The 56,075-nt window shown below is 64.2% G+C and carries 57 protein-coding genes and 1 tRNA gene (2 of these 58 running past the window's edge); 22 read left to right on the forward strand and 36 right to left on the reverse strand.

Translation table 11 applies throughout. The features are described from left to right. The 3 genes from eno to N0K08_RS01520 form a co-directional block, all read left to right on the forward strand. Window positions 1-835 carry the 3' portion of a phosphopyruvate hydratase gene (gene eno / locus N0K08_RS01510; RefSeq protein ID WP_261498222.1) on the forward strand. Its footprint begins 452 nt before the window's first position, so only the last 835 of its 1,287 coding nucleotides appear in the window; its start codon lies beyond the left edge, outside the window; the stop codon is at window positions 833-835. A gap of 71 nt (window positions 836-906) precedes the next feature. Next, on the forward strand, window positions 907-1,185 hold the full coding sequence (locus N0K08_RS01515) for a septum formation initiator family protein (RefSeq protein WP_261498223.1): 279 nt from the start codon (window positions 907-909) through the stop codon (window positions 1,183-1,185). 22 nt (window positions 1,186-1,207) lie between these two features. Then, window positions 1,208-1,708, forward strand: coding sequence for a hypothetical protein (locus N0K08_RS01520; protein WP_261498224.1), 501 nt, complete (start codon window positions 1,208-1,210; stop codon window positions 1,706-1,708). Between the two features lie 58 nt (window positions 1,709-1,766). Here N0K08_RS01520 and hslO read toward each other — a convergent pair whose 3' ends face one another. Together hslO and N0K08_RS01530 are read right to left on the reverse strand one after the other, a co-directional pair. Then, complete coding sequence (gene hslO, locus N0K08_RS01525; RefSeq protein WP_261498225.1) at window positions 1,767-2,765, reverse strand: Hsp33 family molecular chaperone HslO; 999 nt, start codon at window positions 2,763-2,765, stop codon at window positions 1,767-1,769. 29 nt (window positions 2,766-2,794) lie between these two features. Further along, window positions 2,795-3,319 (reverse strand): gamma carbonic anhydrase family protein, encoded by a 525-nt coding sequence (locus N0K08_RS01530; RefSeq protein ID WP_261498226.1) that lies wholly within the window; start codon window positions 3,317-3,319, stop codon window positions 2,795-2,797. 45 nt (window positions 3,320-3,364) lie between these two features. Between N0K08_RS01530 and N0K08_RS01535 the strand changes: the two genes are divergently transcribed. From N0K08_RS01535 to N0K08_RS01545, 3 genes are all read left to right on the forward strand, one after another. Continuing rightward, window positions 3,365-4,168 (forward strand): ferritin-like domain-containing protein, encoded by an 804-nt coding sequence (locus N0K08_RS01535; RefSeq protein ID WP_261498227.1) that lies wholly within the window; start codon window positions 3,365-3,367, stop codon window positions 4,166-4,168. Window positions 4,169-4,235: 67 nt separating this feature from the next. Beyond that, window positions 4,236-5,477: an EAL and HDOD domain-containing protein gene (locus N0K08_RS01540; RefSeq protein WP_261498228.1), complete on the forward strand. Its 1,242-nt coding sequence runs from the start codon at window positions 4,236-4,238 to the stop codon at window positions 5,475-5,477. Window positions 5,478-5,524: 47 nt separating this feature from the next. Continuing rightward, entirely contained in the window at window positions 5,525-6,805 is a 1,281-nt protein-coding gene (locus tag N0K08_RS01545) for an EAL and HDOD domain-containing protein (RefSeq protein ID WP_261498229.1), read from the forward strand. Between the two features lie 78 nt (window positions 6,806-6,883). On the opposite strand, the gene N0K08_RS01550 is transcribed toward N0K08_RS01545, so the two are convergent. The 4 genes from N0K08_RS01550 to queG form a co-directional block, all read right to left on the reverse strand. Continuing rightward, entirely contained in the window at window positions 6,884-7,864 is a 981-nt protein-coding gene (locus N0K08_RS01550; protein WP_261498230.1) for a Bug family tripartite tricarboxylate transporter substrate binding protein, read from the reverse strand. A gap of 143 nt (window positions 7,865-8,007) precedes the next feature. Next, window positions 8,008-8,937: a site-specific tyrosine recombinase XerD gene (gene xerD, locus N0K08_RS01555; RefSeq protein WP_261498231.1), complete on the reverse strand. Its 930-nt coding sequence runs from the start codon at window positions 8,935-8,937 to the stop codon at window positions 8,008-8,010. 111 nt (window positions 8,938-9,048) lie between these two features. Beyond that, entirely contained in the window at window positions 9,049-10,014 is a 966-nt protein-coding gene (locus tag N0K08_RS01560) for a tripartite tricarboxylate transporter substrate binding protein BugE (protein WP_261498232.1), read from the reverse strand. Between the two features lie 95 nt (window positions 10,015-10,109). After that, entirely contained in the window at window positions 10,110-11,165 is a 1,056-nt protein-coding gene (queG, locus tag N0K08_RS01565) for a tRNA epoxyqueuosine(34) reductase QueG (protein ID WP_261498470.1), read from the reverse strand. 12 nt (window positions 11,166-11,177) lie between these two features. Here queG and tsaE point away from each other — a divergent pair, with 12 nt between their 5' ends. The 3 genes from tsaE to N0K08_RS01580 all read left to right on the forward strand — a co-directional run bounded on the left by tsaE (window position 11,178) and on the right by N0K08_RS01580 (window position 13,672). Continuing rightward, on the forward strand, window positions 11,178-11,702 hold the full coding sequence (gene tsaE / locus N0K08_RS01570) for a tRNA (adenosine(37)-N6)-threonylcarbamoyltransferase complex ATPase subunit type 1 TsaE (RefSeq protein ID WP_261498233.1): 525 nt from the start codon (window positions 11,178-11,180) through the stop codon (window positions 11,700-11,702). Then, window positions 11,699-13,135 carry an N-acetylmuramoyl-L-alanine amidase gene (locus tag N0K08_RS01575; protein WP_261498234.1) on the forward strand — a complete coding sequence of 479 codons (1,437 nt, stop codon included), beginning with the start codon at window positions 11,699-11,701 and terminating at the stop codon, window positions 13,133-13,135. The genes tsaE and N0K08_RS01575 overlap by 4 nt, the downstream gene beginning before the upstream one ends. A gap of 318 nt (window positions 13,136-13,453) precedes the next feature. Continuing rightward, on the forward strand, window positions 13,454-13,672 hold the full coding sequence (locus N0K08_RS01580; protein ID WP_261498235.1) for a glycine zipper 2TM domain-containing protein: 219 nt from the start codon (window positions 13,454-13,456) through the stop codon (window positions 13,670-13,672). Between the two features lie 66 nt (window positions 13,673-13,738). On the opposite strand, the gene N0K08_RS01585 is transcribed toward N0K08_RS01580, so the two are convergent. Further along, window positions 13,739-14,395, reverse strand: a complete 657-nt coding sequence (locus N0K08_RS01585) for a DedA family protein (RefSeq protein ID WP_261498236.1) — start codon at window positions 14,393-14,395, stop codon at window positions 13,739-13,741. A gap of 304 nt (window positions 14,396-14,699) precedes the next feature. Between N0K08_RS01585 and N0K08_RS01590 the strand changes: the two genes are divergently transcribed. From N0K08_RS01590 to gdhA, 3 genes are all read left to right on the forward strand, one after another. Beyond that, window positions 14,700-14,942, forward strand: a complete 243-nt coding sequence (locus N0K08_RS01590; protein ID WP_261498237.1) for a glycine zipper 2TM domain-containing protein — start codon at window positions 14,700-14,702, stop codon at window positions 14,940-14,942. A 94-nt stretch (window positions 14,943-15,036) separates the two neighbouring features. Then, window positions 15,037-17,043, forward strand: coding sequence for a DNA mismatch repair endonuclease MutL (gene mutL, locus N0K08_RS01595; RefSeq protein WP_261498238.1), 2,007 nt, complete (start codon window positions 15,037-15,039; stop codon window positions 17,041-17,043). A 399-nt stretch (window positions 17,044-17,442) separates the two neighbouring features. Continuing rightward, on the forward strand, window positions 17,443-18,789 hold the full coding sequence (gdhA, locus tag N0K08_RS01600; RefSeq protein ID WP_261498239.1) for an NADP-specific glutamate dehydrogenase: 1,347 nt from the start codon (window positions 17,443-17,445) through the stop codon (window positions 18,787-18,789). A 67-nt stretch (window positions 18,790-18,856) separates the two neighbouring features. Here gdhA and N0K08_RS01605 read toward each other — a convergent pair whose 3' ends face one another. Continuing rightward, window positions 18,857-19,723 (reverse strand): methylglyoxal synthase, encoded by an 867-nt coding sequence (locus tag N0K08_RS01605; protein WP_261498240.1) that lies wholly within the window; start codon window positions 19,721-19,723, stop codon window positions 18,857-18,859. A 111-nt stretch (window positions 19,724-19,834) separates the two neighbouring features. On the opposite strand from N0K08_RS01605, the gene N0K08_RS01610 reads away from it, so the two are divergent. From N0K08_RS01610 to N0K08_RS01620, 3 genes are all read left to right on the forward strand, one after another. Further along, on the forward strand, window positions 19,835-20,680 hold the full coding sequence (locus N0K08_RS01610) for an alpha/beta hydrolase (RefSeq protein WP_261498241.1): 846 nt from the start codon (window positions 19,835-19,837) through the stop codon (window positions 20,678-20,680). A 203-nt stretch (window positions 20,681-20,883) separates the two neighbouring features. Beyond that, window positions 20,884-21,879 carry a tRNA (adenosine(37)-N6)-dimethylallyltransferase MiaA gene (gene miaA, locus N0K08_RS01615; RefSeq protein WP_261498242.1) on the forward strand — a complete coding sequence of 332 codons (996 nt, stop codon included), beginning with the start codon at window positions 20,884-20,886 and terminating at the stop codon, window positions 21,877-21,879. 15 nt (window positions 21,880-21,894) lie between these two features. Next, entirely contained in the window at window positions 21,895-22,578 is a 684-nt protein-coding gene (locus tag N0K08_RS01620) for an ABC transporter ATP-binding protein (RefSeq protein WP_261498243.1), read from the forward strand. Window positions 22,579-22,769: 191 nt separating this feature from the next. Here the strand turns inward: N0K08_RS01620 and N0K08_RS01625 are convergent, their stop codons facing one another. Next, on the reverse strand, window positions 22,770-23,198 hold the full coding sequence (locus N0K08_RS01625) for an Hsp20/alpha crystallin family protein (RefSeq protein WP_261498244.1): 429 nt from the start codon (window positions 23,196-23,198) through the stop codon (window positions 22,770-22,772). Window positions 23,199-23,395: 197 nt separating this feature from the next. On the opposite strand from N0K08_RS01625, the gene N0K08_RS01630 reads away from it, so the two are divergent. After that, entirely contained in the window at window positions 23,396-25,966 is a 2,571-nt protein-coding gene (locus N0K08_RS01630; protein ID WP_261498245.1) for an FtsX-like permease family protein, read from the forward strand. A gap of 25 nt (window positions 25,967-25,991) precedes the next feature. Beyond that, complete coding sequence (locus N0K08_RS01635) at window positions 25,992-27,107, forward strand: lipocalin-like domain-containing protein (RefSeq protein WP_261498246.1); 1,116 nt, start codon at window positions 25,992-25,994, stop codon at window positions 27,105-27,107. 221 nt (window positions 27,108-27,328) lie between these two features. On the opposite strand, the gene N0K08_RS01640 is transcribed toward N0K08_RS01635, so the two are convergent. From N0K08_RS01640 to rpsO, 27 genes are all read right to left on the reverse strand, one after another. Next, window positions 27,329-28,315 (reverse strand): branched-chain amino acid ABC transporter permease, encoded by a 987-nt coding sequence (locus N0K08_RS01640; RefSeq protein WP_261498247.1) that lies wholly within the window; start codon window positions 28,313-28,315, stop codon window positions 27,329-27,331. A 12-nt stretch (window positions 28,316-28,327) separates the two neighbouring features. Continuing rightward, window positions 28,328-29,212, reverse strand: a complete 885-nt coding sequence (locus N0K08_RS01645) for a branched-chain amino acid ABC transporter permease (protein WP_261498248.1) — start codon at window positions 29,210-29,212, stop codon at window positions 28,328-28,330. 51 nt (window positions 29,213-29,263) lie between these two features. Continuing rightward, complete coding sequence (locus N0K08_RS01650; RefSeq protein WP_261498249.1) at window positions 29,264-30,460, reverse strand: ABC transporter substrate-binding protein; 1,197 nt, start codon at window positions 30,458-30,460, stop codon at window positions 29,264-29,266. Window positions 30,461-30,538: 78 nt separating this feature from the next. Next, window positions 30,539-31,270, reverse strand: coding sequence for an ABC transporter ATP-binding protein (locus N0K08_RS01655; RefSeq protein WP_261498250.1), 732 nt, complete (start codon window positions 31,268-31,270; stop codon window positions 30,539-30,541). 1 nt (window position 31,271) lies between these two features. Further along, on the reverse strand, window positions 31,272-32,042 hold the full coding sequence (locus N0K08_RS01660; protein ID WP_261498251.1) for an ABC transporter ATP-binding protein: 771 nt from the start codon (window positions 32,040-32,042) through the stop codon (window positions 31,272-31,274). A 353-nt stretch (window positions 32,043-32,395) separates the two neighbouring features. Further along, complete coding sequence (locus N0K08_RS01665; protein WP_261498252.1) at window positions 32,396-32,869, reverse strand: DUF1178 family protein; 474 nt, start codon at window positions 32,867-32,869, stop codon at window positions 32,396-32,398. A gap of 29 nt (window positions 32,870-32,898) precedes the next feature. Beyond that, complete coding sequence (locus N0K08_RS01670) at window positions 32,899-33,204, reverse strand: DUF2818 family protein (RefSeq protein WP_261498253.1); 306 nt, start codon at window positions 33,202-33,204, stop codon at window positions 32,899-32,901. Window positions 33,205-33,357: 153 nt separating this feature from the next. Continuing rightward, window positions 33,358-34,851: an NADH-quinone oxidoreductase subunit NuoN gene (gene nuoN / locus N0K08_RS01675; RefSeq protein ID WP_261498254.1), complete on the reverse strand. Its 1,494-nt coding sequence runs from the start codon at window positions 34,849-34,851 to the stop codon at window positions 33,358-33,360. A gap of 24 nt (window positions 34,852-34,875) precedes the next feature. Continuing rightward, window positions 34,876-36,351, reverse strand: a complete 1,476-nt coding sequence (locus tag N0K08_RS01680; protein ID WP_261498255.1) for an NADH-quinone oxidoreductase subunit M — start codon at window positions 36,349-36,351, stop codon at window positions 34,876-34,878. A gap of 12 nt (window positions 36,352-36,363) precedes the next feature. Further along, a complete protein-coding gene (gene nuoL, locus N0K08_RS01685; RefSeq protein WP_261498256.1) occupies window positions 36,364-38,394 on the reverse strand; it encodes an NADH-quinone oxidoreductase subunit L in 2,031 nt (676 codons plus the stop codon). A gap of 28 nt (window positions 38,395-38,422) precedes the next feature. After that, window positions 38,423-38,731, reverse strand: coding sequence for an NADH-quinone oxidoreductase subunit NuoK (gene nuoK, locus N0K08_RS01690; RefSeq protein WP_261498257.1), 309 nt, complete (start codon window positions 38,729-38,731; stop codon window positions 38,423-38,425). Further along, entirely contained in the window at window positions 38,728-39,402 is a 675-nt protein-coding gene (locus N0K08_RS01695) for an NADH-quinone oxidoreductase subunit J (protein ID WP_261498258.1), read from the reverse strand. Before N0K08_RS01695 ends, nuoK begins: the two co-directional genes overlap by 4 nt. A 31-nt stretch (window positions 39,403-39,433) precedes the next feature. Beyond that, window positions 39,434-39,943, reverse strand: a complete 510-nt coding sequence (gene nuoI, locus N0K08_RS01700) for an NADH-quinone oxidoreductase subunit NuoI (RefSeq protein ID WP_261498259.1) — start codon at window positions 39,941-39,943, stop codon at window positions 39,434-39,436. Between the two features lie 12 nt (window positions 39,944-39,955). Further along, the gene (gene nuoH / locus N0K08_RS01705; protein ID WP_261498260.1) at window positions 39,956-41,032 is read right to left on the reverse strand and encodes an NADH-quinone oxidoreductase subunit NuoH; all 1,077 of its coding nucleotides are present in this window, start codon (window positions 41,030-41,032) and stop codon (window positions 39,956-39,958) included. After that, window positions 41,029-43,143: an NADH-quinone oxidoreductase subunit NuoG gene (gene nuoG, locus N0K08_RS01710; protein WP_261498261.1), complete on the reverse strand. Its 2,115-nt coding sequence runs from the start codon at window positions 43,141-43,143 to the stop codon at window positions 41,029-41,031. The genes nuoH and nuoG overlap by 4 nt, the downstream gene beginning before the upstream one ends. A gap of 15 nt (window positions 43,144-43,158) precedes the next feature. Beyond that, window positions 43,159-44,517: an NADH-quinone oxidoreductase subunit NuoF gene (nuoF, locus tag N0K08_RS01715; protein WP_261498262.1), complete on the reverse strand. Its 1,359-nt coding sequence runs from the start codon at window positions 44,515-44,517 to the stop codon at window positions 43,159-43,161. Continuing rightward, window positions 44,514-45,005 carry an NADH-quinone oxidoreductase subunit NuoE gene (gene nuoE, locus N0K08_RS01720; protein WP_261498263.1) on the reverse strand — a complete coding sequence of 164 codons (492 nt, stop codon included), beginning with the start codon at window positions 45,003-45,005 and terminating at the stop codon, window positions 44,514-44,516. Before nuoE ends, nuoF begins: the two co-directional genes overlap by 4 nt. Then, window positions 45,002-46,255 (reverse strand): NADH-quinone oxidoreductase subunit D, encoded by a 1,254-nt coding sequence (locus tag N0K08_RS01725; protein WP_261498264.1) that lies wholly within the window; start codon window positions 46,253-46,255, stop codon window positions 45,002-45,004. The genes nuoE and N0K08_RS01725 overlap by 4 nt, the downstream gene beginning before the upstream one ends. Before the next feature lie 28 nt (window positions 46,256-46,283). Beyond that, window positions 46,284-46,892: an NADH-quinone oxidoreductase subunit C gene (locus tag N0K08_RS01730; RefSeq protein WP_261498265.1), complete on the reverse strand. Its 609-nt coding sequence runs from the start codon at window positions 46,890-46,892 to the stop codon at window positions 46,284-46,286. 10 nt (window positions 46,893-46,902) lie between these two features. Then, a complete protein-coding gene (locus N0K08_RS01735) occupies window positions 46,903-47,382 on the reverse strand; it encodes a NuoB/complex I 20 kDa subunit family protein (RefSeq protein ID WP_159914326.1) in 480 nt (159 codons plus the stop codon). A gap of 23 nt (window positions 47,383-47,405) precedes the next feature. Continuing rightward, window positions 47,406-47,765: an NADH-quinone oxidoreductase subunit A gene (locus tag N0K08_RS01740; protein ID WP_261498266.1), complete on the reverse strand. Its 360-nt coding sequence runs from the start codon at window positions 47,763-47,765 to the stop codon at window positions 47,406-47,408. 83 nt (window positions 47,766-47,848) lie between these two features. Further along, window positions 47,849-47,933: transfer RNA gene (locus N0K08_RS01745), tRNA-Leu, on the reverse strand. A gap of 125 nt (window positions 47,934-48,058) precedes the next feature. Further along, complete coding sequence (secG, locus tag N0K08_RS01750; protein WP_261498267.1) at window positions 48,059-48,424, reverse strand: preprotein translocase subunit SecG; 366 nt, start codon at window positions 48,422-48,424, stop codon at window positions 48,059-48,061. A gap of 39 nt (window positions 48,425-48,463) precedes the next feature. Further along, complete coding sequence (gene tpiA / locus N0K08_RS01755; protein WP_261498268.1) at window positions 48,464-49,219, reverse strand: triose-phosphate isomerase; 756 nt, start codon at window positions 49,217-49,219, stop codon at window positions 48,464-48,466. Between the two features lie 2 nt (window positions 49,220-49,221). Next, window positions 49,222-50,208: an NAD(P)H-quinone oxidoreductase gene (locus N0K08_RS01760; RefSeq protein WP_261498269.1), complete on the reverse strand. Its 987-nt coding sequence runs from the start codon at window positions 50,206-50,208 to the stop codon at window positions 49,222-49,224. Between the two features lie 138 nt (window positions 50,209-50,346). Beyond that, window positions 50,347-52,560 (reverse strand): polyribonucleotide nucleotidyltransferase, encoded by a 2,214-nt coding sequence (gene pnp, locus N0K08_RS01765; protein ID WP_261498270.1) that lies wholly within the window; start codon window positions 52,558-52,560, stop codon window positions 50,347-50,349. A gap of 196 nt (window positions 52,561-52,756) precedes the next feature. Further along, a complete protein-coding gene (gene rpsO / locus N0K08_RS01770; protein ID WP_159914338.1) occupies window positions 52,757-53,023 on the reverse strand; it encodes a 30S ribosomal protein S15 in 267 nt (88 codons plus the stop codon). A 246-nt stretch (window positions 53,024-53,269) separates the two neighbouring features. Here rpsO and N0K08_RS01775 point away from each other — a divergent pair, with 246 nt between their 5' ends. From N0K08_RS01775 to N0K08_RS01795, 5 genes are all read left to right on the forward strand, one after another. Next, window positions 53,270-53,542, forward strand: coding sequence for a hypothetical protein (locus tag N0K08_RS01775; protein ID WP_261498271.1), 273 nt, complete (start codon window positions 53,270-53,272; stop codon window positions 53,540-53,542). Between the two features lie 123 nt (window positions 53,543-53,665). Next, entirely contained in the window at window positions 53,666-54,211 is a 546-nt protein-coding gene (locus N0K08_RS01780; RefSeq protein WP_261498272.1) for a GspH/FimT family pseudopilin, read from the forward strand. Between the two features lie 19 nt (window positions 54,212-54,230). Further along, complete coding sequence (locus N0K08_RS01785; protein ID WP_261498273.1) at window positions 54,231-54,821, forward strand: GspH/FimT family protein; 591 nt, start codon at window positions 54,231-54,233, stop codon at window positions 54,819-54,821. A gap of 2 nt (window positions 54,822-54,823) precedes the next feature. Further along, window positions 54,824-55,453 (forward strand): type IV pilus modification protein PilV, encoded by a 630-nt coding sequence (gene pilV, locus N0K08_RS01790; protein ID WP_261498274.1) that lies wholly within the window; start codon window positions 54,824-54,826, stop codon window positions 55,451-55,453. 63 nt (window positions 55,454-55,516) lie between these two features. Next, a protein-coding gene (locus N0K08_RS01795) for a PilW family protein (RefSeq protein ID WP_261498275.1) crosses the window boundary here: on the forward strand, window positions 55,517-56,075 show its 5' portion. It continues 326 nt past the right edge of the window; the window shows 559 of its 885 coding nt (coding positions 1-559); the start codon lies at window positions 55,517-55,519; the stop codon falls past the right edge of the window.

Here is a 56,075-nt window from a genome sequence, read left to right on the forward strand (position 1 = left end):
CGGCGGCGCGCACGCCAACAACTCGCTGGACCTGCAAGAGTTGATGATCATTCCCGTGGGCGCACCGACGTTCCGCGAAGCCGTGCGCTGGGGCGCTGAAGTGTTCCACGCACTCAAGAAGATCATCCACGACAAGGGCATGAGCACGGCCGTGGGCGACGAAGGCGGTTTCGCGCCTTCCGTGGAAAACCACGAAGCCGCCATCCAGCTGATCCTCGACGCCATCGAAGCCGCGGGCTACAAGGCCGGCGAACAGATCGCCCTGGGCCTGGACTGCGCTGCCAGCGAGTTCTACAAGGACGGCATGTACGTGCTGGCCGGTGAAGGCAACCTGACGCTGACCGCGACCCAGTGGACCGACATGCTGGCCGGCTGGTGCGACAAGTACCCCATCATCTCGATCGAAGACGGCATGGCCGAAAACGACTGGGACGGCTGGAAGATCCTGACCGACCGCCTGGCCTCCAAGGTCCAGCTGGTGGGCGACGATCTGTTCGTGACCAACACCAAGATCCTCAAGGAAGGCATTGACAAGAAGATTGCCAATTCCATCCTGATCAAGATCAACCAGATCGGCACGCTGACCGAAACCTTCGCCGCCATCGAAATGGCCAAGCGCGCTGGCTACACGGCCGTGATTTCGCACCGCTCGGGCGAAACCGAAGACTCGACCATTGCCGACATCGCCGTGGGCACCAACGCCGGCCAGATCAAGACCGGCTCGCTGTCGCGTTCGGACCGCATGGCGAAGTACAACCAGCTGCTGCGCATCGAAGAAGACCTGGGCGAGATCGCCTACTACCCAGGCCGCGAGGCTTTCTACAACCTGCGTTAAAACGCAGCCACCGGTGAAGAGGCCCGCCCTCTTCACCGGGCGTTTGCACTCTGCCACCCCGACAACGTCCCATGGTCCATCGCATCGTCCCACCGATCTTGCTGGTATTGCTCGCAGCCGTGCATGCACAGCTGTGGCTGGGCCATGGCAGCGTGGCCTATGTGAAAGAGCTGCAGCAGGAAATTGCCAAGCAAAATGCCGCCAATGCGGTCATGCGCAAGGAAAACGAACGGCTCACGGTCGAAGTCAACGACCTCAAGGACGGCCTGGAAATGGTCGAAGCCAAGGCCCGCAGCGAACTGGGCATGCTCAAGCCCAACGAAATTTTTGTACAGATCACCCACCGCTGACACTCCAGCCCGGTATCTGCCCATGGCCGACGACAGCGCTGTCGCCCCTCCCGACTGTCTCGTGACCGTGCTCGGCGCCTGCCACAGCGCCGCCGATGACCTCGCCGCCGCCCTGGCCGAGGCACTCGCCCCCACCCCGCTTACAAGCTACTCCCTGGACCATGCCAGCCAGCGCTGGCTGGCCGAAGAAGGCCCAGGCCCGCTGCCGTACGCACCGGCGCACTGCTGGCTGCTCTGCGGCCTGGATCTGCCCTGCCCGCCCGCGCTGCGCGAACGCCAGCAGCGCGAAGACGCCTGGCTGCGCAGCCAGCTGGCCGCTGCCAGCCTGGTGTTTCGCGTGATCTACGGCGCCACCGCCCAGCAACGCCTGTCCCAGGCCCTGCGGGCCATAGACAGCGTCGCACCCAGCGCCGCCACGGCCAGGCACCGCCCAGCCGCATCCAGCCAGCGCCTGCGCTCGCGCTGTGAAGACTGCGGGGATCCGGACTGCGAACGCCGGCTGTTCACGGCCTTGCGCGACTGAATGCAAAAAAGCCCGCAGCGCGCGGGCGCTACGGGCTTTGGCTCAGCACCGGGCAGCTTCAGTGCACGGCGTCCGAACTCGGCGGCAGCTTTTCAGCGTCGGTGAACAGCCGGGCGGCATCGATGGGGTCGAACTGGTATTGCTGACCGCAGTATTCGCAGGCGACTTCGATCATGCCGCGCTCCTGCACAATGCTCTCGATCTCCTCCACGCCCAGCGTGTTGAGCATGTTGGCGACGCGCTCACGGCTGCAGTTGCAGGCAAAACGCGGACCGTCCTCACCGACCTGGGGCTCGAAACGCACCAGTTTTTCTTCCCAGAACAGGCGGCGCAAAATAGTGTCGACGTCCAGCGTCAGCAGCTCTTCCTGCGTCAGGCTCGAGGCCAGCGTGGCGATGCGGTTGTACTCTTCGTTCAGGCCGTTGCGGTCATGGCCTTCCTCGGCGCTTTCGGTCGCGGCAGCAAGATTGGCTTCGCCTTTGACCGGCATGCGCTGCACCAGCAGGCCCGCGGCCACCTGGTCGTTGGCGGCCAGCACCAGCACCGTGTCGAGCTGCTCGGACTGCAGCATGTAGAACTGCAGCGCATCCGACAGGCGCTCGAAGCGCCGGCCCTTGGCGTCTTCCAGCGGCACCACGCCCTGGTAGGGCTGCTGGCCGGGCTGGCGGTCCTTGGGGTCCAGCGTGATCGCGCAGCGCGCGCCACCCGAGACGTTGAGCAGGTCGGCCAGATGGGCGCCATCGGCCACCGGCTGGTCGCTGCGCACCGTCGCCGTGGCGCGCACGCTCAGGTCGGGCTGGACTTCGGTCACGGCGAGCTTCACCGGGCCGTCGCCGAACACCTGCATGATCAGGGCCCCATTGAACTTGATGTTGGACTGCATCAGCACGCCCGCGGCCGCCATCTCGCCGAGCAAGGCCTGCACCGGCGGCGCGTAGGCACCGGTATCGCTGTTGCCCGCGCGGCGCGCGAGAATTTCGGTCCAGGCATCGGTGAGGCGCACGATCATTCCGCGCACCGGCAGGCCATCAAAAAGGAATTTATGGAGTTCAGACACGCAGGGTTCCTGGAAAAAATGCCCGGGTTTCAGCCGAGCTTGTGCAAGCCGCTCTTGTAGCGGCGTGCGTTGTCAATGTAATGCTGCGCACTTTTGCGCAGCCCTTCGATTTGCTCGGGGCTCAGCTGGCGCACCACCTTGGCGGGGCTGCCGATGATCATCGAGCCATCGGGAAATTCCTTGCCTTCGGTGACCAGCGCTCCGGCGCCGACCAGGCAGTTCTTGCCGATTTTCGCGCCATTGAGAATCACCGCGCCTATGCCGATCAATGACTCGTCACCGATGGTGCAGCCATGCAGCATCACCTGGTGGCCCACGGTGACGCGCTCGCCCACGACCAGCGGCTTGCCCAGATCGGCATGCAGCACGCTGGCGTCCTGGATGTTGCTGCCCGCGCCAATGTGCAGGCTGTCGGCATCGCCGCGCAGCACGCTGCCAAACCAGATGCTCACATCCTCGCCCAGCCTCACGTCGCCAATCACCTGGGCGCTGTCGGCCACCCAGGCCGATGCAGCCACCTGCGGCACCAGGCCGTCGAGTTCATAAATCGCCATCGGGTTTGTCTCCGTTTGTTATATGTAAAACCTAGAATTGTAGGGATGGAGTTACGTCACCACGCCCTCGAGGCTTTATGCCTTGCCGACCCTGAGCTCAAAGCCCGCCAGACGCTGCATATGTATGCGCAGCAACAGGATTTTTCAATAGACCCCGCATTGATTTTGGCCCCGGCCCCCGGCACCACCCTGCCCGGCCACCCCGAGAAGCCCGAATTGCGCCCGCACACCGAGATGGCCCGGCGCTCGCCCGCCACGCCCCATGGCCGGGCCGTGCTGATCCACGCCATCGCCCATATCGAGTACAACGCCATCAACCTGGCGCTGGACGCGATCTGGCGCTTCCCCGCCATGCCCAAGGCGTTTTACCGCGACTGGCTGCAGGTGGCTGGCGAGGAAGCCAAGCATTTCCAGCTGCTGCGCGCCCACTTGCGCAGCGTGGGCCATGACTACGGCGACTTTCCCGCCCACCAGGGCCAGTGGACGATGTGCGAGAAGACCCAGGACAACATCATCGCGCGCATGGCCCTGGTGCCGCGCACCATGGAAGCCCGCGGCCTGGACGCCACGCCGCAGATCCAGGCCAAGCTGCGCCAGGTGGGTACGGACGACGCACTGGCCGCGGTCGAGATCCTGGATGTGATCCTGCGGGAGGAGATCGGCCATGTGGCCATTGGCAACCACTGGTACCGCTGGCTTTGTGAGCGCGATGGACTCGATCCGGAAAGCCATTTCATCCACCTCATGCAGCAGTACGCGGCGCCGCGCATGCGCCCGCCCTTCAACACGGCGGCGCGGCGCGCGGCCGGCTTCAGCGAGACGGAATTGCTCTGGCTGGAACAAAGCTGAAGAACGAGTGCGCCCAAGCACCACGCTTGTCCCTACAATCCCGCTTGGCTTTGTTTGATTGCGTTCCATGACCACGACTGTCCCGGCCTCCGCCACTCCCATGATTGCCCGGCAAGCCATCATCAACCACCTGAATCAGGTCGTAGGCTACGAGTTGTTCAATCGCTCGCGCGCGGCCCTGCAGCACACGGCCGCGTCGGATGTGATTCTGGTGTTCACGGCGCTCTCGCACGCGGGCAGCGAAGACATCATCGGCACCAAGCTGCTGTTTGTGAACTGCACCCACGAAAGCCTGGCTGGCGGCCACCTGGACCTGCTCAACCCGGCCCAGATGGTGCTCGAAATCCCGTCGCTGGGCCATACGGCCAGCGAGGAAGTCAGCGCCCGCCTGCCCATACTGGCCCAGCTGCGCGCCCAGGGCTTTCGCCTGGCGTTCAACCACAGCGTGCTGGAGTCGGCCTATGCGCCCTGGCTGCAGCTGGCCGACTTCATCAAGCTCGACCTGTCGGTGCTGCCGCCCGACCAGTTGGCCGTGCGCATCCAGTACGCCCAGCGGCACAGCAAGGCCCAGCTGATTGCCGAGAAGATAGAAACCCAGCAGCACTTCGAAACCGCCAGCCGCCAAGGCGTGCAGCTGTTCCAGGGCTATTGGTTTGCGCGTCCTTCGGTGGTCCACACCAAGCTGCTGCAGCCCGCCCAGGCCAACATCATCGAACTGATCAATCTGCTGCGCCTGCAGGCCAGCACCGAGTCCATCGAAGAGGTCTTGAAGAAAGATGCCGGCCTGGCCTTCAACCTGATGCGGCTGATCAATTCGGCGGGCTTCGGCCTCACGCGTGAAGTGAGCTCGTTCCGCCAGGCGGTGATGTTTCTGGGCCTCAAGAAACTGTTCCGCTGGGCGGCCCTGCTGCTGACGGCCACGCGCGACGGCGGCCCCCCGCCCGCGATCTGCCAGACGGCCGTGGTCCGAGGCCGGCTCATGGAACTGCTGGCACTGCAGGCCGACATGTCCGAAGAGCAGGCCGACCAGGCCTTTGTGACCGGACTGTTCTCGCTGCTCGACTCCATGCTGCCGCTGCCGCTGGCACCGGCGCTGGCGCTGGTGACCGTGCCCGAAGCCGTGTCCAGTGCCTTGCTGCAGGGTGAGGGGCCGCTGGCCGAGCTGCTGGCACTGGCCAAAGCCTGCGAATCCAGCGATGACGTGGCCTTTCACCTGGCGGCACGCAGCCTGCAGCTGAGCAGCACGCAAATCAACAGCGCCCACCTGCAGGCCCTGGCCTGGACAGACCGCCTGGCCGACCCACTGTAGCGCGCGCCGATCAGCCACGGAGCAGCGTTCCCGGCATAATTCCCGCTATGAGTACCTCTGCATCCGACGCCACCGCCACGCCCGCCTTGCCCGAAGGCGTTGACGACAGCAACCTCGCCATCATTGCGAGGCAGGCCATCGTCAACGAAAAACGCGAGGTCTACGGCTATGAGCTGTTCGATCGCTCCACGGCCCACGATGCCCATACCGCGGCCAGCGATGCAGCACTGCTGTTCAACGCCCTGTCCTATGCCGGCGCCGAAGCCCTGGTCGGGCAGAAAACAGTATTCATCAACTGCACGCAGGAAAGCCTGTCCGGCGGTCACCTCGAACTGATCCACCCCGACAAGGTGGTGCTGGAAGTGCCCACGCTGGACGAGAACGCCACCCAGGCCGACATCGAAGCGCGGGTGCACATTTTTCACGCCCTGCGCGAGCGGGGATTTCGCCTGGCCTTCAACCAGGGGCTGCTGCGCCGCGCCTACGCGAGCTGGCTGCCCATGGCCTCGTACATCAAGCTCGACCTGCAAGCTTTTCCGCTGCAGGATGCCGAGTCGCTGGTGAAGTTCGCGCGCGCCTACACCCAGGCCAAGGTCGTGGCCGAAAAGGTGGAAACCGCCGAGCAGTTCGAACTGATGCGCAGCCTGGGAGTGCAGTACTTCCAGGGCTACTGGTTTGCCCATCCCGATCTGGTCCGTGCCCAGACCATCCGCCCCTCGCAGGCCACCATTCTCCAGCTCATCAATCTGGTGCGCCAACAGGCCAGCACGGCGGAAATCGAGGACCTGCTCAAGAAGGACCCGACGCTGTCCTTCAACCTGCTGCGCTTCATCAACTCCTCGGGCTTTGGCCTGTCGTGCGAAGTCACGTCCTTCCGCCACGCGGTGATGATCCTCGGCCTGAAAAAGCTGTTCCGCTGGGCCGCGCTGCTGATGACCACGTCGCGCACCGGGGGTTCGCCGCCCGCCGTGGGCCAGACCGCCGTGGTCCGCGGTCGCCTGATGGAACTGCTCAGCGCCGAACTACTGCCGCCCGAAGAATCCGACAACGCTTTTGTCGTCGGTGTGTTCTCCCTCCTCGACGTGATGCTGGGCGTGCCGCTGGGCAAGGCCTTGGAGTCGGTCGCCCTGCCCCAGCCCGTGGTCGATGCCCTGCTGCACAACACGGGCGTGCTCGCGCCTTTCCTGGAGCTCACCAAGGCCTGCGAAAGCGGCGATGACGCGGCCTTTGCGCGCAGCGCCAATGCCTTGCAGCTGACCAACCATCAGGTCAACTGGTCCCATTTGCAAGCGCTGACCTGGGCGGAAAACCTGGACACGAATGAATAATCGAGCCCCCTCCAAGGGCGCGTAAAAAAGGCCGGCTGCCCCCCAAGGGCAGTCGGCCTTTTTGCTGGCGCGCGCTGCTTAGTTCAGCTGGATCTTCGCGGCGCGGATGATGCGCGCATTGCTTTGCGACTCTTCCGCGATCTGGCGCGCAAACGCAGCGGCCTTGCCGCCCGTGGGCACGTTGTCGGTCGCAGCCAGCTTGGCCTGCAGGTCCGGCGAAGCCAGGGCCTTGTTGATTTCGGTGTTGAGCCGATCGACGATGGCCGCAGGCGTGCCCGCCGGCGCGAAGATGCCGAACAGCGACGTCACATTGGCCGAAGCATGGCCCAGCTCGGCCAGCGTGGGCACGTCGGGCAGGGAAGCCAGGCGCTGGGGCGCGCCCACGGCCAGGGCTTTGAGCGTGCCCGCCTTGATATGCTGCATCACTGCCGGGCCGGCATTGGTCGACAGCACTTCAAACTGCGCGCTCAAGGCGTCGTTGAGCTGCTGGCCGCCGCCCTTGTAGGGGATGTGGGTGATGTCGACCTTGGCCGTATAGGCAATCTGCTCGAGCATGATGTGGCCCAGCGAAGCCAGACCGGCCGTGGCCCAGCGCACGCTGCCCGGATCGCTCTTGGCCTGGGCCATCAGCTGACCGAAATCCTTGGCCGTGTTGCGCTTGGTACCCAGCAGCAGCACCGGCGAATACATCACGCTGGCCACGGGGATCAAGTCCTTGGCCGGATCAAACGGCAGCTTGCCCAGATGCGGGCTCAGCGCCAGCGGGCTGATGGCAGAAAAGCCCAGCGTATAACCGTCGGGATTGGACTTGGCCACCTGGTCCAGGCCGATGGCGCCGCCAGCGCCCGCCTTGTTCTCGACCACGATGGGCTGACCCAGCTGCGCCGTGAGCTTGTCGCCCAGGGCGCGCGCCACCACGTCGCTCACGCCGCCCGCGGGGTAGGAAACCACCACGCGGATGGGGCGCGCAGGCCAGGCCTGCGGCTGGGCCCAGGTCACCATCGGCAACACTGCCAACACACCCGCCGCCAACCAGCTTCGACGCAAAGAATTTGTCATTACTACTCCGAAATAAATAGGCACTGGGGCCGGTCACGGCCCCGCACGATGGGCTGCATTTTGCCTTAAGAGGCATAAGCAACTCTAATCACTCTCACAAAACCGCAACAACAACCATCCATTGAAACCCTGAGCAACAGGACTCACCCTCGAGGATGGTGTTCGGCATGCAGCTTCTTGAGCCGCTCGCGGGCCACATGGGTGTAGATGGTGGTGGTCGAGATATCGACATGGCCCAGCAGCATCTGCACCACGCGCAGGTCGGCGCCGTGGTTGAGCAAATGGGTGGCGAAAGCGTGGCGCAGGGTGTGCGGCGACAGCGGGGCGGTGATGCCCGCGCGCTGCGCGTACTTTTTCACCAGCAGCCAGAACATGACGCGCGTCATGCCGCTGCCGCGCTGGGTCACGAACAGGTCGTCGCTGTGCTGGCCGCCGAGAATCGCCTGGCGCGCCTCCTGCTGGTAGCGCTGCAGCCACCAGGCGGCTTCGTCGCCAAACGGCACCAGGCGCTCGCGCTGCCCCTTGCCCGTCACCCGCACCACGCCCGAGCGCAGGTCCACCGCGTGGCTTTGCAGTTCCACCAGCTCGCTCACGCGCAGGCCGCTGGCATACATCAGCTCCAGCATGCTGCGGTCGCGCAGGCCCAGCGGCGTGCCATCGTCGGGCGCGTGCAGCAGCGCTTCGACCTGGGCCTGGGTCAGCGTATGCGGCAGGCGCGGCGGCTGGCGCGCGGCCAGCAGGCGCACCGTGGGATCGGCCTGCAGGCGTTTTTCGCGCAGCGCCCAGTGAAAGTAGCGCCGCAGCACGGTCAGACGCCGGTTCGCCGTGGTGGCCTTGGTCAGCGCCAGGCCGGCCGCGAAATAGGCCTGCAGCTGCGGCTCCTGCGTGGCGTCCAGCGCCAGCGGCTCGGGCAGCTGCGCCAGCCACTGGGAATAAAGCGTGAGATCGCGCCTGTAGGCCGCCAGCGTATTGCGCGACAGCCCGTCCTCGAGGAACAGGGCGTCGACAAAGCTGTCGATGGCCGCCTGGCTTTCGGGCAGGGCGTCGGTGGCGTCAAGAGGCGATGTAGGCATTGTCAGCAAGCCTACACCGAGATGGGATGGAGAATGAAAAAACCCGCAGGCCAGGCGCGCGGCCTGTTCTGCGGGTCTTGGTGGGGTCTGCGCTGCTTGCAGCGCGCACGCTCACTCCAGCGTCAGCTTCTGCTTGGCCACCACCTGCTTGTAGACCGCCAGCTCCGCCTTGAGCTCGTCCGCGAACTCTTCAGGCGAATTGCCGACCACCAGCGAGCCCGTGTCTTCGATGCGCTTGCGCACGGCCGGGTCCTGCAAGACCTTGCGGGTCGCGGCATTGATCTTGTCGACCAGTTCCTTGGGCATGTTCTTGGGGCCCAGGATGCCGTAGAAAGCCATGCGGTTCACCTGCTCCAGGCCGACTTCCTTGAAGGTCGGCACATCGGGCAGCACGGCCAGGCGCTGGGGCGCGGCCACGGCGATGGCGACCAGGCGCTTGTCCTTGATGAACGGCAGGGCCGAAGGCAGGTTGTCCAGCACCATGGGGATCTGGCCGGCAACCGCGTCATTGAGCGCCGGACCCGCACCGCGGTAAGGCACGTGCACGATATCGATCTGCGTCAGGCTCTTGTACAGCTCCATCAGCATGTGCTGCACGCCGCCCGTGCCCGAGGAACCGTAGGAGTACTTGCCGGGGTTCTTCTTGAGGTAGGCTTCGAACGACTTGTAGTCCGTGGCCGGGAACTTAGGATTCACCGCGATCACATTCGGCGTGGCCGCAATGTTGATGATGGGGGTGAAATCCTTGATCGGGTCGTAAGGCGTCTTGGGGTTGATGGCCGGGTTGGTGGCCATGCTCGACAGCGTGGCAATGCCCAGGTTGTAGCCATCGGGCTTCTGGCGCGAAGTTTCCAGCGCACCGATGGCGCCGCCGCCACCGCCGCGGTTTTCCACCACCACCACCTGGCCCAGCTCCTTGCCCAGAGGTTCCGCGATCACGCGCGCGATGATGTCCGTCGTGCCGCCGGGCGCAAAAGGCACCAGCAATTTGATCGGCTTGGTCGGATAGGCCTGGGCCATGGCGAACGTGCTCGCGAGGGCCAGGGTAAGGCCGAGCCAGCTGTTGCGTTGAGACATAAAAGTCGCCTTTTAGGATTTTTAGACCTTGGCATCCTAAGCGGGTACATGGCGTTGACGACGACCAGGCAGGCGCTAATTACTCGGTATTTACCCTAGCCTTCGGCGCTGGCCACGCGTTGTTTCAGCGCCCATTGCACATGCTCGCGCACCAGCGCTTCGGGGTGATCGCTGCGGCTGAGCAAGGCCTGCTGCACGGCCGGATCGCCGGTCTCGCGCCAGGCATTGCCCAACGCCACGGCGATATTGCGCAACCAGCGCAGATGGCCGATACGGCGTATCGGGCCGCCTTCGGTGCAGCGCAGGAAAGTGGCTTCGTCCCAGGCGAACAGCTGTACCAGTTGCGCGCCGACCAGTCCGCCGCGCGCGTCGAAATCGGGCAGGCTGCTGCGCTGGGCGAACTTGTTCCAGGGGCAGGCCAGTTGGCAGTCGTCGCAGCCGTAGATGCGGTTGGCCATCAGCGGACGCAACTCCTCGGGGATGGCCCCCGCATGCTCTATGGTCAGGTAGGAAATGCAGCGCCGCGCGTCGACCCGCTGCGGCGCGACGATGGCGCCCGTGGGGCAGACATCGCTGCAGGCCTGGCAGCTGCCGCAATGGGCCGTGACCGGCGCCGTGGGTTCTAGCGCCAGATCGACGTAGATCTCGCCCAGGAAGAACATGGATCCCGCTTCGCGGCTCAGCACCAGCGTGTGCTTGCCGCGCCAGCCCTGGCCGCTGCGGCTGGCCAGCTCGGCCTCGAGCACCGGCGCCGAGTCGGTGAACACGCGGTGGCCGAAGGGGCCAACCTCGGCAGCGATGCGGTCACTGAGTTTTTGCAGCCGCGCGCGCAACACCTTGTGATAATCACGCCCACGGGCATAAACCGAGACAATGGCTTCACCCGGCCGCGTCAGCCGCTCCCATTCCACCGCCTGCCAGCCTTCGGGCGTGTCGCGCGGCAGATAGTCCATGCGCACGGTGATCACGCTCACCGTGCCGGGCACCAGTTCGGCCGGACGCGCACGTTTGAGACCATGGGCCTGCATGTAATGCATGTCGCCATGGAACCCTTGGGCCAGCCATTGGATCAACCCGGGCTCGGAAGAGGACAAATCCACGCCCGCGACCCCGATTTGGGAAAATCCCAAATCACGGGCCCAGCCTTGAATCGAAGGAAAGAGTTGACTGCTGCACACCATACCCCTGCGATTGTAGGAAGCACAGGAAGCCCCCAGCCTTTGGCGACGCGCCAACTGCTGTGGGCCTCCGAAGAAGACACCGCCCGCTTTGCGGCGCAACTGGCGCAACAGCCCCAGTTGCACGACGCCTACCTGACCTTGCACGGCGACCTCGGCGCGGGCAAGACCACGCTGGTGCGCCATCTGCTGCGCGCCCTGGGTGTGCAAGGGCGCATCAAGAGCCCGACCTACGCCGTGGTGGAGCCGCACGAAGTGCCCGGCCTGGCGATCTGGCACTTTGATTTCTACCGCCTGGAAGATCCGCGCGAATGGGAAGATGCTGGATTTCGTGACATTTTCGCCAGTCCCGGCCTCAAGCTGGCAGAATGGCCGGAAAAAGCAGCCGCTCTTACGCCGCCTGCTGATATAGCTATCCATATTGAAGCAATCGACGAAACGCAGCGCAGCGTGATGCTGGCGGCCCACACGCCTGCCGGCCGCGACATGCTTGCAACCTGGCCCGCATGAACGACGTTCTCCCTTCCTCCCCTTCCCGGCGCAGCCTGCTGCAGGCCGGCTCACTGGCCTTGCTGCTGGGCACGCAGCAGATCGCCCGCGGCGCCACCATCCTGGCCGTACGCGTCTGGCCTGCCCCCGAATACTCGCGCGTGACGCTCGAATCCGACACGCCACTGGTCGCCAAGCAGTTCTTCATCGCTTCGCCACCGCGCTTGGCCGTGGACATCGAAGGCATAGACCTGAATCCCGCGCTGCGCGAGCTGGTGGCCAAGGTGCGCGCCGACGACCCCAACATCGCCTCCATCCGCGTGGGGCAGAACTCGCCCAATGTGGTGCGCCTGGTGCTCGACCTGAAGCAAAAAGCCTCGCCCCAGGTGTTCACCCTCGCGCCGGTGGCGGCCTACAAGCACCGGCTGGTGTTCGACCTTTACCCGGAAAAGGCCGTGGATCCGCTGGAAACGCTGATCACCGAACGTCTGCTCGACACGGGTTCAGGTTCGGCGTCGGCCCCGACGCAAGCCGCCGCCCCTGCCCCCGACCTGCTCGGCGACCTGATCGCCCAGCACAGCCAGGGGAACGCCGCTGCACGGCCCAAACCATCCACGCCCACGGCCGTGCCGCCCCCACCCACGGTGATTGCACAGGCACCGCCGCCGCCGCCCGCGCCCAAAGCGCCACCCCGGCCGACGACCAACACCGCCACCGCGCGCCAGACCGACCGCATCATCATCGTCGCCCTGGACCCTGGCCACGGCGGCGAAGACCCGGGCGCCATCGGCCCCGGCGGCACGCGCGAAAAGGACGTGGTGCTCAAGGTGGCCCACCTGCTGCGCGATCGCATCAACAGCGCGGAAATCAACGGCAGCCCGATGCGTGCATTCCTCACGCGCGATGGCGACTATTTCGTGCCCCTGGGCACGCGCGTGGAAAAAGCCCGGCGCGTGCAGGCCGATCTGTTTGTCAGCATCCACGCCGACGCCTTCACCACGCCCCAGGCCAGCGGCGCCAGCGTTTTCGCGCTGAGCCAGGGTGGCGCCTCGAGCACGGCCGCCCGCTGGCTGGCCAACAAGGAAAACCAGGCCGATATGGTGGGCGGCCTGAATGTGGGCTCGCAGCAGGACAAGCAGGTGCAACGCGCCCTGCTCGACATGAGCACCACCGCCCAGATCAATGACAGCCTCAAGCTCGGCGGCGCCTTGTTGGGTGAAATCGGCGGCATGGCCAAGCTGCACAAGCCGCGCGTGGAGCAAGCCGGCTTCGCCGTGCTCAAGGCCCCGGACATTCCCAGCGTGCTGGTGGAAACGGCGTTCATCAGCAATCCTGGCGAAGAAGCCAAGCTGCGCAGCACGGCCTACCAGACCCAGCTGGCCGATGCGCTGATGCGCGGCATTCGCGGCTACTTTGCCAAGAATCCGCCGCTGGCGCGCAGCCGGGCGGTGTAGTAGGGGGGCACCCCCTGAGCCGCTGCCGCGGCTCCCCCCTCTCATCCTTCGGTGGAGGGGGGCGACACCATCGCTGCGGGGCGGCCCTTGCTCGGTGTCCCTGAGCTGGGGCGCGCCAGTTGCGTGGGCTGCGCTCGCTGCCCCATTGCTGGGACACGCCAGTCGCCTGGGCTGCGCTTGCTTTTCCGGTGCTTGGGCGCTAGTCCTACAAGGACTGCCGGACCAGGCCCGCAAGCCGGGGAGCGCTGCGGTGGCATGCTTGCCTCAAGGACTTTAAAAAGTCTGTTTGCGGCATCCTGCCGCAAAGAAGGATGGACCATGAAAACTCGCACTCTCTTCCTGGCTGCGGCCACGGCCGCAGCACTCACCCTGGGCGGCTGCGCCAATAACGCCCAGTTGGGCACGGGTGTCGGCGCCGTCGCCGGCGGCGTTGTCGGTGATGCCGTTTTTGGCGGCACTCTGGGCACCGTGGGTGGTGCCGCTGCTGGCGCTCTGATCGGCAACGAAGTCGGCAAGCGCAGCGACCAACGCCGCTAAAACCGTCACACGCACGCAAAAAAGCCAGCATCCGCTGGCTTTTTTGCATTCAACGACCGAGACCGTTCAGACGGGCTGCTTGGCCTTGTCCTGACGCCCTGCACGCCAGGCGCCAAAAATGGCGATCAGCCCCGGCACCAGAATCAGCGCCCAGATGATCTTTTCCAGATTCTCACGCACCCAGGGCATGTTGCCGAACAGGTAACCGGCCGTCACCAGGCTGCCCACCCACAGCACCGCGCCGCCGATGTTGAACGCGGAGAACTTGCCGCGGTTCATTTCCGCAACGCCAGCGACAAAAGGCGCGAACGTGCGAATAAACGGCATGAACCGCGCCAGCACGATGGTGATGCCGCCGTAACGCTCATAAAACCCATGGGCCTGGTCGAACGCCTTGCGGTTGAACCAGCGCGAGTCCTCCCACTGGAACACCTTGGGGCCTATCCGGCGTCCGATCAGGTAATTGCACTGGTCACCCAGAATCGCTGCTGCCAGCAACACCGCGCAGGCCAGCGGATAGTCCATCAAGCCTATGCCGCACAGCGCGCCGACGATGAACAGCAGGGAGTCGCCGGGCAAGAACGGCATGACCACCAGGCCGGTCTCGACAAACACGATGGCGAACACCAGCGCATACACCCAGGGCCCGTAGGCCACGACGAAAGCTTCGAGATGCTTGTCAATGTGCAGAATGAAGTCGATCAGAAAAGAGATGATTTCCAAGACAGTGCTTTCAATAACCAGGGAGCGAGGGGCCAGGGCCGGGGTGCCGACACGCAAAGCGCGGCATGGCGTTATTTTTGCGCAAGTTCGGGCGCTGCGCGCCCGCAGGCTGCACAAAATCCGCTTCCAGGCCGCTTCTCCGCGAAAGTTACATATTCAGCGCATATCTACGCTTATTTGCAATTTAAGCGGCCATCGAAGGCCTCAACTTTACAAACCCCTGGCACAGTAAAGACCATGCCCATACAGCAAGGCAACCGCCGCTGACATGGGCCGGCCCCCACAGAACAACGGAGTTTATTCAATGACACACGCTCTCAAAACCCTCACCTGCACCGGTCTGGCCGCTCTGGCCCTGTTCACGCTGTCCGGCTGTGCCCACGGCCCCAGCCGTTCGCAAATCGGCACCGGCGCAGGCGCCGTGGTCGGTGGCGTCGCGGGTAACGCCTTGTTTGGCAGCACCCTGGGCACTGTCGGCGGCGCCGCCGCTGGCGCACTGATCGGCAACGAACTCGGCAAGGACAGCGGCCGTCGCGGTCGCCGCTAAACCAGGCTGGGGCGTGGCGACAACGCCCCCACGGAAAATGCAGCAGCAGCGGCCCTTTGGCCGCTGTTTGCGTTGAGCCTCTAAAATTCACCGGGTGAACGCTTCCATCCCCTCCTCCACCGTCGCCCCGTCCCGTCGCCCGATTCGCGACCTGCCCGATGAACTCATCAGCCAGATTGCCGCCGGTGAAGTCGTAGAACGCCCAGCCTCGGTGGTGCGCGAACTGGTCGACAACGCCCTCGATGCCGGTGCGACGCAAATCACCTTGCGCCTGCTCGCCGGCGGCGTGCGGCTGATCACGGTCGAAGACGATGGCGTCGGCATCCCCCGCGAGGAACTGCCGGTGGCTTTGCGCCGCCACGCCACCAGCAAGATCGCCGATCTGCACGACCTCGAAACCGTGGTCACCATGGGCTTTCGCGGCGAAGCCCTGGCGGCCATCGCTTCCGTGTCCGAAGCCTCGATTCTTTCGCGCCCCGCGGGCCAGGACAGCGCCTACCTGCTGGACGCGCGCAGCGGCGAATTGCGCCCGGCCGCGCGCAACCCGGGCACGACAGTGGAAATCAAGGAGCTGTTCTTCTCCACGCCGGCACGCCGCAAGTTCCTCAAAACCGATGCCACCGAGCTCGCGCACTGCGTCGAATCGGTGCGCCGCCACGCGCTGGCGCGCCCCGACGTGGGCTTTTCCATCTGGCACGAAGGCAAGCTGGTCGAACAATGGCGCGCCGTCCCGTCCAGCGATCCCCAGGAAGCGCTGGCACGCCGCCTGGCCGATGTGCTGGGCGAGGACTTTGTTGCCCAGTCGGTGCCCGTGGAGCGCCTCAATGGCGCGATCACCGTGACCGGCCGCGCCGGCATACCGGATGCGGCGCGCTCGCGCCCCGACCACCAGTACTGCTATGTCAACGGCCGCTTCGTGCGCGACAAGGTGCTCACGCACGCCGCGCGCAGCGCCTACGAAGATGTGCTGCACGGCCAGAAACAACCGATTTACGCGCTCTACATCACCATCGATCCGGCGCGCATCGACGTCAACGTCCACCCGACCAAGATCGAAGTGCGCTTTCGCGACAGCCGCGAAGTCCACCAGGCCGTGCGCTACGCCATCGAGGACGCGCTGGCCGTGCCGCGCGCGGCCGCCGCCCAGGCCGCGGCGCAAGCCGCCGAGAACGCTCCCGTCGACGCGACTGGCGAGACCGGCGCCGCGGCGGCCGCCCCCGCCTTCACGCTGGCCCCACGTCCCCAGCAAGTGTCCATGTCCTTTGGCAGCCCGCTGACCGGCCAGCGCGTGAGCGACATGGGCGCGCTCAGGGCGCCCATGCGCGCGCCCGCCGAGCCCGCGGACGCAGGCGCGCCTGTCAATGGCCTGGACGCGACCGCTGCGCTGCCCCCAGCGACAGCCCCCGCCGCGGCATGGGCTCCGGCGCCGCAAGCATCGGACACCGCCGTGACGACCGCTGCCGCGGCGGCCGCTGCCGCGACGGCCGCTGCCGCCCCCGCGGAAAACAACGAGCACTGGCCGCTGGGCCGGGCCGTGGCCCAGCTCCATGGCGTCTACATCCTGGCCGAGAATGCCCAGGGCCTGGTGCTGGTCGACATGCATGCCGCCCATGAACGCATCGTCTACGAACAGCTCAAGGCCAGCGTCAATGCCCAGGAACGCATTCCCAGCCAGCCGCTGCTGATTCCAGCGACCTTCGCCGCCACGCTGCAGGAAGTCGCCACCGCCGAAGCCCACGCCGAGACCTTGGGACTGCTGGGAATGGAGATCACGCCGTTTTCGCCCAAGACCCTGGCCGTGCGCTGCGTGCCCGCGTCGCTGGCCCAGGGCAATGCGGTGGAGCTGGCGCGCAGCGTGCTCGGTGAACTCGGCGAGCACGACGCCAGCACCGTGGTGCAACGCGCGCGCAACGAGATTCTGGCCACCATGGCCTGCCACGGCGCAGTGCGCGCCAATCGCAAGCTCACGCTCGACGAAATGAACGGGCTGCTGCGGCAAATGGAAGTCACCGAGCGCTCCGACCAGTGCAACCACGGACGCCCCACCTGGCGGCAGATGTCCATGCGCGAACTGGACGGGCTGTTTATGCGCGGGAGATAAAGCACCCCCTGAGCCGCTTCGCGCTAGGCGCGCCCCGGCTTCCCCCTCTCAACCTTCGGTGGAGGGGGACGACACCTTCGCTGCGGGGCGGCCCTTGCTCGGTGTCCCCATGTTGGTCCGCGCCAGTTGCTTGGGCTGCGGGCATTCTGCGCAGCTGATACCAAGCACCCCCTCTACCCCTTCCACCAGCCGGCCATGCCGGCCGCTGCCGCATGGGCGCATGGGAGCGGTCCGCGCCCCGTAACAGTGCCTGCACTGCACTCCAACGCACCAAAACCGCCTTTTCTGCACCAGTCATGCACATGACCTCCCCAAAAAGATGCATAAGGGCATACCTTTTTGGCATAATGTTGTTTCAGATTTTTCAAGCAGCCGTTTTTTAGTCAGAAAGTTCTTTCCATGAAGTACGAGACCGTCGAGCATTTCCTTGAACACGTGGCGCAGCGCAATCCCGGCCAGCCCGAGTACCTGCAAGCCGTCACCGAAGTGATGGAAAGTCTCTGGCCCTTCATTGAAAAGCACCCCAAGTACACGGAAAACAGCCTGCTCGAACGCCTGGTCGAAGCCGAGCGCACCATCATGTTCCGCGTCAGCTGGATCGACGACAAAGGCCATGTGCAGGTCAACCGCGGCTTCCGCATCCAGCACAGCATGGCCATCGGCCCCTACAAGGGCGGCCTGCGTTTCCACCCCTCGGTGAACCTGTCGGTGCTGAAGTTCCTGGCGTTTGAGCAGACCTTCAAGAACGCTCTGACCACCCTGCCCATGGGCGGCGCCAAGGGCGGTTCGGACTTCGATCCCAAGGGCAAGAGCCCCACCGAAGTGATGCGCTTCTGCCAGGCTTTCGTGAGCGAACTGGCCCGCCACATCGGTCCCGACACCGATGTGCCAGCAGGCGACATCGGCGTGGGCGGCCGCGAAGTCGGCTTCATGGCCGGCATGTACAAGAAACTGACCAACAGCTCGGCCTGCGTGTTCACCGGCAAGGGCCTGGCTTTCGGCGGCTCGCTGATCCGCCCCGAAGCCACCGGCTACGGCACGGTCTACTTCGCGCAGGAAATGCTCAAGACCCGCGGCCAGTCGTTCGACGGCCTGACGGTCTCGGTGTCCGGCTCGGGCAACGTGGCCCAGTACGCCGTGGAAAAAGCCATGGCCCTGGGTGCCAAGGTCGTGACGGTGTCCGACTCCTCGGGCACGGTCTATGACAAGGCCGGCTTTGACGCCGAAAAGCTGGCGCTGCTGATGGACGTCAAGAACCACCGCTATGGCCGCGTCAGCGACTACGCGGCCCTGGTGCCGGGCGTGGAATTCCTCGCCGGCCAGACGCCTTGGGGCATCAAGGTCGACGTGGCCCTGCCTTGCGCCACGCAGAACGAGCTCAACCTCGAAGACGCGAAGACGCTGATGGCCAATGGCGTGCGCTGCGTGGCCGAAGGCGCCAACATGCCTGCGACCATCGAAGCCGCCAAGGCATTCGAAGCCGCCGGCGTGCTGTACGCACCGGGCAAGGCCTCCAACGCCGGTGGCGTGGCAACCTCGGGCCTGGAAATGTGCCAGAACTCGGCACGCCTGTCCTGGCCTGCCGAGGAAGTCGACGGCCGCCTGCTGCAAATCATGCAAGGCATCCATGCCGCCTGTCTGAAGCACGGCCAGCGTGCCGACGGCACGGTGAGCTACATCGACGGCGCCAACGTCGCCGGCTTCGTCAAGATCGCCGACGCGATGATCGCCCAGGGCGTGCTGTAAGCCCCAGGCTTGATCGCCAACAAAAAAGGGACCGAAAGGTCCCTTTTTTCATGCCCGATCGATGCGCTCAGCCGCGCAACAGCGCCGCGTCGCACCAGCGCTGCGCGACCTGCGGCGTCGTCATGCACACCGTCTCATGCGTGACCGTGGTCACGGCGCGCTCCAGCAGCTGGATGTCGGCTTCGTGCTGGCGCGCCACATGCGGATCCTCGAAGAAGATCACGCGCTGGCAGCGCCGCTCCAGCACCAGATCGGCGATCTGTGCATCGCCGCCCAAGGGGCCGCTTTGGTAACGGTCCACCCAGGGCTGGTCCGCGGGCCAGCCTTTGCTCCAGGCCATTTCGTTGAGTTTCTGGCCGGTGGTGCCCGTGCCCACGCGCCGCGCAAAGCGCGACAGCAGGTCGAAATTGCGCTCGGCAAAGGCCAGCATTTGCGGCTTGAGCGCATCGTGGGCGATCAGCGCCAGCGTCTGCTGGCCCAGGTCGTAAAACCGCTGGGCATTGCGGTCCGGCGCCAGCCCCTGGTGCAGGCGCTCGACTTCCACCCAGTCGCGCGCCGATGCCACCGTCGACAAAAAGGGCTTGCCGTGGATCACGCACTGGCGCTTCAAGGCCAGGGCTTCCGGGAAGATGGACGAGGGATCGACCGGATCTATCAGGTAGATGGCGCCATCCAGGTGGCGCTCGCCGTCGTCCAGCCCCACCACTTCGGCCACCAGCTTCATCAGCCCGCCTTCACGGCCGTAAGGGTAGCGACGTATGCCGGGATAGGCCTTGAGCATGCCCGCGGCATGGATGGCGTCATAGGTGCGGCCCACGGTATGCAGGCCCAATTGCAGCTCGCGTATGCCCGACTCGCAGGCGCGCAGCCAGGAAAACAGGGCCGCGTCCTCGGCCTGGTGGTGAAGACGGTTGGCAGCTAAACCCAAGCGCATAAATCTCTCTCGAAAAAATCGCACAACGCAGACCGAATCCCCGACCTGGGTCGGGCCATGGACGAGAGCATATCCTTGAATGCCCGCTCCACTTCCAACTCCGTCCATCCCATGCGCCCTGCTCGTCTGGTTCTTGCCGCCCTCTGCTGCACCCTGCTGGCCACCAGTGGCTGCGCCCTGCTCGACGCCAAGCAGCGCGAATGGATTTTCCAGCCCAGCCAGCGCACCTGGCAGGGGGCCGACACGGCGGGCATGCGGGACGTCTGGATAGATTTCGATTCCCGCCTGAGCGGTGAGGCCGTTCGCCTGCACGCACTGTGGCTGCCAAGCCAGGACCGCGCAGCGCCCGTGCTGCTGTACCTGCATGGCGCACGCTGGAACGTTTCGGGCTCGTCCCAGCGCATACGACGCATGCAGTCGCTGGGCTTTTCGGTGCTGGCCGTCGACTACCGGGGTTTTGGCCAAAGCAGCGCCGGTCTGCCGTCCGAAGCACTGGCCATCGAAGACGCGCGCGCCGCCTGGCAGTGGCTGGCGCAGCAATACCCGCACAAAGACCGCTACCTGTTCGGCCATTCGCTGGGCGGCGCGATTGCCATCGCGCTGGCCAGCGAAGTCGATGACGAGCGCGGCACCCTGGTCGAAGGCACATTCACCCGCATGGCCGATGTGGTCAGCAGCCTGCGCTGGGGCTGGTTGCCCGTGGGCCCCTTCCTCACCCAGACCTTCGATTCCCAGGCGCGTGTGGCGCGCATAGGCGCGCCGCTGCTGGTGGTGCATGGCAGCAACGACCGGCTGATTCCGCCAGTGTTGGGTGAGCAGCTGTACGCAGCCGCGCCGGCACCCAAGCGCTGGGTGCTGGTCGAAGGCGGCAGCCACCACAACACCAACGCCGTCGGCCTGGACCAGTACCGCGTGGCGCTGCGGGAGCTGTTCGACTGGCCGGCGCCAGCGCCCTAGCCCCGCCAGTGGGCGAGCGTGGGGGAATAGCCTGCCTGCGCCGGGCCGCGCCTGGGCGGCCCCCCCAAGCACGCAGACGCCCCCTCGGGGGGCAGCGAGCCACACGCCAGTGGGCGAGCGTGGGGGCATAGTTCTGCTACCCTCGCAGCCCTAAGCCCGTGCTCTGCACTGGCATGCCTCCTGTTTTTGTGACTATGAGCGACATGACCGCCCCTTCTCTTTTGCCCTGCATCGCGCTTGCCGGCCCCACTGCTTCGGGCAAGACCGCCGGTGCCATGGCCATTGCGGCCGTACTGGGCGCGCGCGGCCAGGCCGTGGAAATCATCAGCGTCGATTCGGCGCTGGTCTACCGCGGCATGGACATCGGCACGGCCAAGCCGTCTCCTGCCGAACAAGCCGCCGTCCCCCACCATCTGATTGATATCCGCGACCCGCTGCAAGCCTATAGCGCCGCCGAGTTCGTCCAGGATGCCGAGCGCCTGATCGCCGAAATCCGCGCGCGCGGTGCGCTGCCGCTGCTGGTCGGCGGCACCATGCTGTACTTCAAGGCCTTGTTCGACGGCATGGACGACATGCCCGCGGCCGACGCGGCCGTGCGTGCCCAGCTCGAAGAGCAGGCCGCAGTCATAGGCTGGCATGGCATGCATGCCGAACTGGCCAAGGTCGACCCCGTCACGGCGGCCCGGCTGGCGCCCGGCGACAGCCAGCGCATCCAGCGCGCGCTCGAAGTCTTCACGATTTCCGGCCAGCCCCTGTCGCACTTTCACACCGCCAAGGCCCGCGCGGCCGGCGCCGACACCGCGCCCATCGCCACGCTGTTCTCGCTCGAACCCAGCGAACGCAGCTGGCTGCACGCGCGCATCGCCCAGCGCTTCGACGCCATGCTGGACGCCGGCCTGGTAGCCGAAGTCACGGGCCTGCGCGCGCGCGGCGACCTGCACGCCGATCTGCCGTCCATGCGCTGCGTGGGCTACCGCCAGGTCTGGGAAGAAATGGATTGGCAGATCCGGCGCGGCACCGCGCTGAACATGCACCTGCTGCGCGAAAAAGGCATTGCTGCCACGCGCCAGCTGGCCAAGCGCCAGATCACCTGGCTGCGCAGCATGCCGCAGCGCCAGGTGATTGCCTGTGACCAGCCCGGCGCCATCACCCAACTGGTCGAGGCCGTGCTCCAGCACCTGGCTGACGCCGGCCACTGAACCCGGTCACCGCGCATGACGCCGCCGCCCCGCCTGCCAGCCATCGCCGTTGAGGGCCTGGCCAAGCACTACGCCAGCGCCAGCGTCTTCCAGGACGTCTCGTTCAGTGTGGCGCCGGGCGAACTGGTGGCCATCGTCGGCGAGTCGGGCGTGGGCAAGTCCACGCTGCTCAATTGCCTGGCCGGACTGGACAGCTGGGATGCGGGCCGCATCGTGCACGCGGGCACCGATCTGGGCGCGCTCAGCGACGACCAGCGCGCCGTCTGGCGCCGCGCCCACCTGGGTTTTGTCTTCCAGGCCTTTCATGTGCTGCCGCACCTGGATGTGGCCCAGAACGTCGGCCTGCCGCTGATGCTGCTGGGCGGCCGCCTGGATGCCGCGGCGCTGGCGCGCGTCGAGTCCATGCTCGACGCCGTGGGCCTGGGCGGGCTGGGTACGCGCCTGCCCCAGCAGCTCAGCGGCGGTCAGTTGCAGCGCGTGGCGATTGCCCGCGCGCTGGTACACCGCCCGCGCCTGCTCCTGGCGGACGAGCCCACGGGCAACCTCGATCCGGCCACGGCCACGCGGGTCATGGACCTGCTCACGGCCCAGGCGCGCGAAGCCGGCGCCGCGCTGGTGCTCGCCACCCATTCGCGCGACGCCGCCCGTCGTGCCGACCGCGTGCTGCAGTTGCGTGAGGATGGGATGCATACCCCCTGAGCCGCTTCGCGCTAGGCGCGCCCCGTCTTCCCCCTCTCATCCTTCGGTGGAGGGGGGCGCCCGGCTAGGGACGACACCATCGCTGCGGGGCGGCCCTTGCTCGGTGTCCCTGGGCTAGGGCACGCCAGTTGCAAGGGCTGCGGGTGATGCACTACATCATGGACAACTGAGCAGCGCCACCCTCACCCCCTTCACTCCACGGTCAGACGCCGGGTCTGGCTGCCCTGCTTTTTCGGCAAGGTCAGGGTCAGCACGCCGTTGTCATAGCGGGCCTTGGCCTGGCCGGAATCGATCTCCTGTGGCAGCTGGAAGCTGCGCTCCACGGCACCGTAGAAACGCTCGCTGCGCAATAGCTTGTCGTCGCGCGTCTGCTCGTCCTTTTGCACCACTTCGGCACGCAGGCTGACGACGTTGCCGTCAATCGCCACCTGGATATCTTCCTTGGCCACGCCAGGCACTTCCGCATGCACGGTGTAAGCCGTTTCGTTTTCCTTCACATCCAGCTTGATCTGGGATGGCGCAGGCAGCGGATCTCCATGCAGGGGGCGGATGTAGAAGCCAGGGTTCACCTCCTTGAAGAGCTCGTCGAACAAACCGCCGCGACCAATCAGTGCATTCATGACATTCCTCCTTCATCAGTGAAACACCACGCCTGTCAGGCCGGCGTGAACCGCCTGGTCTTGCGGGCTGCTGGCCCGCAGGGCCTACTGTTAAATTGTGGTCTCCATCGCCCATTTTTCAAGGGCTTGGATACAAATGCAGTCGCTGACTGACAATGCCCGTCCGGCCTGCCCCACACCCTTCATCTCCTTCATCCATGTTTGCCCTGCTGCGCACTTTTTCCCTGCAGGAATTGCTGCACCACCCCTGGCGCGCGGCCTGCGCCCTGCTGGCCGTGGTGCTGGGCGTGGCCTTGGGGTTTGCGGTGCATGTGATCAATGCATCGGCGCTCGACGAGTTCTCGCGCGCCGTGCGCAATGTGCAGGGCCAGCCGGACCTGGAGCTGCGCGCCATGCAGGGTGCGCTGCCCGAGCAGGCCTACGGCCTGATCGCCGGCCAGCACCGGTTCGTGGCCCAGGCCGCGCCCTGGATAGAAGCCACGGTGCAGGCACGGCACGGAGCCGACGCGCCCGTTGCGCTGCGCCTGCTCGGCGGCGATGCCTTGCAAATCGCTCCGCTCGCACCGGCGCTGATGCCGCGCCTGTTCCCCGGCCAGGACAGACTCGATCTGTTTGCACCGGCCACGGTATTTCTCAATGCCGCCGCGCTCCAGGCCCTGGGACTGAGCGAAGCCCAGGCGGCCGGCGCACAGCTGCGCTGGCAGTTGCCGCCGTCCAGCAACGCCCCGGCCGCGCGCGCCCCGGTGACTGTGCGCGTGGCGGGCACGGTCGCGGCCGGCGGGCTGCCGCTGGCGGTGATGGACATAGGCGCCGCGCAAGACCTGCTGGCGCGCTGGGGCGAGATCAGCCGCGTGGACCTGCTGCTCGCGCCCGGCGCCACGGCCGAGCAATTGCTGACTCAGCTGCGCGCCCAGCCCGGCTGGCCGCAGGGCGTGCTGGCCAGCGTGCCCGGCAATGCACAGCAGCGGGTGGCGCAAATGTCGCGCGCCTACCGCGTCAATCTCACGGTGCTGGCCCTGGTGGCCTTGTTCACCGGGGCCTTTCTGGTGTTCTCCGTGCTGTCGCTGAGCGTGGCCCAGCGCGCCCCGCAATTCGCCTTGCTGGCCGTGCTGGGGCTCACGGCCCGCCAGCGCCTGGCCCTGGTGCTGGCTGAATCGACGCTGCTGGGGCTGGTGGGCAGCCTGGGCGGCATCACCCTGGGCTGGGGCCTGGCGGCCCTGGCACTGCGCCTGCTGGGCGGCGACCTGGGTGGCGGCTATTTCGCCGGCGTGCAGCCGGCGCTGCAATGGAGCGGCGGCGCGGCGCTGGCCTTTGGCGGCCTGGGCGTGGCCGCCACGCTGGCCGGCGGCTGGTGGCCGGCGCGCGCGGCGCAGTCCTTGCCCGTGGCGGCCACGCTCAAAGGCCTGGGCAGCCACCAGGCGCCCGCGCCGCGTGCGCGCACCGCCGCCGCCTTGCTGGCCGCGAGCTTCGCCCTGGCCTGGCTGCCGCCCATCGCCGGCATCTCTCTCGCCGCCTATGTGTCGGTGGGCCTGCTGCTGCTGGGCGGCATGGCGGCGCTGCCCTGGCTGCTGGGCCGCCTGCTGCATCGCCTGCCGCCGTTTGCGCTGCGCAATCCGCTGTGGTTGCTGGCCTTTGAACGCGCGCGGCGCATGCGCGCCAGCGCCAGCGTGGCCGTGGGCGGCGTCGTGGCCAGCCTGAGCCTGGCCGTGGCCCTCACCGTCATGGTCAGCAGTTTTCGCGGCTCCATGCAGGAGTGGCTGGACACGGCCCTGCCCGCGCCCGTCTATGTGCGCACCCCAGGCGGCCCAGCCACCAGCGATGCCGGTCTGCTGGACGCAGGCTTCGTCGCCGCCGTGCGTGCCCTGCCTGGCGTGGAGCGCGCCCAGGCCCAGCGCAACGCCAGCCTGTGGCTGGACAGCAGCCGCCCCAATCTGGCCCTGCTGGTGCGGCCGCTGCAAGGCGCCCAGGCCCAGCAACTGGCCTGGCTGACGGCCCCCCTGCCCGTGCCGCCCGGCATGATCGCCGTGCACGTCAGCGAAGCCGCCGCCCAGCTCTACGGACTGCAGGCCGGCCAGCGCTGGCCCGCACTGGAGCAGGCCTTCGCCCCGGCGACCACGGGCTTCTACATCGCCGGCATCTGGCGCGACTATGTACGCCAGTTCGGCGCCGTGGCCATGGACAGCAACGACTACCAGCGCCTCACGGGCGACCGCCGCGCGTCGGAGATTGCGCTGTGGCCCGCGCCGGGCGCCGACCCGGCCGCGCTGCAGGCACGGATCCGGACCCTGGCCGGCAACACGCCCCTGGAATGGGTCAGCAGCAGCCAGTTGCGCGAGCGCTCCCTGCGTATTTTCGACCGCAGCTTTGCCGTGACCTACTGGCTGCAGGCCGTGGCCATCGCCATCGGTTTGTTCGGCATCGCCGCCAGCTTCAGCGCCCAGGTGCTGGCGCGGCGCAAGGAATTCGGCTTGCTGAGCCACCTGGGCCTGACGCGACGGCAAATCCTCTGCGTGGTGGCCGGCGAAGGCGCGGTCTGGAGCGGGTTGGGAGCGCTGGTCGGCAGCGCCCTGGGCCTGGCCGTGGCGGTGATCCTGGTGCATGTGGTCAACCCGCAAAGCTTTCACTGGACCATGGAACTGCGCCTGCCCTGGCTGCGGCTGGCGCTGCTCGCCACGGCCGTGGTGGCCGCGGGCACGCTGGCGGCCTGGCTGTCGGGGCGCGCGGCCGCCGGGCGCAATGCCGTGCTGGCGGTGAAAGAGGACTGGTAAGGCCTGGGCTACAGTGACGAACGCCATGTCCATTCTTTTTCCATCTCCCTCGCGCCGCCGCTGGCTCGCGCAGGCCGCTGCCGCAGCCGGCCTGCTGGCCTTGCCGCCCATCGCAGGGGCTCTGCCGGCGCGCACGCTGGTCTTTCCCCCCGACTTCGGCAGCCACCCGGACATGGGCACCGAGTGGTGGTACATCACCGGCCAGGTGCTGGCCCAGGGCCGGCTGCTGGGCTTTCAGCTCACCTTCTTTCGCTCGCGCGTGCCTTCCACGCAAACCCTGCGCTCGGCATTTTCCGCGCGCCAGCTGATCTTCGCCCATGCGGCGCTGACCGATGTCGCAAAACGCCGGCAGTTGCACACCCAGCGCAGCGCGCGCGCCGGCCAGGGCCTGGCCCATGCGCGGGAAGGCGACACCGATGTACAGCTGGGCGACTGGTTCCTGCGCCGCCACCCGGATGCGCCCGGCGTGGGCAATCGCTACGCGGCCCATCTCGCCGGCGAAGGCTTTGTGCTGGACCTGCAGCTGACCACCACCCAGCCTGTGCTGCTGCAAGGCCAGGCCGGCCTGTCGCGCAAAGGGCCGGAAGCCGAACAGGCGAGCTACTACTACAGCCAGCCGCAATTGGCCGTGTCGGGAGCGATCACGCTCGACGGCCGGAAACTCACGATCGACAGCAGCGCCCACAACCGCGCCTGGCTGGACCATGAAGTCAGCGATGCCTTGATGCACCCCGAAGCCCAGGGCTGGGACTGGATAGGCATGAATCTCGATGACGGCAGCGCGCTCACGGCCTTCCGCCTGCGCCGGCCCGACGCCAGCAGCCTCTGGGCCGGCGGCTCCTGGCGCACGCCCGGCCAGGCAGCGCGCATCTTCACGGCCCAGGAAGTGACATTCACGCCCCAGCGCTGGTGGACCAGCCCGTCCAGCGGCGCGCGCTATCCCGTCGAATGGCGCATCACCACGCCCGCGGGCAGCTGGCTCGTTCAGGCCCTGCTCGACGCCCAGGAACTCGACAGCCGCGCATCGACGGGCACGATCTACTGGGAAGGTTTATGCGATCTGCGCGAGGCCGATGGCGGCGCGCTGCGGGGACGCGGCTATCTGGAAATGACGGGGTATGCGCAGAGGCTGAAGCTGTGAGAGCCTGAGCCTGGAGAAGACAGCGCTCGCTCTGTCCGCAGCACCTGAAACCGGCGCTCCCCAGCAAGGGGGCAGCGAGGAAGGGCCGCCGCGCAGCGAGGCTGCCGCCCCTGGCCGGGCGCCCCTAACCGGGCGTCCCTGGCCGGGCGCCCCCCTCCACCGAAGAATGAGAGGGGGAAGCGGCGGCCCGCGTAGGGGGGCCGGCCATCCGGCGAAGCCGCTCAGGGGGTGCGTCGCTTACCCACCCAGGCAATGATCTCGCCCATGATGCCGCGGCGGAAAGCCAGCACGCAGACCACGAAGATCAGCCCGGTGACGATGGTCACCGACTCGCCCAGCGTGTTGAACCATTCGAAGCCCGTGATGCGGCCGAGGAAGGTACCGAGTTCGCCGATCTTGTTCTCGATCAGCACCACGACCGCCGAGCCGACGATGGGACCCGACAGCGTGCCCAGGCCGCCCATCAGCGTCATCAGCACGACATGGCCCGAAGTGGTCCAGTGCGCATCCGACAGCGTCGCAAAGCCCAGCACCACGGTCTTGAGCGAACCGGCCAGGCCCGTGAGCGCGGCCGACAGCACGAAGGCCAACAGCTTGAAACGCGTGGTGTCATAGCCCAGCGAAATCGCGCGCGGCTCGTTTTCCTTGATCGCCTTGAGCACCTGGCCGAACGGTGAATGCACGGTGCGCACGATCAGCAGGAATGCCGCCACCACGACGGCCAGCACCACGTAGTACATGGTCAGGTCGTTGGCCAGATCGATCAGGCCGAACAACTTGCCGCGCGGCACGCCCTGCAGGCCGTCTTCGCCGCCGGTATAGGGCACTTGCAGGCAGACGAAGAACACCATCTGGGCGAGCGCCAGCGTGATCATCGCGAAATAAATGCCCTGCCGGCGGATGGCCAGCCAGCCGAACAGCAGGCCCAGCAAGGCGCCGCCCAGCGTGCCGGCCAGCATACCCAGCTCGGGCGACAGGCCCCAGAACTTCATGCTGTAGCCGGTGATATAGGCGGCCGTGCCCAGAAAGGCCGCATGGCCGAACGACAGCAGACCGGTAAAGCCCAGCAGCAGATTGAAGGCCGCGGCAAACAGTGCGAAGCACATCAGCTTCATCACAAAGACGGGGTAGGCTCCAACAAACGGAGCAACGATCATGGCCAGCAGCAGCAGGCCGTAACCAATTTTGGCAAGGAGCTTGGTGTTCATGTACAGGGCCCCTTATTTTTCTTTGCCGAACAAGCCGGCGGGGCGAATCAGGAGAACGATGACCATGATGACGAACACCACGGTCGAAGAAGCTTCGGGATAGAACACCTTGGTCAGGCCTTCGATCACTCCCAGGCCCAGGCCGGTGAGGATGGCGCCCATGATGGAGCCCATGCCGCCGATCACCACCACGGCAAACACCACGATGATCAGGTTTTGCCCCATCAGCGGAGTGACCTGGTAGACGGGCGCCGCCAGCACGCCGGCAAACGCCGCCAGGGCCGCGCCAAAGGCATAGGTCAGTGTGATCATCACCGGCACGTTGACGCCGAAGGCTTCAACCAGGCGCGGGTTCTCGGTGCCGGCGCGCAGATAGGCACCCAGACGCGTCTTCTCGATCACGTACCAGGTCGCCAGGCACACCGTCACCGAGGCCAGCACCACCCAGGCCCGGTAGTTGGGCAGCATCATGAAGCCCAGATCGGTCGCGCCTTCGAGCAGCTCGGGCGTGTCATAGCCCAGGCCGGACACGCCGTAGACCGAGCGGAACACGCCTTCGATCAGCAGCGACAGGCCCAGGGTCAGCAGCAGACCATACAAATGGTCGAGCTGGTAGATCCAGCGCAGCAGCAACCTTTCGATCAGCACCCCCAGCAAGCCCACCACCAACGGCGCCGCCACCAGCATCACCCAGTAGTTGATGCCGAAGTAGTTCATGGCCATCCAGGTGCAGACCGCCCCCAGCATGAACAAGGCCCCATGTGCAAAATTGATGACGTTGAGCAGGCCGAAAATGACGGCCAGGCCCAAACTCAAGATTGCATAGAACGAACCGTTGACCAGCCCCAACAGGAGCTGGCTCATCAGGCCCGGCAATGAAACACCAAAAATTTCCATGGGGATACGCGGGTGGGATGAAGGGAATGCGTCGGAACGGCTAGGTGCCGCTTACTTCCAGAGGGCGCACTTGGTCTCGGCCTTGGTGGTCCAGACCTGAGCGGCCGGCAGGGTCTGCAGGACTTTCAGGTAATCCCAGGGCTTCTTGGATTCGGCAGGCGACTTGGCTTCGACCAGGTACATGTCATGCGCGTAGGTGCCGTCCGGACGGATGGAGCCCTTGGCATAGAAGTCCGACAGCGGCGTGCTCTTGAGGTAGGCCATGACCTTGTCGGCATCGGTGGTCTTGGTCGCCTGCACGGCCTTGAGGTACTGGGTCACGGCCGAGTAGTTGGCGGCCTGTACATCGGTGGGCATGCGCTTGGTCTTGGCAAAGAACTTGTTGGCGAACGCGCGCGAAGCGTCGTTCATGTCCCAGTACCAGCTGATGGTGTGCAGCAGGCCTTCAGTGTTCTTCAGACCCAGGCTGTGGATGTCGGTCAGGAAGACCAGCAGGCCCGCGGTCTTCATGGTCTTGTTGATGCCGAATTCCCGCGCCGCCTTGATGGCGTTGATGGTGTCGCCGCCGGCATTCGCCAGGCCCAGGATATGGGCCTTGGAAGACTGTGCCTGCAGCAGGAAGGACGAGAAGTCCGAGGCATTGAGCGGATGCTTGACGCTGCCCACCACCTTGCCGCCCTTGGCCTTGATCACCGTGCTGGTGTCAGCTTCCAGCGCCTGGCCGAAAGCGTAGTCGGCCGTGAGGAAGAACCAGTCCTTGCCGCCGCGGTCGACCACGGCGCCGCCCGTGCCCTTGGCCAGCGCCACGGTGTCATAGGCATAGTGGACGGTGTAGGGGTTGCACTGCTCGTTGGTCAGCGCCGACGAACCCGCGCCATTGTTGAAGTGCACGCGCTTCTTCTCGTTCGCGACCTGGGACACCGCCAGGGCCGTGCCCGAGTTGGTGCCGCTGAACATCAGCGTCACGCCCTGGGTGTCCAGCCACTCGCGTGCCTTGCTGGCGGCGATGTCGGCCTTGTTCTGGTGGTCGGCCGTGACGATCTCGATGGGCTGACCCAGCACCTTGCCGCCAAAGTCATCGATGGCCATCTGCATGGCCAGGGCGCCGTTCTTGCCGTCCACGTCGGCGTACAGACCGGACATGTCGGTGATGAAGCCGATTTTCGCTTTTTCCTGGGCCTGGGCCAGAGGGGTCACCAGACCCGCAGCAGCCAATACGCAAGCCAGTGTCGTCAAAGATGTTTTCATGGATTTTTCTCCTGGATGGATAAGGGCTAGAACGGAAAACAAGGGGCCGCTCATGGCGGACACCGATCACACGCCGGACTAGACGCCCAGCAATTCATTGAGCACGGGCATCTTGGCGCCCAGTTCGGCCGCGCCAAAGCGCTCGACGATGCGGCCGTGCTCCATGACGTAGAAACGGTCGGCCAGGGGCGCGGCGAAATGGAAGTTCTGCTCGACCATGACCACCGTGTAGCCCTTCTGGCGCAGCGCGACGATCATGCGGGCCAGCGCCTGGACGATGACCGGGGCCAGGCCTTCGGAAATTTCGTCCAGCAGCAGCAGGCGCGCGCCGGTGCGCAAAATGCGCGCCACGGCCAGCATCTGCTGCTCGCCCCCCGACAGCCGCGTGCCCTGGCTGTGACGGCGCTCGGCGAGGTTGGGAAACATCTCGTAAATCTCTTCGACCGACATGCCTTTTTCGCCAGTCTTGAGCTGGGGCGGCAGCAGCAGATTCTCTTCACAGGACAGGCTGGAGAAAATGCCGCGCTCTTCAGGGCAATAGCCCAGTCCCAGGTGGGCGATGCGGTGCGTGGGCATGGCGATGGTTTCCACGCCGTTGACCTTGACCGAGCCCTTGCGCGCTCCAGTGAGGCCCATCACGGCGCGCAGCGTCGACGTGCGGCCCGCGCCATTGCGGCCCAGCAGCGTCACCACTTCACCCGGCTGTACCGTCATGTCCACGCCATGCAGCACATGCGATTCGCCATACCAGGCCTGCAAGCCCTTGAGTTCCAGCGCGGGCTGTCCCGCGTTCGTCTTGTTGTCGGCCATCTCAGTGGGCTCCCTGGAGTTGGCCATCCGTTGTGCCCATATAAGCTTCCATCACTTTCGGATTGTTCGAGACTTCGGCATAAGGGCCCTCGGCCAGCACCGATCCGCGCTGCAGCACCGTGATGCAGTCGGCAATGCTGGAGACGACTTTCATGTTGTGCTCGACCATCAAGATGGTGCGCCCGACCGAGACCTTCTTGATCAGCTGGGTCACGCGGTCCACGTCTTCGTGGCCCATGCCCTGGGTGGGCTCGTCGAGCAGCATCAATTCGGGCTCCATGGCCAGCGTGGTCGCGATCTCGAGCGCGCGCTTGCGGCCATAAGGCAGGTTCACCGTGAGCTCGTTGGCCAGGTGCTCCAGGTTGACTTCGGCCAGCAAGGCCATCGCCCTGTCATTGAGCTGGTCCAGGCTTTTCTCGCTGCGCCAGAAGTGAAACGCCGTGCCCAGTTGGCGCTGCAGGCCCACGCGCACGTTTTCCAGCAGGGTCAGGTGGGAGAACACGGCCGAAATCTGGAACGAACGGATCACGCCGCGGCGTGCGATCTGCGACGGCTGCTCACGGGTGATGTCGACGCCGTTGAAGCGGATGCTGCCCGACGTCGGTTCAAGAAATTTCGTCAGCAAGTTGAAGCAGGTGGTTTTTCCCGCTCCATTGGGCCCGATCAGCGCATGGATGGCGCCGCGGCGGACCGACAAACTCACATCGCTGACTGCGGTAAAGCCCTTGAACTCTTTGGTCAGGTGGCTGGTCTCAAGAATGACGTCGCTCATGTGCGCTCTGGCCGCTCCGGTAGATGCTGCGAAACCACACGAATCCGGCCGATTGCCGGACCCCTTGTGGATATGCACTGGATCGTAAGCGGCGGCCGCGCTCCCTACACTGGGACAAACACGGCAGTACAAACGCCTAAGGACCGCGGCCATCTGGCGAAAAAAACTGACGCAAGGCGCAGCCAGACGCGCGTATGCGATGAGTACGCGCACACACTGAAATACCGTTTCAGAACGGAAAAAAGTTGTCGTCTGTGTCTTTTGGCGACAGTTTTACAGGCATATGGGCCTATACGCCCAGCACTGTCTGTCTTTTCATGGGCGGCACAGGCTGCGCGGCCTGCTGCAGCGTCTTACTGCAGCGTTTCCTTGGCCCCGTCGGCCAGGGCCAGGGGCAGCACGCTGATGCCCTCTTCGAGCAAGGCAACGGCCTCCTTGGCGCTGGCCTGCCCGCGAATGCCGCGGGGCTCGACTTCGCCGTGGTGCATGCGCCGGGCTTCATCGGCAAAGCGCGGTCCCACGTCTTCGGTATTGGCGATGAGTTTGCGGGACATTTGCAACCAGGCGGCCTGCATGGCCTGGCGTGCGTCCGCTTCAAGCGGTGCGCCCGCAGGCGCAAAGGCGGCCTGCTCGGCCACGGGGCCGGTGGCGGGGGCCTGGGCCCCGAGATTCAGGCGCGGCGCGCTCAGGCGCTTGTCGATGACGGTATCGCCGCACAGTGGGCACTGAACCAGCGCGCGCGCTTTCTGGGACTGGAAATCTTCCTCGGAAGCGAACCAGCCTTCAAACACGTGTCCGAATTGGCAACCAAGATCAAGTACCTTCATGGTCAATCACTGGAGCGGCCCCATGGACCTCAATGGCGCCGGCGGACCAGATAGCGGTAGACAAAGCCGGGAAAGCCCAGCGTGAGAAACAGTGTAGCGGTGATCGCGTAAAACTCCCAGCCTTGGGGAGCAATCTGACCAACGCGGCGCTCGAGCAGCAAGGCCAGGCCACCGACCAGGAAATACAGCAGCAGCATTTCCAGCAAGCGCATGGGCAGCGGCTTGCGCCCGGCAGCCACCGGTCCGACGATGAACCAACGGTGATTGATGAAAGGCAAATTGGCGGCCACCAGGGCCGCCAAGATCACCAGCCAGATAGATGCTGTCTGTGTCACCGAAATTACCTTCTCAACAAATCACATGTCTATAAACAAGCATGCCCCAACAAAGGGGCAGCGAGAAAGGGCCGCCCCGCACCGAGGCTGCCGTCCCCCTCCACCGCAGGATGAGAGGGGGAAGCCGCGTTAGCGGCTCAGGGGGTGGTGACGTCAGGAAGCCAGTGCCCGCACGATGGCGTCAGCGCACAGCGACATCAGACCGCCGGGCAGCAGGCCCAGAACCAGCACCAGGGCGCCGTTGACGGTCAGCACCACGCGCACATCCAGAGGTGCGGACACGCTGGTGGCCGTGATTGGCGCATCAAAGTACATGACCTTGACCACGCGCAGGTAGTAGAAAGCACCGATCAGCGACATCACCACCGCGAACACGGCCAGGGCAATGTAGGCCGACTCGCCCGAAGCGATCAGCGCCTGCAGCACGGACAGCTTGGCGTAGAAGCCCACCAAGGGAGGGATACCGGCCATGGAGAACATGCAGATCGCCATCACGCCTGCGTACAGCGGGCTGCGCTGGTTCAGGCCGGACAGGTCCGAGATCTCTTCGCTTTCGAAGCCTTCACGCGCCAGCAGCAGCACCACACCGAAGGTGGCCAGCGTGGTCAGCACGTAGGTGATCACGTAGAACATCGCCGAGCTGTAGGCGTTTTCCACCGTGGCCGGATCGACGTGGCCGTTGACCACACCCGACAGCAGGCCCAGCAGCACAAAGCCCATTTGCGAGATGGTCGAGTAAGCCAGCATGCGCTTGAGGTTGCTCTGGCCGATGGCCGCGAGGTTACCTATCAGCAACGAGCCTATGGCCAGCAACGCGAGCATCTGCTGCCAATCGATCGCCAGCGGCAGCAGTCCGTCGACCAGCAGGCGGATCGTGATCGCGAACGCAGCCAGCTTGGGCGCGCCACCGATCAACAGCGTGATGGCCGTGGGAGCGCCCTGGTAGACGTCGGGAATCCACATGTGGAAAGGAACGACACCCAGCTTGAACGCCAGGCCGGCGACCACGAACACCAGACCGAAGACCAGCACCTGATGGCGGATTTCGCCCGAGTTGATGGCCTTGAAGACCTGGCCGATGTCCAGCGAACCGGTCGCGCCGTAGAGCATGGACATGCCGTACAGCAGGAAGCCGCTGGCCATCGCGCCGAGCACGAAGTACTTCATCGCAGCTTCCACGGCCGCTTCGTTGTCGCGGCGCAGTGCGACCAGCGCATAGCTCGACAGCGTCAGCAGTTCCAGACCGAGGTACAGGACCAGGAAGTTGTTGCCGGAAATCATGATGAACATGCCCAGCAGAGCCAGCATGGACAGCGTGAACAGTTCACCACCGCGCAGCATGTCGCGGTCCGCGGCATAGGGTCGGCCGTAGACCAGGGTCACCATCAAGGCCACCGTGGCGAAGCACTTGAGCCAGTTGCCCATGGAGTCGCTGACCACCATGTTGCCCCAGCCATAGAAGGTGTTGCCGCTCGAGGCATACATGCCTTGCAGCACGGCCACCACCGCCAGGGTCAGCATGGTGAGCACATAGGTTGCGGTACGGCGCGGGCTGTTGACGCCCAGGTCGACCAGGGCGATCACGCATGCCATGACCAGGAGCAATATCTCCGGGTAGATCGCAAGCCAGCTGATGTTGTCAATCATCTCGAGTCTCTCAGTTCAGTCTGGTCAGGGAAGCTTGGACAGGGCGACCTGCTTCAGCAGCTGGGCCACGGAAACGTCCATCACATCCGTGAAGGGCTTGGGGTACACGCCCATGTAGAGCACTGCCGCTGCGAGCACCGCCAGCACGAGGAACTCGCGGGCATTGATGTCGCTCAGGCCGCGCACATTGTCGTTGGCAACCGGGCCCAGGTAGACCCGCTTGTACATCCACAGGGTGTAGCTCGCGCCGAAGATCAGCGCCGTGGCAGTGCCCAGGCCGACCCAGAAGTTGAACTTCACGGCCGCCAGGATCACCATCCACTCGCCGACGAAACCGGCCGTGGCGGGCAGACCGCAATTGGCCATCGCGAAGAACAGCGCAAAGGCGGCGAACTTGGGCATGGTGTTCACCACGCCGCCGTAGGCAGCGATTTCACGCGAATGCACGCGGTCGTACAGCACGCCGATGGACAGGAACATCGCGCCCGAGACAAAGCCGTGGGCAATCATCTGCACCAGACCGCCGGACATGCCCAGGTCGTTGAAGATGAAGAAACCCAGGGTCACGAAGCCCATGTGCGCCACGGACGAATAAGCCACCAGCTTCTTCATGTCCTTTTGCACCAGCGCCACCAATGCCACGTAGATCACGGCGATCAGCGACAGCGCGATGATCAGCCAGGCCCATTCACGTGCTGCATCGGGAGCGATGGGCATGGAAAAGCGCAGGAAACCGTAGGCGCCGAGCTTGAGCATGATCGCCGCCAGCACGGCCGAACCGCCGGTAGGCGCTTCGACGTGCACGTCGGGCAGCCAGGTGTGCACCGGGAACATGGGCACCTTCACGGCGAAAGCCGCGAAGAAGGCGAAGAACAGCAGGGTCTGGGCCGAGCCCGACAGGGGCAGCGCATACCAGGCTTGCAGATCGAAGCTGCCACCCGACTGGATGTACAGGTAGATCAGCGCGATCAGCATGAGCAGCGAGCCCATCAAGGTGTACAGGAAGAACTTGAACGCTGCGTAGATCTTGTTCGGGCCGCCCCAGATACCGATGATCAGATACATCGGGATCAGCGTGGCTTCGAAGAACACGTAGAACAGCATGCCGTCCAGCGCGCAGAACACGCCGATCATCAGTCCCGACAGGATCAGGAACGCGGCCATGTACTGGTTCACGCGCTCGGTGATCGACTCCCAGGAAGCGATCACCACGATCACCGTGATGAAAGCCGTCAGCGGCACGAACCAGAACGACAGACCGTCCAGGCCGAGGTGGTAGTTGACGTTGAAACGCTCAATCCACATCGACTTTTCAACAAACTGCGCAGCCGCAGTGCTGTTGTCAAACCCCTGGAACAGCGGCAGCGTTACCGCCAGGCCGGCCAGGGCACCCACCAGCGCCAACCAGCGAACGGCACGTGCGTGCTCGTCGCGGCCCAGGGCCAGCAGCAGGACACCGAATACGATCGGGGTCCAGATGGCAAGACTCAACAAACCCATTTTTGTTCTTCCTTACTTGTTGAGCCACACGAAGTAGGTCATGAGCAGGAAGATGCCCAGGATCATGACCAATGCGTAGTGGTAGATATAGCCGGTCTGCAGGGCACGCGCCCAGGCAGCGATACGGGCAACGACTTTCCAGGAACCGTTGACCACCGCGCCATCGATGATGGCCTGGTCGCCGACTTTCCACAGCAACGAGCCCAGGCAGCGCGTACCGCGTGCCAGCACGTTCTCGTTGAACCAGTCGAGGTAGTACTTGTTTTCCAGCAAGGTGTAGATCGGCTGGCAGATGCGCTTGATCGCCGTCGGCAGTGCCGGGTTGACCATGTACATGTAGTAGGACAGTGCCACACCGGAGACAGCCAGCCAGAACGGTGCGGTCTGCAGGCCGTGAATGGCCATGGCCAGCGCGCCGTGGAACTCTTCGCCCAGAGCGGCCATCGCGCCGTGCTTGGTGGCGTCAACAGCGATCACGCCCTTGAAGAAGTCACCGAACAGCATGGGGTCGATGGTGTAGAAACCGACCAGCACCGAAGGAATGGCCAGCAGCACCAGCGGCACGGTCACAACCCAGGGCGACTCATGCGGCTTGTCGTCATGGCCGTGGCCATGGTCGTCATGCACGTGGTGGTCGTCGTGGTGCGCGTCCGGGTTCTGGTCGTAACGTTCCTTGCCGTGGAAGACCAGGAAGTACATGCGGAACGAGTAGAAGGCGGTCACGAACACACCGGCGAGCACGGCGAAGTGCGCGAAACCAGCGGCCGGCAGGCGGCTGAAGTGCACGGCTTCGATGATCATGTCCTTGGAGTAGAAACCCGAGAACAGGGGCGTGCCGATCAAGGCCAGCGAACCCAGCAGCGAAGTGATCCAGGTGATGGGCATGTACTTGCGCACGCCGCCCATCCAGCGGATGTCCTGGTTGTGGTGCAGACCCATGATGACCGAGCCGGCGCCAAGGAACAGCAAAGCCTTGAAGAACGCGTGGGTCATCAGGTGGAACACGGCCACCGAGTAGGCCGAAGCGCCCAGCGCCACGGTCATGTAGCCCAGCTGCGACAGCGTCGAGTACGCCACCACACGCTTGATGTCGTTCTGGATGATGCCCAGGAAGCCCATGAACAGCGCCGTGATGGCACCGATGATCAGGATGAAGTTCAGCGCCGTGTCCGACAGCTCGAACAGGGGCGACATGCGCGACACCATGAAGATGCCGGCCGTGACCATGGTCGCAGCGTGGATCAGTGCCGAAATAGGCGTGGGGCCTTCCATGGAGTCAGGCAGCCAGACGTGCAGTGGGAACTGCGCCGACTTGCCCATCGCACCGATGAACAGGCAGATGCAGATCACGGTGATCAGCATCCAGTCCGTACCGGGGAAGCTCAGGGCGCCGAGTTCCTGCGACTTGGCAAAGATCTCGGTGTAGTTCAGCGTGCCGGCGTAGGCGCCGATCAGGCCGATGCCCAGGATGAAGCCGAAGTCACCGATACGGTTGACCAGGAAGGCCTTCATGTTGGCGAAGACCGCGGTCGGCTTGTTGTACCAGAAGCCGATCAGCAAGTAGGACACCAGGCCCACGGCTTCCCAGCCGAAGAACAGCTGCAGCAGGTTGTTGCTCATCACCAGCATCAGCATGGAGAAGGTGAACAACGAGATGTAGGCGAAGAAACGGTTGTAGCCGTCGTCGTCCTTCATGTAGCCCATGGTGTAGATGTGCACCATCAGCGACACGAAGGTCACGACCACCATCATCATGGCGGTGATGCTGTCGACCATGAAGCCGACTTCCATCTTCAGGCCGCCGACCTGCATCCAGGTGTAGAGCGTCTGATTGAAGCTGGCGCCGTCCATGGCCACGCTCTTGAGCGTGAACGCGGAGATGACGAAAGCGATGAACACGCCGAGGATGGTCAGCGTATGGCTGGCTGCGCGGCCGATGCGGTTGCCGCCGAAGGCCGTGCCGAACAGGCCGGCGAGCACAGAGCCCACCAGCGGTGCCATGGGCACGGCCAGCAGGGTGGATGCGGAAAGGGTTTGACTCATTCTGGAGAACCTTGCAAGTTGCGGCCGCTCAACCCTTGAGGGTGTTGAGGTCTTCCGCGTTGATGCTGGACTTGTTACGGAACAGCAACACCAAGATGGCCAGGCCAATCGCCGATTCCGCAGCCGCCACGGTCATGATGAAGAACACGAACACCTGGCCGTGCATGTCACCCAGGTAATGGGAGAAGGCCACGAAGTTCATGTTCACGGCCAGCAGCATCAGCTCGATGGCCATGAGCAGAACGATGAGGTTTCTGCGGTTCAGAAAAATGCCGATGACAGCGATGGCGAACAGCATCGCCCCCAGTGTCAGGAAATGCCCGAGTGTGAGCGTCATGCCTTTGTCTCCTGCGCAGCTGCGTCGCCTGCGCCCTCTTGTACCTGCGACTGGCGGGTGACCGCCATCTTCACCAGTTGCACGCGGTCTTGAGCCCGCACGCGCACCTGCTCGGAAGGATTGATCGCCTTGCTGTCCTTGCGCTTGCGCAGGGTCAGGGCAATGGCGGCAATCATCGCCACCAGCAGAATCGTGGCTGCGATTTCAATCGGATACAGGTATTCGGTGTACAGCAGGCGGCCCAGCTCCTTGGTGTTGGAGTAGGGCTCGATCTGACCGGCCGCGTTGAGCACGGTGGTCGCAATCGCCTTGGGTTCGTCAACGCTGCTGAAGCCGCCCATGAGCACCATGCCCATTTCGAACACGATCAGCGCGCCGATGAAGGCAGCCAGCGGGAAATGCTTCCAGAATCCCTGGCGCAGTGCATCGATGCGGATGTCCAGCATCATCACCACGAACAGGAACAGCACCATCACCGCGCCCAGGTAGACCAGGATCAGCGCGATGGCCAGGAACTCCGCCTTGAGCAGCAGCCAGATGGCCGCGGCCTGGGAGAAGGCCAGGATCAGGTTGAGCACGGCATGCACGGGATTGCGGGCCGTGACGACGCGGAATGCTGCGACCAGCAGCACCACCGCGAACAGATAGAAAAAAGCAGTTTTGGCGTCCATGAATCAAATCTTCTTGGGTGATGGCGCCGCTTCAGCGGTACTTGGCATCGGCTGCGCGAGCAGCAGCGATGTCGGCTTCGTAGCGGTCACCAACGGCCAGCAACATGTCCTTGGTGAAGTACAGGTCGCCACGTTTTTCGCCGTGGTATTCAAAGATATGCGTTTCCACGATCGAATCGACCGGGCAGCTTTCTTCGCAGAAGCCGCAGAAGATGCACTTGGTCAGGTCGATGTCGTAGCGGCTGGTGCGGCGCGAACCGTCATCCCGCACTTCCGATTCGATGGTGATCGCCAGCGCGGGGCACACGGCCTCGCACAGCTTGCACGCAATGCAACGTTCCTCGCCGTTGTCGTAACGGCGCAGCGCATGCAGGCCGCGAAAACGCGGTGACTGGGGCGTTTTTTCCTCGGGAAACTCCACCGTCACCTTGCGGCGAAAAGTGTAGCGTCCCGTGAGGGCCATGCCCTTGACCAGCTCCCAGAGCATGAAGCTCTTGAAGAAATCCTTGATTGAGAAAGATGTAGCAGCAACAGCAGCCATTTGTGTCCCCGCTTATTTCCAGATATTCCATGGCGAGTGCAACCATGCACCCACGATGACCAGCCACACCAAGGTGACCGGGATAAAAATCTTCCAGCCCAGACGCATGATCTGGTCGTAACGGAAGCGCGGGAAGGTGGCGCGAATCCAGATGAACATCGACACAACGCAGAAGGTCTTGATTGCCAGCCAGATCCAGCCGGGAATGAAGGACAACGCGTCGACAGGAGGCAACCAGCCGCCCAGGAACATCAGCACGGCCAGAATCGACACCAGCCACATGCTGGCGTATTCGGCCAGGAAGAAGACCGCAAAGCCCATGCCCGAGTACTCGACCATGTGGCCGGCCACGATTTCGGCTTCGCCTTCGACCACGTCGAACGGATGGCGGTTGACTTCGGCCACGCCGGAGATCAGGTAGACCAGGAAAATCGGGAACAGCGGCAGCCAGTTCCAGGACAACAGGCCCACGCCCATGCCCGCCGCCATGCCCTGCCCTTGGCTCAGCACGATGGAAGTCAGGTTCATGCTGCCCGAGACCATGATCACCACCAGGAAGCAGAAGCCCATGGCGATTTCATAGCTGACCATCTGCGCGGAAGCGCGCAGCGCACCCAGGAAGGCGTACTTGGAGTTCGAAGCCCAGCCGGCGATGATCACGCCGTAGACTTCGATGGACATGATCGCCATCATCAGCAGCAGGCCGGCGTTGACGTTGGCCAGTGCGACATCGGGACCGAAAGGAATCACCACCCAGGCCGCGAGGGCCGGCATGATGGCCATCACTGGACCGAGGAAGAACAAGCCCTTGCTGGCGGCCGTCGGCTGGATGATTTCCTTGGTCAACAGCTTGATGCCGTCGGCCAGGGGTTGCAGCAGACCGAAGGGGCCCACGCGGTTGGGACCGTAGCGCACCTGCATGAAGCCCAGCAGCTTGCGCTCCCACAGCGTCAGGTAAGCCACGGCGCCCATCAGCGGCGCCACGATGCAGACGATCTTCAGCAGAATCCAGAGCACCGGCCAGACCGCAGCGGCCCACCAGCTGGCGGACACCAGGCCCAGGCCGCCGTTGTAGATGGCGTCGATCATGCGGCACCTCCGTCACGGGCCAGACGGGCGTCTGCCGTCAATTGCAGGGAAGCTGCGCGGCGCACCAGGCCGTCGAGCTGGTAAATGCTGGCCACGACCGGCTCGGCCATGGCATCGCGAGACACCGCCAGGGGCGCCAGCGCTGCATTGTTCAAAATGTCTGCAGGCACCTGCTCCGCTCCTTGCACGATTTGCGCCAGCACTTCCTGGGACGTCTCGTAGGCCATGCCAGGCACGCCCATGAGATTGGCCAGTACGCGCAGTACTTTCCAGGCCGGACGGGTTTCGCCCAGCGGACGCACCACGGCGTGGAAGCTCTGGATCAGGCCTTCGGCATTGACGAAAGTACCCGAGGTTTCCGAGAACGGGGCGATGGGCAGCAGCACGTCGCTGATGTCCATGTTGGCCTTGAACGGGCTCAACGTGACCACCATTTGCGCACCCGCCAGGCCCTTGGCACCGGCGGCCGCGTCGAACACGGGTTCGGTGTTGATCAGCAGCGCAGCCTTGAGGCCGCCAGCGGCCAGCATCTGGCCTGCATTCAAGCCATCCGCTTGCGGCTGGGCCTTGACCCATTGCGCGCCCACGGTGTTGGCGGCTTCGGTCAGGTAACCGACGCTGGCACCGGTCTGCGCGCCAATCCACTGTGCCAGGGCCAGCAGGCTGGACGCACGGGCATGGTGGGCGGCGGCATTGCCGAGCAGAATCGCCTTGCGTTCGCCGGACAACAGGGCCTTGGCAATCGCCTCGGCCTGTGCATTCGACGCGGCCGGCAGCACCGGTGCGTCAATGCCCTTCTCCTGGGCCACGGCGGCGGCCACATCGGCCAGCGCCTGTTCCCAGTCGGCGGCGTGCACCACGGACTGGGCGACGGGCATGGCCCAGTCGTATTCCCGGCCGTTGATGGCGTGCAGCTTGCCGCCCGTGCGGACTGCTTCGCGGATACGCAGTGCGAACAGCGGATGGTCCTTGCGCAGGTTGGAACCCACGATCAGAGCCGACTGCAGCTTCGACAGCGAAGCGATGGTCGTGCCCAGCCACTGCACGCCGGCAGCGGGTGCGAACTCGGCGTGGCGCAGACGATGGTCGATGCTGTCGCTGCCCAGGCCGCGCAGCAGTGCGCCGGCCAGGTGCAGCTCTTCCAGCGTGCTGTGCGGGCTGACCAGCGCACCGACGGCGTTCGCGCCATGGTCCTGCTTGATCTGCTGCAAGCCGTTGGCCACGTATTCCAGGGCCGTCTGCCAGTCGACTTCCTTCCACTCGCCACCCTGCTTGAGCATGGGACGGGTCAGGCGGTCGGCGCTGTTGAGGGCTTCGTAGGAGAAACGGTCGCGGTCGGCGATCCAGCACTCGTTGACGGCATCGTTCTCGAAAGGAACAACGCGCATCACCTTGTGGTTCTTGACCTGAACAATCAGGTTGGCACCGGTCGAATCGTGCGGGCTGACCGACTTGCGGCGCGACAGCTCCCAGGTACGGGCGCTGTAGCGGAAAGGCTTGCTGGTCAACGCGCCCACGGGGCAGATGTCGATCATGTTGCCCGACAGCTCGGAATCCACCGTGTCGCCAGCGACCGTGGTGATTTCAGCGTGCTCGCCGCGGTGCAGCATGCCCAGTTCCATCACGCCGGCCACTTCCTGGCCAAAGCGCACGCAACGGGTGCAATGGATGCAGCGCGTCATTTCCTGCATGGAAATCAGCGGGCCGACATCCTTGACGGGCACGACGCGCTTTTCTTCCTCGTAGCGCGAGGAGCTGCTGCCGTAGCCTACGGCCAGGTCCTGCAGCTGGCATTCGCCGCCCTGATCACAGATCGGGCAGTCCAGCGGGTGGTTGATGAGCAAAAACTCCATCACCGACTGCTGGGCCTTGATGGCCTTTTCGCTCTTGGTGCGCACGATCATGCCCTGCGTCACCGGCGTGGCGCAGGCGGGCATGGGCTTGGGAGCCTTTTCCACGTCAACCAGGCACATGCGGCAGTTGGCCGCAATGGAAAGCTTCTTGTGGTAACAGAAGTGAGGGATGTAGGTACCGGCCTTTTCAGCGGCATGCATGACCATGCTGCCCTCGGTAATCTCTACCTTCTGACCGTCCAGTTCAATTTCAACCATATGCTTGTCTCGCGATCAGGCCGCCGTGGCGGTCTGTTTGGAAGCGCTCTGGATCTTCGCTTCAAACTCTGGGCGGAAATGCTTGATCATGGCGCGCACCGGCATGGCAGCCGCGTCGCCCAGCGCACAGATCGTGCGCCCCATGATGTTCACGGACACCGAGTCCAACAGCTCGATGTCTTCGGGACGGCCTTGGCCGTTCTGAATGCGGTGGACCACGCGCCACAGCCAGCCCGTGCCTTCACGGCAAGGCGTGCACTGGCCGCAGGATTCGTGCGAATAGAAGTAGGACAGGCGCAGCAGGCACTCGACCATGTCGCGCGAATCATCCATCACGATCACGGCGCCCGAACCCAGCATGGAGCCGGCCTTGGCGATCGAGTCGTAGTCCATCGTGCACTGCATGATCACATCAGCGGGCAGCACAGGCGACGACGAGCCGCCAGGGATCACGGCCTTGAGCGTGCGCCCCTTGCGCACGCCACCGGCGAGCTCGAGCAGCTTGGAGAACGGCGTGCCCATGGGCACTTCGTAGTTGCCCGGCATCTCGACGTCACCGCTGACCGAATAGATCTTGGTGCCGCCGTTGTTGGGCTTGCCGCATTCGAGGTAGGCCTGGCCGCCGTTGCGGATGATCCAGGGCACGGCCGCGAAGGTTTCGGTGTTGTTGATGGTCGTCGGCTTGCCGTACAGACCAAAGCTCGCTGGGAACGGTGGCTTGAAGCGGGGCTGGCCCTTCTTGCCTTCGAGCGATTCCAGCAGTGCGGTTTCTTCACCGCAGATGTAGGCGCCAAAACCGTGGTGGGCGTGCAGCTCGAAGCTGAACGCGCTGCCCATGATGTTGTCACCCAGGAAGCCGGCTGCGCGGGCTTCCTCCAGAGCGGCTTCGAAACGGTCATAGACCTCGAAGATTTCGCCGTGGATGTAGTTGTAACCCAGCGTGATGCCCATGGCGTAGGCCGCAATGGCCATGCCCTCGATCACGATGTGCGGGTTGAACATCAGGATGTCGCGGTCCTTGCAGGTACCGGGCTCGCCTTCGTCCGAGTTGCACACCAGGTGCTTCTGACCGGGGAACTGGCGGGGCATGAAGCTCCACTTCAGGCCCGTGGGGAAGCCCGCGCCGCCGCGGCCGCGCAGACCCGATTCCTTGACGGTGGCAATCACCTGGTCCTGGGTCAGGCCTTCGCCGCCGTCCTGGGCCAGGATCTTGCGCAGGGCCTGGTAGCCGCCGCGTGCGACGTAGTCCTTGAGCGACCAGTTGCTGCCGTCCAGACCCGCATAGATCTGGGGTTCGATATGGCGGTCGTGGAAGCAGGTCTCGTTGCCCGTGGAGGCAAAGCGGGCGAGAACGTCTTGTGCTGCCTGGCTCATGCTTGACCTTCCGCGGCACGCAGGCCGTCGACCAGCTCGTCGAGCTTGTCATTGGTCATGAAGCTGCACATGCAGCGGTCATTGACCAGCATCACTGGCGAGTCGGCGCAGGCGCCCAGGCACTCGGACTGCTGCAGCGTGAACATGCCGTCGGCCGTGGTCTGGCCCATCTTGATGCCCAGCTTGGACTCGAGGTGGTGCAAGGCCTTGTAGCCGTCGCGCAGCTGGCACGGCAGGTTGGTACAGACGTTGAGCTTGTACTTGCCTGTGGGCTGCTGGTTGTACATGTTGTAGAACGTGGTCACTTCATGCACGGCGATCTGGGGCATGCCCAGGTAGTCGGCAATGATGGCCTCGTTCTCGGCGCTGACCCAGCCCTCTTCCTGCTGGACGATGGACAGACAGGCCATCACAGCCGATTGTTTCTGGTCGGCCGGGTACTTGGCCACCTCGCGCGCAAAGCGCGCTTTAGTCGCTTCAGTCATCATCGGTCAATCTCTCCGAACACGATATCCATGGTGCCAATGATGGCCACGGCATCCGCAATCATGTGGCCGCGGGCCATTTCATCGAGCGTCGCCAGATGGGCAAAGCCAGGCGCGCGGATCTTCAGGCGGTAGGGCTTGTTGGCCCCGTCGCTCACCAGGTAAATACCAAACTCACCCTTGGGATGTTCGACGCACGCATAGGCTTCGCCTTCGGGTACGTGGAAGCCTTCGGTGAACAGCTTGAAATGGTGGATCAGCTCTTCCATGTTGGACTTCATGGATTCGCGAGCCGGTGGCGCCACCTTGTGATTGTCGGTGATCACCGGACCGGGGTTGTCACGCAACCAGTCCACGCACTGCTTGATGATGCGGTTGGACTGGCGCATTTCGTTGACGCGCACCAGATAACGGTCGTAGCAATCGCCGGTCACGCCCACGGGCACGTCGAAATCCATGTCGGCATAGACTTCGTACGGCTGGGTCTTGCGCAGATCCCAGGCAATGCCAGAGCCACGCAGCATGGGACCGGTCATGCCCAGGTTCAGCGCGCGCTCGGGCGTCACGACGCCAATGCCCACGGTGCGCTGTTTCCAGATGCGGTTGTCGGTCAGCAGGGTTTCGTATTCGTCCACGCACTTGGGGAAGCGCTGGGTGAAGTCGTCGATGAAATCGAGGAGCGAACCCTGGCGGTTGCGGTTGAGGTGTTCGATGGCCTTGGCGTTCTTGACCTTGCTGACCTTGTACTGGGCCATGCTTTCGGGCAGGTCACGGTAGACGCCGCCGGGACGGAAGTAGGCCGCGTGCATGCGCGCGCCCGACACCGCCTCGTACATGTCCATCAAATCTTCGCGTTCGCGGAAGGTGTAAATCAGGATGGTCGAGCTGCCGCAGTCATTGCCGTGCGAACCCAGCCACATCAGGTGATTCAGCAGGCGTGTGATTTCGGCGAACATCACGCGGATGTACTGCGCGCGCTTGGGCACTTCGATGCCCAGCAGCTTTTCGATCGCCAGGCAGTAGGCGTGCTCGTTGGACATCATGGACACGTAATCCAGTCGGTCCATGTAAGGCAGCGACTGGATGTAGGTCTTGTGCTCGGCGAGCTTTTCGGTGGCCCGGTGCAGCAGGCCGATGTGGGGGTCAGCGCGCTGGACCACCTCACCGTCGAGCTCAAGCACCAACCGCAGCACGCCGTGCGCTGCCGGGTGCTGAGGGCCAAAGTTCAGGGAATAGTTTTTGATTTCAGCCATGTGCGTCTACTCAGAGGTGCGAAGCACCTCAGTGCAGGCCTCCGTATTTCTCTTCGCGGATGATGCGCGGCGTGACTTCACGCGGCTCGATGCTGACGGGCTGGTAGACCACACGACGTTGTTCTGCGTCGTAGCGCATCTCGACGTGGCCGGAAAGCGGGAAGTCCTTGCGGAAGGGGTGGCCGATGAAGCCGTAATCGGTCAGGATGCGGCGCAGGTCGTTGTGACCGTCGAACACGATACCGAACAGATCGAAGGCTTCGCGCTCGAACCAGTTGGCCGAAGCCCAGAGGTCGCTCACCGAAACCACCACCGGGAAATCGTCATCCGGGCAGAACACCCGCACGCGCACGCGCTGGTTCAGGCTCACGGACAACAGGTGCGACACCACGGCATAGCGCAGGCCGTCGCGACCGACTTCTGCATAGGTGGAGTAATCCACGCCGCACAGGTCGATCAATTGTTCGAAGCGGCAGTCGGCATGATCCTTGAGCACCGACATGGCCTGCAGGTAATGCGCTGCGGCCACTTCGACGGTCACTTCACCCAGGGCCACGGTCACGCTGCGGGCGTGATCGCCCAAAGCAGCAGCCACCAGATCCCGAAGTTTTTCGGGCTGAATTGCAATTGCGGTCATCATCGAGCCTTTAAACGCGGGCGATGGTATGGGTGCGGCGAATCTTCTGCTGCAGCTGGATGATCCCGTAGATCAGTGCTTCAGCGGTTGGCGGGCAACCGGGCACATAGACATCCACAGGAACAATACGGTCACAACCACGCACCACGGAATAGCTGTAGTGGTAGTAACCACCGCCATTCGCGCAGGAACCCATGGAAATGACCCAGCGCGGCTCGGACATCTGGTCGTAGACCTTGCGCAGGGCCGGAGCCATCTTGTTGCACAGCGTACCGGCAACAATCATCAAGTCCGATTGCCGCGGGCTGGCACGAAAGACCTCGGCGCCGAAGCGACCCAGGTCATAGCGCGCAGCAGCGGCATGCATCATTTCAACCGCGCAGCAGGCCAGACCAAAGGTCATGGGCCAGAGCGAACCGGTCTTGGCCCAATTCACCACGGAGTCATAGCTCGTGGTGATGAAGCCTTCCTTCATCACGCCTTCGATCATCGTGTTTCCTTATTGAATACCGGTCATTCCCAATCCAGGGCACCCTTTTTCCACTCGTAGGCAAAGCCCACGACCAGGATGGCCAGAAAGATCACAACGGCGGCGAAACCAGCCAGACCCACCTCTTGAAGCGACACTGCCCAAGGAAGGAGAAAAGCGATTTCCAAATCAAACAGGATGAACAGGATGGCCACGAGGTAGTAGCGCACGTCGAATTTCATTCGTGCGTCCTCGAAGGCTTCAAAGCCACATTCGTATGGGGAGTTTTTGGCAGCGTCTGGGCGATTGGGACCCAGGAAGTAGCCGAGCGCCAGTGGAAGGATGCCTACAGAGGCTCCAACCAGGATGAACACAAGCACGGGAAGATACTGATCGATGCTCATCTGGGGCTCACACCTTTTGCCAAAGGCATGCCCAGTCTCGATCACAGCCTGATCAGCTGGGCAGGCTTTGTATATGTCTATTATGGTGCCGTCGGCGAGACTCGAACTCGCACAGCTTTCGCCACTACCCCCTCAAGATAGCGTGTCTACCAATTTCACCACGACGGCTTCTTCTCAATTTTCTGCTGTCTCGGGAAGCTAGAGGAATCTTTGCAGACTTTTGACCCCCCGGACAATCTCAGTATTCTACTCTGAAAAACCCCTACTTCTAGAGATTCTTCAGATTTTTCCAATTACTTGGTTGGAATCTGCGCTGCGCCCTCTGCGGGCGCTGCTGGCACGGCCGGAATGGCCTCGCCCGCGGCAGGCACGGGGGCTGTCACCGCGGCGCCGTCGAGCACACTGCCCGAGGTGTCGGGACGGTGGTTGCCCAGGTAGGCCAGCGCCAGCGTGGCGACGAAGAACACCGCCGCCAGCACCGCTGTCGTGCGCGACAGGAAGTTGGCGCTGCCGGACGCGCCGAACAGGCTGCCCGAGCTGCCGCCACCAAAGGACGCACCCATGTCGGCACCCTTGCCGTGCTGGATCAAAATAAGACCGATCATGCCCAGGGCCGTCAACATCTGGATGGCCAGGATCACGCTTGCGAATGCATTCATTTCTTCAACTCCTAAACTAATAGCTATAAGCGCAGGCCATCAATTGGCTGCAGCAATAATTTGCAGAAAATCGGCGGCCTTGAGCGCCGCTCCGCCCACCAGACCACCGTCGATATCGGGTTGGGCCAGCAGTTGCGCGGCGTTGGCCGCGTTCATGCTGCCGCCATACAACAGGGCAATGCCTTCGGCCTGGGTCGTGGCCGCGGCCAATTGGGCGCGCAGCACGGCATGCACTTCCTGCGCCTGCTCCGGCGAGGCCGTGCGGCCCGTACCGATAGCCCACACAGGCTCATAGGCCACCACCAATTCGGTCACGCAATGGCCGACCGCATGCACCACCGCCGCCAGCTGACGCTTGACCACGGCCTGCGTCTCGCCGGCTTCGCGCTCTTGCAACGTTTCGCCCACGCAGACGATGGGCGTGATGCCCGCCGCGAGCGCAGCCTGCGCCTTGGCGGCAACGACAGCATCGGTTTCGCCATGGTATTGGCGACGCTCGGAATGGCCCACCAAGGTGTAACGCACACCGAAATCACGCAGCATTTGCGCCGAAGTCTCACCGGTATAGGCGCCCGCGGCATGCTGCGACACATCCTGGGAAGCCAGCGCGATGCGACTGTCCGCCACCAGCGCCTGCACCTGCGCCAGGTAAGGCGCGGGCACAGCCACGGCCACGCCGCAGCCGCCATCGGCGGCTTGCGCCGCCAGGCCCTGCTTGAGCGCGGCGACCAGCGCCTCGTTGGCAGCCAGGCTGCCATTCATTTTCCAGTTTCCGACGATGAGTTTTTTCTTCATGATTACCATGTCAAAACGATTTTTCCGGTGTGCTCGCTGGACTCCATCAGCGCATGGGCCTGAACGGCATCCTCAGCGGCAAATTGGCGAAAGATCACCGGCCGCACCAGCCCCGACTCCAGCCAGGGCCAGACATGCTGACGCAAGGAAGCCGCGATGGCACCCTTGAAGTCCACCGAGCGCGGACGCAAGGTGGAACCCGTGACCGTCAAACGCCGACGCAGCACCAGACCCGCATCGATCTGCGCCCGGGTGCCGCCCTGCACGGCAATGAACACCAGGCGTCCGTCTTCCGCCAGACATGCCAATTCTCGCGCCACATAGTCGCCAGCCACCATATCAAGAACCACGTCCACGCCACGGCCTTCGGTGATTCGCATCACTTCCGCCGCAAAGTCCTGGGTGTTGTAATTGATCGCATGGTGGGCGCCCAGCGCCAGGCAGTTGTCGCACTTGGCGTCCGTGCCCGCGGTCACGATCACGGTCGCGCCCCAGGCCTTGGCCAGCTGAATGGCTGTCACGCCAATGCCGCTGCTGCCGCCCTGCACCAGCAGGATCTCGCCCGGCTGGAGCCGCGCGCGGTCAAACACATTGGTCCAGACGGTAAAGAACGTCTCGGGCAGCGAAGCCGCCTCGACGTCCGTCAACCCCTTGGGCTGCGGCAGGCATTGCAGCACCGGCGCCACGCAGTACTCGGCATAACCGCCACCGGCCACCAGGGCACAGACGCGATCGCCGACCTGGATACCCGCCGCCGCCATGGCCTGGGCGTCGCCGCCCTCGACCACGCCAGCGACTTCCAGACCCGGCAGGTCCGAAGCCCCCGGAGGCGGCGCATAGTGACCTTTGCGCTGCAGGACGTCAGGGCGATTGATACCGCTGGCCGCAACCCGGATCAGCAACTCACCAGCACCGGCCACAGGGGTCGGACGCTCGGTCAGCCGCAGAACTTCAGGGCCGCCGGGGGATGTGATTTCGATAGCGCGCATGGGCCTGCAATCTCGCGAAAAATGGAATGAAAATCAGCTGCCCGACGCAGGTTTCCCTGCACCGACAGCCACCAATCTGGCAGAAACCAAAAAATCGGCCTCCCATGACGGAGGCCGATTTCTCAGCGAAGCAACGGCTTATTGCGGCGACTGCTGGTCAGCGTTGGCGCGCGGAGCACGGGGCTCGCGCTGCTCACGCGGTTCGCGCGGCTCGCGGCGCTCGGTCTGGGCCGGACGCTCGCTGCGCTGCTCGCCCAGAGGACGCTCGATCAGTGCCTTCATGGACAGCTTGACGCGGCCCTTTTCGTCGGTTTCCAGAACCTTGACCTTGATGATCTGGCCTTCGACCAGGTAGTCGTTGACGTTTTCAACGCGCTCGTGGGCGATCTGGCTGATGTGCAGCAGACCGTCCTTGCCGGGCAGCAGGTTGATCAAAGCGCCGAAGTCCAGGATCTTGGTCACAGGGCCTTCATAGACCTTGCCGATTTCAACTTCGGCCGTGATCTGCTCGATGCGCTTCTTGGCGGCGTCGGCCATGGCGGCTTCGGTCGCGGCGATGGTGATCGTGCCGTCTTCGTCAATGTTGATCTGGCAACCGGTTTCTTCGGTCAGCGCACGGATCACCGAACCACCCTTGCCGATCACGTCACGGATCTTCTCGGGGTTGATCTTCATGGTGTACAGCTTGGGCGCGAAGCTCGAGACTTCGGCCTTGGCTTCGCCCATGGCTTCCTGCATCTTGTCCAGGATGTGCATGCGCGCTTCCTTGGCCTGGGCCAGGGCGACTTGCATGATTTCCTTGGTGATGCCCTGGATCTTGATGTCCATCTGCAGCGCGGTGATACCACCGGTCGTGCCGGCCACCTTGAAGTCCATGTCACCCAGGTGATCTTCATCGCCCAGGATGTCGGTCAGCACGGCAAAGCGGTTGTCTTCCTTGATCAGACCCATGGCGATACCCGCCACGTGGGCCTTCATGGGCACGCCGGCGTCCATCAGCGACAGGCAGCCGCCGCAGACCGAAGCCATCGACGAGGAGCCGTTGGACTCGGTGATTTCCGACACCACACGCATGGTGTAGGGGAATTCTTCCTTGGTCGGCAGCACGGCGATCAGAGCACGCTTGGCCAGACGACCGTGACCGATTTCGCGGCGCTTGGTCGAACCCATGCGACCGACTTCGCCGGTGGCAAAGGGAGGCATGTTGTAGTGCATCATGAAACGGTCTTCGTACTCACCGGCCAGGGCGTCGATGCGCTGTGCATCGCGCTCGGTGCCCAGCGTGGCCACGACCAGCGCCTGGGTTTCACCACGCGTGAACAGGGCCGAACCGTGGGTGCGGGGCAGCACCGAGTTACGAATTTCGATGGGGCGCACGGTACGCGTGTCGCGGCCGTCGATGCGGGGCTCGCCGGCCAGGATCTGGCTGCGGACGATACGCGCTTCGATGTCGAACAGCATGCCTTCGACCTTGACTTCGTCGAATGCCACGCCTTGCGCGGTCAGGCCGGCCTTGACGGCGGCGTAAGCGTCGCGGCAAGCGTGCGTGCGGCTTTGCTTGTTGCGGATCTGGTAGGCAGCGCGCAGGGCTTCTTCACCCAATGCACCGACCTGGGCGATCAGCGGCTCATCCTTGGCGGGAGCTTGCCAATCCCAGACGGGCTTGCCAGCATCGCGCACCAGTTCATGGATGGCGTTGATGGCGATACGGCTTTGTTCGTGGCCAAAGACCACGCCGCCGAGCATGACTTCTTCCGACAGCTGCTGGGCTTCGGATTCCACCATCAGCACGGCAGCTTCGGTACCGGCGACCACCAGGTCCATTTGCGAGCTCTTGCGCTGCGTCTGGCCGGGGTTGAGTACGTATTCGCCATTGATGTAACCCACGCGGGCTGCACCGATGGGGCCGCTGAACGGAATGCCCGAGATGGACAGAGCGGCGGACGAAGCGATCAGGGCGGCGATGTCGGCGTCGACTTCAGGGTTCAACGACACGGTGTGGATCACCACGTGCACGTCGTTGTAGAAACCTTCGGGGAACAGCGGACGGATGGGACGGTCGATCAGGCGGCTGGTCAGCGTTTCGTGTTCGCTGGGCTTGGCTTCGCGCTTGAAGAAGCTGCCGGGGATCTTGCCTGCGGCGTATGTCTTCTCAATGTAGTCCACCGTCAGGGGGAAGAAGTCCTGGCCGGACTTGGCCTTCTTGGAAGCCACAACCGTTGCCAACACCACGGTGTCGTCGATGTTGACCAACACGGCGCCCGAAGCCTGGCGGGCGATTTCGCCGGTTTCCATGGTGACCGTGTGCTGGCCCCATTGGAAAGTCTTGGTCACTTTATTGAAAATGCTCATTTTTGTTCCTAAATTGATAGCTGGGTATCCATACCCAGAAAAGGCCGGAGGACAATCCAGAACACGATGCCATTCCAACAAACCTGTGCCTCACAAGGCTGTTGGAATGACATAGCTTCGCTCTGTTTCCCATCCTCCGAAGTAAAAAACGCCTGAGCTAGCAGGCTAACTCAGGCGTTTTTCTCTCTGGCTCAGCTTACTTGCGCAGGCCCAGCTTGGCGATCAGTGCAGTGTAACGGTCCGCATCGCGGGACTTGAGGTAGTCCAGCAGCTTACGACGACGGCTCACCATGCGCAGCAGGCCGCGACGACCGTGGTGGTCCTTGGCGTGTTGCTTGAAGTGAGGAGTCAGTTCGTTGATGCGAGCGGTCAGCAGTGCAACTTGCACTTCTGGGCTGCCAGTGTCGTTTTCAGCACGGGCATTGGCCTTGACAACTTCAGCCTTGATAGAGGATGCGATCATTTTTTTTCCTTTATGTGGAGCAGCGGCAAGCGCGCTCCTGATTACTTGCGCCGGCGGCTGGAACGGCCATCGGCGTGCGTCTTGCACCATGCAAAACCCCGCAATTATAGCGCGTCCCGTTTTACCGGCATGGGCAGTGGCCGCTCCAGCTTGACGCCACCAAGGGCGGGGGCCCTCTCCCGCGCTGCGCAACCGCACAATTTTCTCCCGGCCCACTCCACGGCCGCGCTCTTGCAAAGGCATGACATGTCCACACTGACTGCCCTGGGTTTTGTCGGCTGGGCTCTGCTGCTGGCCCCGGTGGCCGACGGTGCCCAACCGGCCCGCAGCGCCAGCACCACGACCCAGGCCTCGCCGGCACCGGAAAAACGTGCGCTGTCCCGGCGCAAACCCAAAATCCAGCACGCCCCCAGTCCTTCACAGGAAAGCCCGGCCCAGCGCGACCGCCGCCTGGCTCGCGAATGCCAGGGCCTGCCCAATGCCGGCGCCTGCCTGGGCCATGCGCTGCCGCGGCCTTAGCGGCTTGCGCGCCCGCTGGTCGGAAGTCGCCTGCCGCTCGTCGCCTGCTCTCTGGATGTGTTTCAGATTGTGTGTTCCATTACCGCCATGAAACTCCCCCCTTTCCGCCCCAGAGGTCCAGGCATGCGCCCAGCGGCAGGATTTACGCTGATCGAAGTTCTGGTCACCACGGCCATCATGGCCTTGTTGCTGGGTCTGGCCGCACCCTCCTTCACGCCCCTGCTCGAGCGCTGGCGCGTGCAGCAGACCGTGGGCGACATGGCCAGCAGCATGCAACTGGCCCGCTCCGAGGCCATCAAGCGCGGGGGCAGTATCCTCATCCAAGCCAATACCGGCACCGACTGGGGCACAGGCTGGCATGTCTTCCTCGATGTCAACACCGACAGGGCCCAGGCCGCTTGCGCGCCACTCGAGATACCCAACGAATGCGATCTACAGGTCACCAGCGCCCCCACCCTCCTGGATGTAGCGCTGACCGGCAGTACCGGTGGAATCACGGTGGACCGCTGGGGAATGATGTCGCACACGGGCAGCGGCAGCAATGCGCCGACCGCCATGTCGTTCGAGTTCAAGCCCAAGGGCAAGACCCTGGCAGACAACAGTGCGTTCAAGCTCTGTATGAACGCCAGCGGGCGCCTGGCACGCAAAAAAGGCAGCGACACCTGCTGACGCCCTTGCCGAGACCACCATGCTGCACACAAGCTATTTCACCCACCTGCCGTTGCGGCCTGCCGCGATGCACGGCTTCAGCGCCATTGAATGGATGGTGGTGGCGGCCATCGTCGCCCTGCTGGCGCTGCTGGCCGCACCCCGCTTCACCTCCATGATCGAAAGCTGGCGCGTGCAGCAGACCGCCAAACTGCTCCAGTCCACCCTGTCTTACGCGCGCTCCGAAGCGATCAAGCGTGGCGGCCAGGTAAGCATCCAGAAAATCGCCAACCACACCCATGGCTGCACCAGTGCCAGCGGGAACCGAGACTGGGATTGCGGCTGGATCGTTTGCCACGACCTCGACAACGATGGTGCCTGCAATGCCGATGAACCTGTACTGCAGCGCGTTGACGCCCCCGCCAGGGTGCAAGTCACCCGTCATGGCGGCGGCGCCAGCATCAAGTTCAACCGCTGGGGCCTGGTCAATGGAGCCTGGCCGGGCTTCACCCTGGTGCCCCTGGGCAAGAACACGTCCCATCCAGGTGCACACGGCGTCTGCATGGGCTCCGGGGGGCGCATCCGCGTCATCCCACACGAAAGCATTCCATGCACCGCAGGACGACCATGACCATGCAAAAACACCAACGCGGCATCACGCTGATCGAATCCCTGGCCGCCATCGTCATTTCCGCGCTGGGCATCCTGGGCATCCTGGGCGTGCAGATGCGCACGTTGACGGACACCCAGACCACCGTGCGCCGCGCCCAGGCCATCCGCCTGATCGAGGATCTGGGCGAACGCATGAAGGTCAGCCCCAACGCGCTGCTGAACATCCAGGACTACAAGTCTGCCTATGCCGAAAAAGGCAGCGATCTGGCCGCGGCCAACTGCGCCAGCGCGTCCTGCACTCCGGCGCAGCTGGCCAAGTACGACTTGAAGCAATGGAAGACCAACGTGGAGCAAGTGCTTCCGGGAGGGCAGGCCAGCATCTTTCTTGCACCGGGCGAGACCGCTGATCCCAACCGCCGCCTGCTGGGCATCATGATCGCCTGGCGCGAGAACGAGCGCGACACCAGCGCCGAGTACAAGGACGCCATCGACGCCACCAAGCGCCCCGCTGCCGACGGCAAATTCACTTCGGGCACCGACGACGCCAACGCCTGCCCCGCCAGCAAAACCTGCCACTTGCAATACATCCCGGTCGCTGCCCGCTGTGCGCCCTATGACAACGGCGCCACCAAGGCGTTTTACTGCTCGTAATGAAGGCCGCTCCATGCTCTCAAAAATCATAGCATTCAACGCTTATCCGGCGATCCCTGCACCATGAAAACCCGTCAAGCATTTCTGCGGCAACGCGGCTTTACCCTGCTCGAACTGATGGTCGGCCTGAGCATTGGCCTGCTGGTCATCGCGGTCGCCATGGGCGCACTGATCGTCTCGCGCGGCATCTCTGGCACGGTCAGCGACGCCAGCGACATACAGCAACAAGGGGCGTACGTCCTGCGGGTGATAGGCCAGCAGCTGCGCCAGACCGGCTCGCTGTACTTGAACCCCGACCCGGCTGGAACGGCCAGCACGGATGCTCTGGGTGCCGTGGTGTTTGAAACCAAGGCCAAGGAAAATGGCGGGAACGGCTTCGACCAGCAAAGCACCATCGCGGGTGGCGCCAACACCGTGACCATTGGATTTCGGCGCTACATGGACAACGTCTTCTTTGCCGACAACGCCGCAAGTGGCACCATCGGCACCGACTTTCAGGCGCGCAACTGTGTGGGCGCCCCAGGCAACACCAGCACCGACGAGCGCGTCGAAAGCATCTTCACTTTCGCCAACGACACTCTCCGCTGCCAAGGCAACAGCGTCGCCACCCCACAGCCGATCG

It is taken from the genome of Acidovorax bellezanensis, assembly GCF_025421555.1.
Taxonomy (GTDB): domain Bacteria; phylum Pseudomonadota; class Gammaproteobacteria; order Burkholderiales; family Burkholderiaceae_C; genus Comamonas; species Comamonas bellezanensis.

Bases quoted from the DNA above. Each gene is read 5' to 3' on its own strand.
- N0K08_RS01540 (WP_261498228.1), top strand. From the start codon at position 4,236: ATGACCACGACTGTCCCGGCCTCCGCCACTCCCATGATTGCCCGGCAA.
- nuoH (WP_261498260.1), bottom strand. From the start codon at position 41,032: ATGATCGACGCCATCTACAACGGCGGCCTGGGCCTGGTGTCCGCCAGC.
- N0K08_RS01630 (WP_261498245.1), top strand. From the start codon at position 23,396: ATGTTTGCCCTGCTGCGCACTTTTTCCCTGCAGGAATTGCTGCACCAC.
- N0K08_RS01590 (WP_261498237.1), top strand. From the start codon at position 14,700: ATGACACACGCTCTCAAAACCCTCACCTGCACCGGTCTGGCCGCTCTG.
- N0K08_RS01740 (WP_261498266.1), bottom strand. From the start codon at position 47,765: ATGAGCATCGATCAGTATCTTCCCGTGCTTGTGTTCATCCTGGTTGGA.
- nuoG (WP_261498261.1), bottom strand. From the start codon at position 43,143: ATGGTTGAAATTGAACTGGACGGTCAGAAGGTAGAGATTACCGAGGGC.
- pilV (WP_261498274.1), top strand. From the start codon at position 54,824: ATGCAAAAACACCAACGCGGCATCACGCTGATCGAATCCCTGGCCGCC.
- N0K08_RS01640 (WP_261498247.1), bottom strand. From the start codon at position 28,315: ATGAACACCAAGCTCCTTGCCAAAATTGGTTACGGCCTGCTGCTGCTG.
- N0K08_RS01610 (WP_261498241.1), top strand. From the start codon at position 19,835: ATGCGCCCTGCTCGTCTGGTTCTTGCCGCCCTCTGCTGCACCCTGCTG.
- N0K08_RS01605 (WP_261498240.1), bottom strand. From the start codon at position 19,723: ATGCGCTTGGGTTTAGCTGCCAACCGTCTTCACCACCAGGCCGAGGAC.
- N0K08_RS01515 (WP_261498223.1), top strand. From the start codon at position 907: ATGGTCCATCGCATCGTCCCACCGATCTTGCTGGTATTGCTCGCAGCC.
- nuoF (WP_261498262.1), bottom strand. From the start codon at position 44,517: ATGAGCCAGGCAGCACAAGACGTTCTCGCCCGCTTTGCCTCCACGGGC.
- nuoK (WP_261498257.1), bottom strand. From the start codon at position 38,731: ATGACGCTCACACTCGGGCATTTCCTGACACTGGGGGCGATGCTGTTC.
- N0K08_RS01625 (WP_261498244.1), bottom strand. From the start codon at position 23,198: ATGAATGCACTGATTGGTCGCGGCGGTTTGTTCGACGAGCTCTTCAAG.
- N0K08_RS01780 (WP_261498272.1), top strand. From the start codon at position 53,666: ATGCGCCCAGCGGCAGGATTTACGCTGATCGAAGTTCTGGTCACCACG.
- pnp (WP_261498270.1), bottom strand. From the start codon at position 52,560: ATGAGCATTTTCAATAAAGTGACCAAGACTTTCCAATGGGGCCAGCAC.
- N0K08_RS01645 (WP_261498248.1), bottom strand. From the start codon at position 29,212: ATGGAAATTTTTGGTGTTTCATTGCCGGGCCTGATGAGCCAGCTCCTG.
- N0K08_RS01545 (WP_261498229.1), top strand. From the start codon at position 5,525: ATGAGTACCTCTGCATCCGACGCCACCGCCACGCCCGCCTTGCCCGAA.
- N0K08_RS01520 (WP_261498224.1), top strand. From the start codon at position 1,208: ATGGCCGACGACAGCGCTGTCGCCCCTCCCGACTGTCTCGTGACCGTG.
- nuoE (WP_261498263.1), bottom strand. From the start codon at position 45,005: ATGATGACTGAAGCGACTAAAGCGCGCTTTGCGCGCGAGGTGGCCAAG.
- N0K08_RS01575 (WP_261498234.1), top strand. From the start codon at position 11,699: ATGAACGACGTTCTCCCTTCCTCCCCTTCCCGGCGCAGCCTGCTGCAG.
- N0K08_RS01650 (WP_261498249.1), bottom strand. From the start codon at position 30,460: ATGAAAACATCTTTGACGACACTGGCTTGCGTATTGGCTGCTGCGGGT.
- N0K08_RS01560 (WP_261498232.1), bottom strand. From the start codon at position 10,014: ATGTCTCAACGCAACAGCTGGCTCGGCCTTACCCTGGCCCTCGCGAGC.
- N0K08_RS01580 (WP_261498235.1), top strand. From the start codon at position 13,454: ATGAAAACTCGCACTCTCTTCCTGGCTGCGGCCACGGCCGCAGCACTC.
- rpsO (WP_159914338.1), bottom strand. From the start codon at position 53,023: ATGATCGCATCCTCTATCAAGGCTGAAGTTGTCAAGGCCAATGCCCGT.
- secG (WP_261498267.1), bottom strand. From the start codon at position 48,424: ATGAATGCATTCGCAAGCGTGATCCTGGCCATCCAGATGTTGACGGCC.
- N0K08_RS01550 (WP_261498230.1), bottom strand. From the start codon at position 7,864: ATGACAAATTCTTTGCGTCGAAGCTGGTTGGCGGCGGGTGTGTTGGCA.
- N0K08_RS01660 (WP_261498251.1), bottom strand. From the start codon at position 32,042: ATGAGCGACGTCATTCTTGAGACCAGCCACCTGACCAAAGAGTTCAAG.
- N0K08_RS01530 (WP_261498226.1), bottom strand. From the start codon at position 3,319: ATGGCGATTTATGAACTCGACGGCCTGGTGCCGCAGGTGGCTGCATCG.
- N0K08_RS01620 (WP_261498243.1), top strand. From the start codon at position 21,895: ATGACGCCGCCGCCCCGCCTGCCAGCCATCGCCGTTGAGGGCCTGGCC.
- gdhA (WP_261498239.1), top strand. From the start codon at position 17,443: ATGAAGTACGAGACCGTCGAGCATTTCCTTGAACACGTGGCGCAGCGC.
- N0K08_RS01730 (WP_261498265.1), bottom strand. From the start codon at position 46,892: ATGACCGCAATTGCAATTCAGCCCGAAAAACTTCGGGATCTGGTGGCT.
- N0K08_RS01760 (WP_261498269.1), bottom strand. From the start codon at position 50,208: ATGCGCGCTATCGAAATCACATCCCCCGGCGGCCCTGAAGTTCTGCGG.
- miaA (WP_261498242.1), top strand. From the start codon at position 20,884: ATGACCGCCCCTTCTCTTTTGCCCTGCATCGCGCTTGCCGGCCCCACT.
- N0K08_RS01775 (WP_261498271.1), top strand. From the start codon at position 53,270: ATGTCCACACTGACTGCCCTGGGTTTTGTCGGCTGGGCTCTGCTGCTG.
- N0K08_RS01655 (WP_261498250.1), bottom strand. From the start codon at position 31,270: ATGGCCGACAACAAGACGAACGCGGGACAGCCCGCGCTGGAACTCAAG.
- N0K08_RS01680 (WP_261498255.1), bottom strand. From the start codon at position 36,351: ATGGGTTTGTTGAGTCTTGCCATCTGGACCCCGATCGTATTCGGTGTC.
- N0K08_RS01665 (WP_261498252.1), bottom strand. From the start codon at position 32,869: ATGAAGGTACTTGATCTTGGTTGCCAATTCGGACACGTGTTTGAAGGC.
- N0K08_RS01735 (WP_159914326.1), bottom strand. From the start codon at position 47,382: ATGATCGAAGGCGTGATGAAGGAAGGCTTCATCACCACGAGCTATGAC.
- nuoL (WP_261498256.1), bottom strand. From the start codon at position 38,394: ATGAGTCAAACCCTTTCCGCATCCACCCTGCTGGCCGTGCCCATGGCA.
- N0K08_RS01695 (WP_261498258.1), bottom strand. From the start codon at position 39,402: ATGGACGCCAAAACTGCTTTTTTCTATCTGTTCGCGGTGGTGCTGCTG.
- tpiA (WP_261498268.1), bottom strand. From the start codon at position 49,219: ATGAAGAAAAAACTCATCGTCGGAAACTGGAAAATGAATGGCAGCCTG.
- nuoN (WP_261498254.1), bottom strand. From the start codon at position 34,851: ATGATTGACAACATCAGCTGGCTTGCGATCTACCCGGAGATATTGCTC.
- N0K08_RS01725 (WP_261498264.1), bottom strand. From the start codon at position 46,255: ATGGCTGAAATCAAAAACTATTCCCTGAACTTTGGCCCTCAGCACCCG.
- xerD (WP_261498231.1), bottom strand. From the start codon at position 8,937: ATGCCTACATCGCCTCTTGACGCCACCGACGCCCTGCCCGAAAGCCAG.
- N0K08_RS01535 (WP_261498227.1), top strand. From the start codon at position 3,365: ATGGAGTTACGTCACCACGCCCTCGAGGCTTTATGCCTTGCCGACCCT.
- N0K08_RS01635 (WP_261498246.1), top strand. From the start codon at position 25,992: ATGTCCATTCTTTTTCCATCTCCCTCGCGCCGCCGCTGGCTCGCGCAG.
- nuoI (WP_261498259.1), bottom strand. From the start codon at position 39,943: ATGGCTGCTGTTGCTGCTACATCTTTCTCAATCAAGGATTTCTTCAAG.
- N0K08_RS01785 (WP_261498273.1), top strand. From the start codon at position 54,231: ATGCTGCACACAAGCTATTTCACCCACCTGCCGTTGCGGCCTGCCGCG.